The sequence below is a fragment of the Arsenophonus apicola genome, assembly GCF_020268605.1.
GTDB lineage: Bacteria > Pseudomonadota > Gammaproteobacteria > Enterobacterales > Enterobacteriaceae > Arsenophonus > Arsenophonus apicola.
Window position 1 is genome coordinate 1,960,833 of record NZ_CP084222.1, and the last position, 57,671, is coordinate 2,018,503.

Here is a 57,671-nt window from a genome sequence, read left to right on the forward strand (position 1 = left end):
AGAGATTTGCACTAAATAGCAGGGTGACTATCACTAATAAAGCGATAAACCACGGATTCTGAAACTGAATACCCCAGCCTATTGCTTGATTGGTTAGCCGTAAAATCGTCATCAACAACGCAAGCGCCATAAAAGAGATAATAATACCGCCGCTTGAAGCCAAGAATTGTAATCTTACACTGCGACGATCACGCTGTTGCAGCTGTAAAATAGTGCTAAGCTTGAGACCTAACACTGGTAAAACACATGGCATAAAATTAAGGATCAAACCGCCTGCGATGGCGAATAACACAATCTGCCAAAGTGGCATTTGTAAGTGTTCAGAGGCTAGTGGCGCGCCAATGGTTACCGTGCTTTGCTGAGCAATGCCTTCATCCTCTATCACTAACGACAATGTTTTACCGGTCAAATCTGGTGCACCATCGCCCCACTCATCAGTCGCAGGTAAAGTGATCTGCAAACGTTGTCCTTGTAGTTGCAAAACTGGCTTACCAAGGCTGGCTCCATCTGGCATATCGACAAAAACTGCTGGTGCCTGCCAGCTAGCTACCCGTTCAGCCAGTACCTGCACTACACCGCTGCGATAACCTGCTGTTAGCTTTGCTAGTAATGCGTTTTCTTGTGGGATTTTACCCATCGCTGCAGCGTAATTATGGGCAAAGTTTGCATCAGTGGGTTGTTGTAGATCTAACGTGAAAGGATAATCGGTTAGAATACAGACGTTGCTGCAGGTTGACAATGTCAAGGTACCACTTAGCAGTGAGTCAGGTTTTGCTGTTAACTGGATCGGCAGGCTAACACCCTCATGATAGCCTTGAGTACTGATGCCAGAAACATCAAAGCGTTGTGGGGTTGGCCAAAACCATTTTGCCGCAATTGAATTATCGTGCCAGGTGATTTTCGGCGCAATCCCCCCCTCTCCCGGTGTTCGCCAGTAAGTTTTCCACCCCTCTTGTAAACGGATATCAAGTAAAAGGCGCGTAACGTCAGCTGCGTTATTGTCAGCGCGTAAACGAACTTCAGCATGACTATTTTGTAAGTTTTTAAGCCAACCGGTGTCGGCTGCAAAAGTAACTGGCAACCATAGCATAAGCAATGCCAGCAGGCTATTACGAAAAAAATTTAGCATATTTTATCTCCAAAAATGAAAATGACTAAGTAATAAACTTGTCAGTGTTCATTCCCGGAAATTACAGAGTCGTAAATGAATACGAAGTCGAGGAGATGAAAGTGGAATAGTAAAAGAGAGTAGTACAGCAAAGCGTGGGATAAATACCAGTAACGCTAATAACACACTAAAAATTAGTAGTAGCGCTTCTGTGATCTCAGGTGGGATACTCACTAAGGATTTAGTACTCAACTCACAAGGAGTCAGCGAATTATCAATATCATCCTGATGATCCTCTGCAAATACGGAGGTCTGCACGCTAGTTACCGGAGAAAATATCAACTGCCCCATAGCAATACGACTAATCATACAAATCATGACTATTAGGTATGCCAGGGCGAGAAACCATTTTGACAGTTGCTGCATTTTTCTCATGCTAACCTCGATAAAAACGAATGTTTATTCTAGCATTGACAATAAATTGTACAACCCTAGACTAGCTAAACAGACGTAATTATTTTATCAGCCTTGATAGTTAAATTAAATTAATCCATAAATAGGCGACAAAGAAGTTATCTACTTTGTCAATAAGCGAGATTATTGGCATAATACGCTGAAAATATTTGGCAAAATTATGCCAATATCAGTCAAAATGGTAGTCTTATTGGGAGCCAAATATGGAGCATGAGTATACCGGCGAATTATTATCGCTGAAGGAAGCATTAAATAATATATTGACTCTAACTACCCCGATCGCAGAAAAAGAAATTATCTCATTAACCGAATCGATTAATCGTATTACTGCTACAGAAATTATATCACCAATTAATGTCCCGCCATTGGATAACTCAGCTATGGATGGTTATGCAATACGCTTTAATGATTGGCATGATGCAACACCGTTGGTTATTGCCGGTAAAGCACTGGCTGGTTCTCCTTTTCGCGGTTCCCTGCCGGCGAAAACTTGTATCCGCATTATGACCGGAGCGCCGATCCCCACCGGAGTTGATACAGTCATCATGCAAGAAAACACCCGCCTAGCTGATAATGCCATCAGTTTTATACAACCAATAAAACCAGGCATTAATATTCGTTATGCCGGCGAAGATATTCGACAAGGTGATACCGTATTGCCAGTAGGAACAAAACTTTCCGCCACCCAAATATCCCTGATCGCCTCATTAGGAATAAGTCAGATAGAAGTTTTTCGCCAGTTGAAAGTGGCTATTTTCTCTACCGGCGATGAACTACAAACTATTGGTCAGCCACTGGTCGCAGGTCAAATCTATGATACCAATCGACTGGCAATACGCTTAATGTTGGAAAAAATGAACTGTCACGTGATTGATTTAGGTATTATTGCTGATGATCCTGACAAACTCTATCAAGCGTTTAAGCAAGCCGATCAACAAGCCGATTTGGTTATCAGTAGCGGGGGAGTGTCAGTGGGTGAAGCCGATTATACCAAGCAGATCCTTAATCAAATAGGCAGCATCAATTTCTGGCAACTGGCAATAAAACCTGGTAAACCATTTGCCTTCGGTAAACTAAAATCTGCCTGGTTTTGTGGCTTACCCGGTAATGCTGTTTCCGCTATAGTTACGTTTTATCAATTGGTACAACCTTTTATTAATCACCTCTGTGCCTTTAGCCAATGGCAAAGCACCCCCTATTTGAAAGCACGCGCCACTAGCCCGATAAAAACATCTCCTGGGCGCCTCGAGTTCCAACGCGGAATTGCCAAAGTTAATTCTCAAGGAGATTTAGAAGTAACACCGATGACACAACAAGGGTCACACATTTTGAGTTCTTTTAACCAAAGTAACTGTTTTATCGTTTTAGCGCAAAATCGTGGCATGGTTAACTTAGGTGAATTAGTTGATATTGAGTATTTTAATCATTTATTGATAAGTGAATAAGCATGGCTATTGAATTATCTGACCAAGAGATGCTGCGTTATAATCGCCAAATTATTTTACAAAACTTCGATTTTGACGGACAAGAAAAATTAAAAGCAGCGAAAGTATTGCTGGTTGGAGTGGGTGGTTTAGGTTGTGCCGCTGCTCAATATTTAGCTGCCGCAGGTGTGGGGCAGTTAACACTGCTGGATTTTGATACTGTCTCCCTATCAAATCTGCAACGGCAGATCCTCTATAACGAGCAATCTATCGGTAGCGCAAAGGTTGACTCGGCCAAAACCACATTAGTTAACATTAATCCATACATAAAAATTTCTACCGTTAATAAAAAACTAGCCGAACATGAACTTAATAATTTAATTAAGCGACAAGATGTGATTGTTGACTGTACGGATAATGTCACAATTCGCGAGCAACTTAATCGCCTATGTTTAACACTAAAACGCCCATTAGTATCCGGCGCAGCTATTCGCATGGAAGGACAACTGGTGGTATTAACTTATCAAGATAATACCCCCTGCTATCACTGTTTAAGTCGTTTATTTGGTGAAAATAATCTCTCCTGCATCGAAACCGGCGTTATGTCTCCACTGGTTGGTATTATTGGTAGCCTGCAAGCGATGGAAACACTAAAATTACTCACTAACTATGGTCAAATCATAAGCGGAAAAGTGCTATTTTATGATGCCATGTCAACCGAGTTCCACACGATCAATTTAATGCCTGATCCTAATTGTGAAATCTGTCAGAGAAACCAATTATAGGCTAATATTTATCGCCATGAGAGCAACAAAGCGCTTTTGGTACCATCTATTTTGTTAATGCTAACCAAGTGATGGAAACATAACATAGCTATAGATTATCATAAGTTTTGACTGATGGTGCCGTGTAGTGCGAAAAACGATTAAGCAAATTGGCCGGATTGTCATCAACAATCGCCATATGGCGATATTTTTCTTGTAAAAACTTTTCATCAGCCATTTTTTCTATCATAGCAACTAACGGTGCCCAATAATTATTAACATTTAATAAGCCACAAGGTTTTTTATGTAAGCCAATTTGGCCCCAAGTAAACACTTCACTAAATTCCTCCAGCGTACCAAATCCCCCTGGTAGTGCAATAAATCCATCAGCCAAATCAATCATCTTTTGCTTACGTTGATGCATAGTATCGACAATATGGATTTTAGTCAGCCCAGTATGGGAAATCTCACGTTCGACTAATAATTTAGGCATTACGCCCACAACCTGACCTCCTTGTTCTAATACCGAATTGGCCAAAATACCCATAATACCGACACGACCACCGCCATAAACCAGCGTTATTTTTCTGTTAACCAGCTCAGCTGCTAACGCGATAGCCTGCTGTTGATAAATATCACTGTCTCCTACACTAGAACCGCAATATACCGTTACACTATTTATCTTTCCCACATGATCCTCCTTAACTTAAATTGGCTAGTTCCAGCCCCAGCAGACATTAATCAAATCTAACAAACCGATAAATATTTTTCATGTGATTCCTTTTTTAAAATTAACATTTATTATAGTGAATATCTTATTTACAATCGGCGCTGAAAATAATACTTGTTCAATTATCTTTTATGCAATAATTACTCAATAACATTAAGTAAATCTTGCTGTTACTAACTGATTATTTAATTTTCTAACATTTATTTGGTTCTATATTTATCGAGGTTACCTCCAAATGTCATTTGTCTTAAATCAAAAGCGTAAAACGCTGTTGCCTGTATTGTTGTTGCTCTTTGCAATGCTCTCAATACAAAGTGGTGCTTCATTAGCAAAAAGTTTATTTCCAACTATCGGTGCACTTGGCGTAACGGCTTTAAGACTCTTTTTGGCAACAATTATTCTTTTTATAATTTTTAAGCCCTGGCGCAAAAAGTTACGCGGCCATTCACTAAAACATTTACTTATTTATGGTATCTCCTTAGGGTCAATGAATTCGCTGTTTTATCTATCGCTAGAAAGGATCCCGTTGGGGATTGCCGTTGCATTAGAGTTCACCGGTCCTTTAGCCGTAGCAATGTTCTCATCTCGCCGAGCGATTGATTTTGTTTGGATATTAATGGTTATTGTTGGACTAGCTTTTCTACTACCTATCGGAAACAGTATTAATAGTTTAGATCCTGTCGGTATTGTTTATGCTTTAGCTGCCGGTATTTGTTGGGGAATGTATATCATCTTTGGTCAGCGCGCGGGGGCGGGTTATGGCTCAGCAACCGTGGCTTTAGGTTCGTTTATCTCGACATTGATTTTTTTTCCAGTCGGCCTTCTCACCGTTGGCATCGAACCTCTATTTGATCTCTCTATCCTACCCATTGCACTGGCAGTTGCTATCTTGTCAACGGCCTTCCCCTACACACTTGAAATGTTTGCCCTGACACGCATGCCAGCGAAAACCTTTGGTACCTTAATGAGTCTGGAACCAGCAATGGGGGCTTTTATGGGCATGATATTTCTTAATGAACACTTAACTTTAACCCAGTGGTTTGCGCTATTATGTATCATTGGCGCATCAATTGGTTCAACATCAACTATGAAAAGCAAAACCGAAACGGTCGAAATCAATTAAGTCGTTCTTAGCACTCAAACAGTGTGTATTCAAACCTAAATTCACACTGTAACTTGTTGCTAATTTGGCTTGCATTCCTATTTTTTATCACCATATTTATAATTGTAAGTAATAAAATAACGCTTACATCAATATTACCTATCAATTTAATAGGATCAAATGATAAGACTATTGATCGATAATAAGCTATTTTTTAGATATAAAGTATTAATACATTATTTGATATAACGGGAGCGTAATAATGAGCACAGCTAAATTAGTTAAAGTACCAAAAATTGATTTACTCTATACCCGGAATAATATTAGTGATAGTACTAAAAAACACGTTATTTCTGTTTTAAATCCGCTAGTTGCCCAACTTATTAATCTTTCATTAATGACCAAGCAAGCGCATTGGAATCTGCGGGGCAGAAATTTTATTGCCGTTCATGAATTACTAGATGAATTTAATTCCTCTATTTTGGAGCACCAAGATGAATTGGCAGAACGTGTGGTACAAATGGGCGGTACGGCGATGGGCACAATAGAGTATGTGCATGACCATACCCCACTTAAAGCCTATCCAACCAATATTCACGATGTACAAGATCATTTGAAAGCCTTGGCCGATCGCGCTGCGGTGGTTGCCAATAATGTTCGTAAAGCGATTGATGATGTAGGTGAAGTAGATGCTGAAGATATTCTCACCGCAGCTTCTCGTGATCTGGAAAAATATCTCTGGTTTATCGAAGCAAATATTGAAAAGTAACCAATGCATAATTGATAACTATATAAAAATAAAATGTCGTCATTTAGCCACACAGGAGTGTGGTTTTTTTATTTTTGTTATCCCCTTAATATCAATTAATTATTTTACTATAATTGTCAGCATAGTAAGCAATCAATAAGGATTTTTATGGATATTGTCGTTAAAGACGCTAATGGGGCACACTTAAGCGATGGGGATAGTGTGCAAGTTACAAAAGATCTTAAAGTTAAAGGAACATCAAAAACCTTAAAACGAGGCACGGCAATAAAAAACATTCGCCTAACGCAAAATAAAGATGAAATTGAGTGTAATGCTGAAGGTATTAAAGGCTTAGTGCTAAAAACCTGCTTTCTGAAAAAAATTAACTAATTTCAATCCAGGAGTAATAAGTAACAGACAAAAATGCTGGTTACTTCGCTCTCTTCGTTAATGTATTGGTATTTCCGGTTCAACAATCGGAAATACCGGTAATGAAGCTAATAACCGAGCTCCATACGGTTTGGTTCTTAGTCGCTTATCATAGATAACAATTTCACCATAACAATCATGACTACGGATCAAGCGACCAACTTGCTGAATTAGTGTGAACGAGGCACTTGGCAAACTTTGTACTTCAAATGGATAAAGGTTTAAGGTTTTCAACCATTCATTTTCTGTAATAATGATCGGGTTTGTGATCGGGGGAAAAGAGATTTTTTGAATATGTACCTGCGATAAATAATCGCCTTTCAGATCCAATCCTTCAGCAAAGGATTGTAGTCCAACTAATACGCTAGTGTGTCCTTGATCAATACGTTGACAATGGCTTTCTACCAACCGATAACGCGGTTTATCTCCCTGAACCAACAATTGCCCGCGTAATTCGCTAACCTGTTGCAAAAAGCCTGCCATTGCACGTTGACTACTAAACAAAAATAGGATGCCACGATGTTTTCCAAACTGGAGTTGCTGTTTAAAATAAGCAGCCATTTCCGCTATATGTAAAGTTTCATTTTGCAGCGTTGGTTCAAATGACATTTTAGGGATCACTAATCGCCCCTGTTTAACATGATCAAAAGAGGCATCTAAGCTAATAAAGCGATCATCGTCCGCCTGATTTAATCTTGTCAGTTCCGTGAAACGGCTATAACTATCTAACGAGCGTAAAGTGGCTGACGTCACAATGATATGAGGAATATTTTGCCATAACAACTGATCTAATTGTTCACTAACCCGTATACCAGCACAATGAAAATAGTAATGTAACTGATTTTTATCATAATGACAGCTTAACCATTTGGATACCGGCGCATTTGAGGATGTTTCACAACTTGCTAAACGCCAAAGTTTAACCATATTTTGCCAGTAACTGAGCATCTTACTGCTAATTAGCAAACTACTATGCAAACTAGCAGCATCATGTTTACCACTCTGTTCAGATAGGTGATCGACTATTTTTTCAGTAAGTACCACCAAATCCTGACTAAGCTGTAAAAGCTGTTGGCAACAAATATATAATTCCGGCGGTAATTGGCCTAATTTAAATAAATAAATGGGCTCCTGACTTTTGTCTGGTAATAAACGCTGAGTGATTGCCATAACCTGGCTGAAGTAATCAATTAATTTTTGTCTGTGTTGGGTTAAATGGTTTGTTTTAGCCAGTTTTGGCGGCTTATCTGGGCGGTATTGGCTCAAATAGTGCTCCACATGACGCACAAAATGATCTAGCTGCGCTATCAGATGCGATAAAGTAATATTTGCTTCAACTTCTAAGCTATCGCGTGCCACATCAGCGATATGATGCCCTTCATCAAGGAATAACAACATCTTTTTAGCCTCAGGTAACACCGAGCCACTCTCCATCGCCGCCATCACCAACGCATGATTGGTAACAATGACATCAACTTGCTCAATTTTCCATCTCGCCAAAAAAAATGGACAGCCATGGTAAAACTGACAATTTCTGGCTAAACATCCGACTTTGTCGGTACTAATTTTTTTCCATAAACTGTCATCTAACGCTGTTTTATAATGATCTCTAACCCCATCCCAGAGACCGGCCATAAAATCAGCATGTAACTGTTGGCAAACAGTTCGCTCTTGTTCACTCGTTACCGCCATCTCCTGTTGCACTAAATACATTAAGTCAAGCTGCTGCTCATCCACTGCACAGATAGCGGCCAGATTGCGTGGGCACAGATAACGTCTGCGGCCAAAAATAGCAATAAATCGTAGCTCGGGAATAACTTTAGCTAACAAAGCAGATCTTTATGCAATATTTGATCTTGCAAAGCAATATTTGCCGTACTAATGACTAAAGGCTTGCTTTCTGCCCGGCTAATCGCAATACCGGCAATTAAATAAGATAGTGTTTTACCTACTCCGGTTGGTGCTTCAATAACCAAATGTCGGCCTTGTTCACCGGATAATGTCTTAGCAACTTCGGCGATCATTTGTCGCTGCGCAATACGTGGCACAAAACCTTCAATCGATGTCGATAGCGATTTATACCAAAGGCTTATCTGATTTTTAATTGCATTAGTTAGCGCCATAGAAATCTTATATAAAATATTCTCCGTTAGTTTGATGAGTATAAAACGATAAAATATTTAATTTATCATAGTGTTTAATCAATAGAATAAAAATTTAATCCACATTTAATTTCTGACAGAAAATCGATATACTATTTTTAGTTCACTCGCTATCATAAGTTATTGTTTATAATAGAAGGGTATTATGTACGAAGCATTTTTTGTTAGCCCACAATGGCTTCATCAACATTTAACTAATAAAAATATTATTCTAGTTGATGCTTCTGCGCCACCACCTACCGACCCAACTGATTATCAACAACGCTATTATCAAGAACATATTCCTGGTGCACAATTTTTTAATTTAGATAGTGTGGCTGATCAAAGTAGCAATCTGCCACATATGCTGCCGAATGAGATAACTTTTACTCATGCCGTTGAGCAATTAGGTATTAGCAATCATCATCAAGTGGTTATTTATGATCAAGGCGCACTATTTTCTGCACCACGCGCATGGTGGACCTTTAAAACATTAGGCTGTAATAATGTCAAAATTTTAGCCGGTGGGCTACATGGATGGAAAAAAGCTGGCTATTTGCTAGACTCCGGCATGCCTGCGATGCGACAGAGACAACATTTCACCGCTAAATGTATACCAGATGAAGCTGTATCACAACAGCAAGTCATCGCCCTTCTTCAACAACCTAATATTCAATTTATCGATGCACGACCGACTGCCCGTTTTAATGCACAGCAACCAGAGCCACGACCAGGATTGCGGATGGGACATTTGCCAGGCAGTAAAAATGTTCCTTGGAATTGGTTAGTCAATGAAGGTTGTTATAAATCACCTGAAGAGTTAAAAACTATTTTTGCCAACCAACAGGTTGACATTACGCTGCCGACAGTAATTAGCTGTGGTTCCGGTATGACTGCCGCTGTGGTATTACTTGCTTTAATACTGTTAGGTAATAAAAATGTCAAACTTTACGACGGCTCTTGGGCTGAATGGGGCCAAGATAATGGCTTACCGATTGAAACTCACTAAAATAAAAACATAACTACCTTAGTAGTTATGTTTTTATATGAGAAATGCTTATTATCTTTAGATAAGTGGGCTATGGGCGACCGACCATTCCGGCAATAAAAAGAACGACGATAGCGCCAATTACCGCAACAATAAAACTGCTTAAATTAAAGCCGTCCACTTTGCCTTTACCAAAGAAGGTACTAATATATCCGCCGACCACTGCACCGACAATACCGAGGATAATGGTCATGATAATCCCCATATTGTAAGCACCTGGCATGACCCACTTAGCAATAATACCAGCGATCAAACCAAAAATAACCCAGGACAAAATACCCATACACACCCTCCGAAATATCCAACATATTAAATAAGTTAAAAAACTAACTTGCTAACATTTCAAATATATGAACACTTTTTAGTAAAGAACCTAACCGCCAGAAATGCAAATAGATAAGCTATTTTTTATAAAATATTTGTGATAATCATTTTATCTTAGTTGGTTAGGGACTTTATAATATGTTGTATTTAATACTTTTTTTAAAATATGTTGTAGCAAGTCAACAAAAAGTATGACGTTCAATTATACTAGCAATATCGGCCGATTTTTTCACTACTCGGATCTGATTAAATAATTCAGCCGCTTCAACATACTTTTTGCGCAAATAACCTAGCCACTGTTTAATACGCGCTGCGTGATATTGACCCGTATCACCTTGTTTTTCCAACTGAATATATTTGAATAAAAGTTGCATAACCTGCGACCAAGCCATAGGTTCAGTTTGATATTTGATCACCTGAGCTAGGTTGGGAACATGTAATCCACCGCGGCCAATCATCAGCGCGTCACAGCCGGTTATAGTCCGGCACTCATTTGCACTAGACCAATCCCAAATTTCGCCGTTGGCAATAACTGGTATCGTTAATTTTTGCCGTATTTGGCCGATGGTTAGCCAATCAATTTTTTCTGCCCGATACCCCTCGGCCTTAGTTCGACCATGAATAATAATTTCTGTTGCGCCAGCCTGTTGCACGGCATCAGCAATTTCAAACGCCAGGCTACGATCATTCCAACCTAATCTGACTTTTACTGAGGTCGGTAAATCAGCAGCTACCGCCGCCCGAATTGCCTTAGCCGCCTGATATATCCGTTCAGGATCCTTTAATAGTGTCGCCCCACCACCATGGCCATTGACGGTCGGCGATGGACAGCCACAATTAAAATCCACCCCCCAAGAACCTAATTCAACAGCTCGAGCTGCATTTTCCGCTAACCATTGCGGATGCTGACCCAATAATTGAATACGCACTAATGTGCCTGCTAGGGTTTTGCTGGCTTGATATAATTCAGGGCAAATCCGATAAAATGCTTTGGCTGGCAATAAACTATCCACCACGCGCAAAAATTCCGTTATGCAAAGATCATATTCGTTAACTTCTGTTAATAACTCACGCACTAAAGAATCGAGCACCCCTTCCATCGGGGCGAGTAATATTCGCATTTATCCTCTACTTGGATTTTTTCGTGCTAAAGTTTTACTAGCAACGTTACTCGTTGTCCGTTGTTTTATTGGTTTATCATTAGTATGAGAAGCTTTTGCTACCGAATGACGTCGATGTTTTTTGTTTGCCGTTTTTTTTGGCGGTATGGGTTCTGGCTTAATAGTTGGATCAGGTTCATAACCTGCCAGTGCCATACGCGGGATACTCTGTTTTAATAATCGCTCAATCGCGGTTAATAAACCTTGCTCATCAATAGCAACTAGTGAAACCGCCAAACCGGTTGCTGCCGCGCGCCCAGTACGTCCAATACGATGCACATAATCCTCTGCCACATTGGGTAATTCGTAATTCACCACATAGGGTAACTGTTCAATATCCAATCCCCTAGCAGCAATATCCGTTGCTACCAACACTCTAATCGCACCTGATTTAAAATCTGCCAGAGTCCGCGTCCGTGCACCTTGACTTTTGTTGCCATGAATTGCCATCGCCTTAATTCCATCTTTAATCAGATGTTCAGTTAAACGATTAGCTCCGTATTTAGTTCGGGTAAAAACTAATACCTGCTGCCAGTTTTCGCTACCAATTAAATAAGAAAGCAATTCAGCTTTACGTCGCTTATCCACTAAATGTATAAGCTGTTTAACCTGCTGTGAGGCGGAATTGCGCGGAGCCACCTCCAATATGGTCGGATTATGCAGTAAACTATTAGCCAATTGTTTAATCTGATTAGAAAAAGTGGCAGAAAAAAGTAAATTTTGACGTTTTGGCGGTAATTTATTTAGTATTCGTCGAATATCATGAATAAATCCCATATCTAACATGCGATCGGCTTCATCCAATACTAAAATCTCAACCTTGGCTAGACTAACGGCATTTTGCTGCACCAAATCGAGTAATCGACCGGGTGTTGCCACTAAAATATCAACACCACCCCGTAATTTCATCATTTGTGGATTAATGCTAACACCACCAAAAACCACCAGCGATTTTAACCGCAAAAACTGGCTATAATCACGTACATTTTGTCCAACCTGAGCGGCTAATTCACGGGTCGGAGCCAAAATCAACGCCCGCACGGGTTTTCTGCCTTTTACAATAACAGGCGTCTGATTAAGATGTTGTAATATAGGTAAAACAAATCCAGCCGTTTTGCCGGTTCCTGTCTGTGCACTGGCCAACAGATCTTTTCCAGCTAATATTGCTGGGATCGCCTGTTGCTGAATTAACGTCGGCTTTTCATAGCCAACCTCTTTAATCGCCGATAATATCTCGTCAGATAAACCCAATGAGTTAAAACACATAAATATAAAATACTCCAAATTTCATTTGACTTAATTTCAGTCAACTGAATATAAGAACCATCACTATAAGCTATTAAAAATAGCGGTTGATGACAGTAAAATAACTGATTAGTGGCTGTCACTATCACCGACTAATGATGACTAAATAAAATAATTCACATAAATTCATCAAATAACAATTAACCTGATAAAATTAATTATGCATAACCTTATTTTATTCCATTTTATTGAACTATTTTAAGGATGCTATGAAAAAAAATCTGCGCTTATTAGCTATTGCTATTCTGTGTCTATTTATCGCTATTATAGTAGCTGGATACTACTACTATCAAACTCAGCAAAATAAGATGCTCATTTTGTATGGTAACGTTGATATTAGAACGGTTAATTTAAGCTTTAGAGTCAATGGTAAACTTCAAACACTGAACGTGGATGAAGGCGATAAAATTAGCCCCGGTCAGATCTTAGCTTCACTTGATAAAACACCTTATCAAAATAGCCTGAAACGCGCGACAGGTATTCTAACCAGCGCAAAAGCTAAATTAGATATGCTAGAAAGTGGTTATCGTAGCCAAGAAATTGCCCAAGTTGAAGCTGAAGTGGCACAACGGCAAGCTGCCTGGAAATATGCAAATAGTTTTTACCAACGCCAACAAGGGCTTTGGACGCAACGGGTAATTTCTGCCAATGATTTGGAAAATGCGAAAAACAATCGCAACCAAGCACTTGCAGCGCTAAATGCAGCAAAGGATAAATTAAATCAATACCCCACTGGCTATCGAACTGAAGAAATCGCCGCCGCTCGCGGTGAATGGGAACAGGCGGTCGCCGCATTAGCACAAGCAAAACTTGATCTGGAAGATACGATATTAACCACACCCTCACCAGGTACTATTTTAACCCGTGCTATTGAACCAGGGACTATTCTTACTGCCGGTAGCACTGTTTTTACCGTTTCGTTGATTCAACCTGTCTGGGTTAGAGCATATGTCAGTGAACCACATCTCGGTGAAGCAATACCCGGACGAGAAATATTACTCTATACCGATAGTCGTCCAGAGCAACCCTACCATGGCACTATCGGTTTCATCTTACCCACTGCTGAGTTTACGCCAAAAAGTGTGCAAACAACCGATTTACGTACTGATTTAGTATATCGTATTCGGGTTATTGTCAATGATGCTGACGATATGTTGCGCCAAGGCATGCCGGTGACACTTCATTTTGCAGCAAAAAAACAGTAAGGCTTAATGAATGGTCACACCCGTTGATAAGATAATATTGACTGACGTCGAGAAACGCTTTGCTGGTTTAGCCTCACCCGCATTAGCCAAACTCACCACTGAAATTACTGGCGGTTCAGTGACTGGCTTAGTTGGACCTGATGGTGCAGGAAAAACCACGCTATTACGGATGCTTGCTGGCTTATTAAAACCCGATAGCGGTAATATCACTATTATGGGTTTAGATCCCATTTGGCAAGGTGTTGAAGTTCGTCGCCATCTTGGTTATATGCCACAAAAGTTTGGTCTTTATGAAGATCTTACCGTACAAGAAAATTTGGATCTATACGCCAGCTTATGTGGCGTGATGGGCGAAAGTCGGCAAAAAATCTATCAACAATTACTGGATTTTACCGACCTAACTCGGTTTACCCAACGGCTGGCAGACGAACTGTCTGGGGGCATGAAACAAAAACTTGGGCTAGCTTGTACATTGATTAGTCGACCGAAAGTTCTATTACTTGATGAGCCTGGCGTAGGAGTTGATCCTATTGCTCGGCAAGAACTTTGGCGCATGGTGCATGAACTGGCTAGCGATGGTATGCTGATCCTGTGGAGTACATCCTACCTAGATGAAGCTGAACAATGCCGAGATATTTTACTGTTAAATCAGGGGCAACTACTCTATCGAGGGGTACCACAAGCACTAACTAACAAAATGGCTGGACGCTCTTTTTTACTCCAAGTTCCAGCCTCACAACGCCGTGCATACTTACAAGATGCGCTATTATTACCGCAAACAACTGACTGTGTTATTCAAGGGCATTATATTCGCGTGATCTTGAAAGAAAACAGCCAGCAAAGCGATTTTCTAACCCGTCTAAATTTCGCTAATGATAAATTAATTACCGCCAAACCGCGCTTCGAAGATGCTTTTATTGATTTATTGGGGGGTAGTCCCTCACAACGTTCTGAGTTGGCGGCAATTATGCCGCAAATTCCAGTTGATGCCACTGAAACTGTCATTGAAGCACAGAATCTTAGCAAACGATTCGGTGACTTTGCCGCAACGGATAACGTTAACTTTACGGTTAAACGTGGTGAAATTTTTGGCTTGCTAGGTCCTAATGGCGCCGGCAAATCGACAACATTCAAAATGATGTGCGGATTAATGCTACCAACCGCAGGTAGAGCGTTAGTCTTGGGGATGGATCTAAAAATAAGTTCAAATAAAGCCCGCCAACATCTTGGTTATATGGCGCAAAAATTTTCACTGTACGGTAATTTAACCGTTGCGCAGAACTTAAAGTTTTTCTCTGGTATTTATGGCCTTAGCGGCAGTCAGCAACAGCAAAAAATCAGTAGCATGATCAATGCCTTTAATTTAAATTCGATATTGCAACAAACTACTGATGAATTGCCATTAGGCTTCAAACAGCGGCTAGCTTTAGCTTGCTCGTTAATGCATGAACCTGACATTCTTTTTTTAGATGAACCCACTTCAGGCGTAGATCCGCTCACGCGAAGAGAATTTTGGTTACATATCAACGGCATGGTAAATAAAGGTGTCACAGTAATGGTCACTACTCACTTTATGGACGAGGCTGAATATTGCGATCGAATTAGTTTAGTTTATCGCGGTAAAATTATTGCTGCTGGTACACCTGATGAACTAAAAAGCCAAATTGCTACGCCAGAAAATCAAGATCCGTCGATGGAACAAGCTTTTATTAGTTTGATACTTAACTATGATCGAGGGAAACAATGAAGCAAACAGAAAAACAATCACCCCATGAAGCGCAGTTTTCATGGCGTCGTTTGTATGCCTTGTGTATTAAGGAAAGTAAACAGATCATACGTGATCCCAGTAGTGCGCTGATTGCTGTCGTTATTCCATTAATGCTGCTATTTATTTTTGGCTATGGTATCAATCTGGATTCAAGTAAATTGCGGCTTGGCATTCTCGTCAATCAACAAAATAACCAAGTACGGGAATTTGTCGCTACCTTTACCGGTTCTCCTTTTATTGAGGCAACAATTAGCGATAATCGAAAATTGCTAATAGATAAAATGCAAGCTGGGGAAATCCGCGGTATGGTCGTGATCCCTGTCGATTTTGCTAATCAGCTTAATCGTCCCTCGGATCATACCTCAATTCTAGTTATTACCGATGGTAGTGAGTCAAATACCGCCTATTTTATACAGGCTTATACCAAAGGTATTTGGCAAACCTGGCAGCAGCAACAAGGTGAAAACGCCGGTTATGACACTATACCATTAATTGTTCCAGAATTACGCTTCTGGTTTAATCCAGCAGCCATTAGCCAACATTTTATTATTCCTGGTGCGATCAGTATTATTATTACCGTCGTCGGTGCCATTCTGACTTCATTAGTGGTAGCCCGCGAGTGGGAACGAGGCACAATGGAAGCCTTACTCTCTACTCAAATAACACGCACAGAGTTACTGCTTGCCAAATTGTTACTTTATCAACTATTAGGCTCTTTTGTCATGCTACTTTGCATGTTAGTCACGATATTTATTTTACACATTCCTTATCGCGGTTCATTCTGCCTGTTATTTATAATTACCAGTCTCCATCTAGCAACGGCTCTTGGTATGGGATTACTGATCTCTACCTTAACCCGTAACCAATTTAACGCTGCTATTGTTGCATTAAATGCCGCTTTTTTACCGGCCATAATGTTGTCTGGTTTTATTTTTGAAATTGATAGTATGCCGCTAGTTATCCAATGGGTAACCTATTTGATACCAGCTCGTTATTTTGTTAGTAGTTTACAAACTCTATTTCTGGCTGGTGACATTTATTTTGTCCTGCTGACTAATTTTCTGTTATTAGTCGCGACGGCCATCATCTTTATTGGGCTCACCGCATTAAAAACGCGCCGCAGACTTGATTAGGGAGAGAATATGCTGCATCGTCTCTATACACTCATTATTAAAGAGTTGCAGTCGCTACTACAAGAGCCACAAACCCGTGCAATTCTTATCTTACCAGTTATTTTCCAAATGATTTTATTTCCACTAGCCGCCACTTTAGATGTCACTAACACCACAATAGCTATTTTCAACGAAGACAAAGGGCAAGACTCGATTGAATTAACCCAAAGATTGGCAAAATCGACAACATTTACTAATGTATTGCTACTCAATAATAATCAACAAGTTGCAGAAACCATTAATAATCGTAAGGCGCTGTTAGTCGTCCATTTCCCGCAAAATTTTAGTGCTCAGCTAGCACAAAGAAAATCAACTCCGGTTCAACTAATCCTTGATGGTAGAAACTCTAATAGTGCCCAGATCGCCGCTAATACAGTTAACCAAGTTATTGAAAATTATCAACAACAGTTATCTAACCCGCAGATAGCAAAGAATAATAGCGCATTAATCATTCGTAATTGGTATAACCCTAATCTTGATTACAAATGGTTTATCGTTCCCTCTTTGGTCGCGCTAATTACCACTATTGGTGTATTAGTTGTCACATCCTTATCAATTGCACGTGAGCGTGAACAAGGAACGCTTGATCAGTTACTGGTTTCACCTCTAACCACCTGGCAGATCTTTATTGGTAAAGCGGTTCCAGCATTAATTATTGCCACTTTGCAGGCAACATTAGTGCTGATTATTGGGATTTTCTGTTACAAAATTCCATTTTCCGGTTCATTACTTGTTTTTTACACTACCATGACAATTTATGGTCTGTCTTTAGTTGGTTTTGGCTTATTGATCTCTGCCATGTGTTCAACTCAGCAACAAGCATTTATTGGCGTATTTGTGTTTATGATGCCGGCAGTATTGTTATCAGGCTATGTTTCACCAATAGAAAATATGCCAGTTTGGTTACAAAATTTCACTTGGATCAATCCTATTCGTCATTTTACAGATATCACTAAACAAATTTATTTAAAAGATGCCGATTTTGCTGTGCTGTGGCATAACTTGTGGCCATTAGTTATTATTTCATTATGTACCACAACCTTAGCATATTGGTTATTTAGTCGAAAAATTGCCTGAATAACAAAATAAAAAAATCCCGCTAATACAATACTATCAGCAGGATTTTTAATAAAACAGATTAAATTAACGGCGATCGCCCAGAATACGTAACATCATTAAGAACAAGTTAATAAAATCTAAATAGAGAGTCAACGCCCCAAGAATAGCGTATTTACGCATACCTTCCTGATCACGACTATCAATTTGGCTGCCCATGTCTTTTAATTTCTGCGTATCATAAGCCGTCAAACCTGAAAAGATTAATACACCTACATAGGTGATGACCAAGGTTAAGCCAGAACTTTGCAGCCAAATATTCACTAATGAGGCAATAATTAGCCCGATTAGTGCCATAAATAGGAAGCTACCCATGCCACTTAAACTACGTTTGGTTGTATAGCCATAAAAACTTAGTGCGCCAAACATAGCAGCAGTGATAAAGAAGGTGCTGGCGACAGAAACGCCAGTATAGGCAACTAATACCAGAGAAATTGTTAGGCCTGTCAGCGCCGAGTAGAGCATAAACATTGCTGTTGCTAGCCCTGCACTCAATTTAGGCAACAGAAATGATAACCCAATGACTAATGCAAATTCAGCAATAATTAGGCCTATCTATACCCAACCATGCGTTGCCAGATACATAATAATATTACTATTATTAATTGCATACCAAGCAACAAACGCAGTTAATAACAAACCTACCGTCATCCAGCCGTATACTTGCGCCATATAGGCTTGAATACCTGCGCCAGCGCGCTGGACGATCGAATCATTTTGACGTTCAAATCGATCCATGATGATTACCCTCATCACTTGCGTTAAAGATAAAGCTATTTAATAAACTAGATAGCTCAGTAAACTTAAGTTAAGTCTATCATAATTTCTTGCTAAAACCATGGTTTGATATGAGCAAATAAATGAAGGTTTTACATTACTTTTACTTTATTGAGCTAAACTTCAATAAATTGAAATAACTTCAATAACAATTGGTTTACCAACGCTTAAATGCGGTTTGATCACTCAGTCTGGGCTCAACCCAACGGCTGCTTTGCCCTTGAGTCAAATGTTCTTTTTTCCAAAATGGTGCTTTAGTTTTCATATAATCCATAATAAATTCGGCGGCTAAAAAAGCACTACTACGATGGCCGCTAGTAACACCAACAAACACTATTTCCTCGCCCGGTTGTAAAGTACCAATTCGATGGATAATACAGATACGTTGCAATTGCCAACGATAACGTGCTTCATTGGCAATATCCTGTAACGCTTTCTCTGTCATAACTGGATAATGCTCAAGAGTGAGGGTTTTAATGTTATCACCCAAGTTATGGTTACGCACTTTACCGGTGAAAGTTACCACCGCACCATCATCCTGACATTGGGCTAACCATTTATATTGCTCACCCACATTAAAATTCGCTTGTTGAATAACCAGCCGTGTATCTGTCATTTATCCTCCCGTTACCGGTGGAAAAAAAGCGATTTCATCGCCACTAGTTAATGGATGATCTGGCTGTACAAAGGTATGATTGACCGCAAACAGCAGTTTTTTCTTTTCTAATGCTAATGCCCAGCGCTCACCACGTTGGCTTAATGCATTACGTAATTCTTCTACCGTCGAATAGCGATGTTCTAACTCTAATCTATCGGTGCCGGTTAATTCACGGACTTGGGCAAAAAAAAGCACTTTAATCATGATGTTATCCTAAAATCAGCGGATTTACCGCCCGTTTTTTCCAATAACCTAACTGAACTAATCACCATATCTTTTTGCACCGCTTTACACATATCGTAAATGGTTAATGCGGCGACTGATGCGGCGGTTAGCGCTTCCATTTCGACACCAGTCTTACCTGATAACCGACAATACGATTCAATTCGGATGCGATTAGCGCTTAATTGCGCTTCCAGTATAACTTCCACTTTACTGAGTAATAGCGGATGACAAAGCGGGATCAGATCCCAAGTTTTTTTGGCGGCTTGAATACCGGCAATCCGCGCAGTAGCAAAAACATCACCTTTATGATGACTGGCACTGATAATCATATTAAGTGTCTTAGCATTCATTGTTACAAATGCTTCTGCTCGCGCTTCACGAATGGTTTCCGCCTTTGTGGCCACATCCACCATATGCGCCTCACCCGCTGAGTTGATATGGGTTAGTTGAGACATGGTAAGCTCCTTAGAATGACTAAAAATTCCATTTATCCTCCAATAATGGAAAGGTTTGACGTGATACCACTATCACCTTGATGAAGAAAATGGCTTTCACGTTTAAACTGTAATTCTGCCTGAATACGCGCTTTCAATGCCTCAGATTGAGATGCATTAACTAATAAATCACGTAAAATAATACTGCGTTCGCCAAATAGACAGAGATGAAGATGACCGATAGAAGAGACACGTAAGCGATTACAATTTTGACAAAAATTCTTCTCATAGGGCATAATTAAACCAATTTCACCACAATAATCAGGATGCTTAAATACCTGGGCAGGCCCATCACAACGATAGCGTGGTATTTGTTGCCAACTTTGCTCTAATAAGCGCCGACGAATTTTTTCACCTGAGACATGATGACGATGAAATATTTTACCACTCTCACCGGTTTCCATTAATTCAATAAATCGCAGTTGAATTGGCCGCAGTTTGATCCAGTTTATAAAACTCACTAAATTACTGTCATTGATATTTTTCATCAACACAACATTAACTTTTATTTTGGCAAAACCAGCCTCCAAGGCCGCATCAATCCCAGCCATTACTTGAAAAAATTTATCTTGCCCGGTAATAGCTAAAAACTGTCGTGGATCAAGACTATCAACACTTACATTAATGTCGGTTAAACCTGCACTTTTCCAATGGCTAACATTTTTGGCCAGCCGATAACCATTGGTCGTTACGGCAATTTTTTTGATCGCCTGGTTTTGTTTGATGGTAGCAATAATGTCAAAAAAATCACGCCGCATGGTCGGTTCTCCGCCAGTTAAGCGAATTTTTTCCGTACCAAGCTCGGCAAAAGCTTTTGTTAAATGGCCAATTTCTTCTAGCGATAAAAAATCTTGATAACCCTTTGATTGATAGCCATTAGGTAGACAATAGGTGCAGCGAAAATTACACACATCAGTGATGGATAGTCTTAAATAGTAGAATTTACGGGCAAAAGTATCAATAAGTTGAGTCATAATAACGCCTTTCCAAATACGGGAGAAGCAGGCATTTCTACCTCGCACCCTAGTGGCCGATAAGTGCCACGGCCTTAATACCCTATTTAAACCATTAAGATCACAAACTTAGGTAAAAAGGCTAGGAGTTAATAACATCACGTACAATAATAGCGTAATGTGATGGTTGCTATAAATAATATTGCTAAATATTTAAAAAAGCGAATAAACGCTTAAATCTATCGCTTGCAATTCAATAAGTTAATCAATTAACAGAAAATAATGTAATATAAATAAATGACAAAGTTATTGTTTAATATCACGTTAATTCAATATGATCGGATATTTAATGATAAATTACGTCAAACCGTTATAAGACAGATAATAAAATAGGGGAAGTAATGCATCAATGCAGTATTCTTAATAACTTAGGGCAAGTTGTTGCACTAGGAGGTGGTCATGGCTTGGGTCGTGTTATGTCATCTCTTGCGGTTCTAAATTCTCAATTAACGGGTATAGTAACAACAACAGATAATGGCGGCTCTACCGGCCGTATTCGCCGTTCCGAAGGCGGTATTGCCTGGGGGGATACGCGCAACTGTTTAAACCAATTAATTACTGAACCGTCCATTGCTTCAACGATGTTTGAATACCGTTTTATGGGTAACGGTGAACTTGGTGGCCATAATCTAGGTAATTTAATGCTCAAATCGCTCGATCATTTGAGTGTTAGGCCGTTGGATGCAATAAACTTAATCCGTAATCTATTAAAAGTGAAGGCGCATCTTATTCCTATGTCCGAGCAACCTGCTGATTTGCTGGCAATCGATTTGATGGGCAATGAAATCTATGGTGAAGTTAATATTGATCAACTCACCTCACTACCACAAAAATTAATGCTATCTCCGCAAGTAAGTAGCACGCCAGAAGCGCTTGATGCTATTTATAACGCTGATTTGATTATCATTGGCCCAGGTAGTTTTTTAACCAGTCTGATGCCTTTATTTCTGATGAACGATTTAACGCAAGCACTACAAGAATGCCGGGCAGCAATCATCTATATTGCTAACCTTGGTAAAGAGCTTAACCAGCCTGCTGCCAATATGCAATTAACTGATAAAATTGCCATGATCGAAAAAAGGATCGGCCAACAGAAAATTGATGCCATTATCGTTGGGCCAGCAACCGATACATCAAACCTAGCAGATCGAATAGTAATCCAACGAGAACTGGCTGCTCAAGATGTTTGTTATCGTCATGATCGAGACTTACTGCGCCAAGCTATTGAAGACATCGCACAAAACATTCACCAACTTAAACCTTTTAATTTATCACCTGCCTCCAATGCCAACTGACTTCTTACTTGGCATTCTCCTCGCCCTAAAGGGCATGGTTTGACGGTGCAGTAGGTAAAAGCGTCCTATCAAGTTCAAGAATTAGCAATAAACTGTTCACGTAGCAATTGGATTTGATCGCGTAAACTGGCTGCTTGTTCAAATTCAAGATCTTGCGCATAACGATACATTTGTGCTTCTAACGCCTGAATTTTAAGCTCCAATTCTTTAGTGGAAAGTTTATGATAATCCTCGCTAATCGCTGATACTTGTGGTTGCTTTTGTTTCGTTTTTACCGATACTGGGGCGCCAACTTGTAAAATATCACCCACTTTTTTATTTAAACCTTTAGGCACAATACCATGCTGCTGATTAAAGGCGATTTGTTTCTCTCGACGGCGCTCAGTTTCTCTAATCGCTTTTGCCATTGAATCAGTCACTTTATCACCATATAAAATCGCTTTCCCTTTCAGGTTACGCGCGGCACGGCCAATCGTTTGAATCAATGAACGCTCTGAACGTAAAAATCCTTCTTTATCTGCATCTAAAATAGCGACTAACGATACCTCAGGCATATCTAAGCCTTCACGTAGCAAGTTAATCCCCACTAAAACATCAAATAAACCTAATCGTAAATCACGAATAATTTCGACTCGCTCAACGGTATCAATATCTGAATGCAAATAACGCACCTTAATATCATGTTCTTGCAGATAATCGGTCAAATCTTCTGCCATTCTTTTGGTTAAGGTTGTTACTAGTACTCGTTCATTTACCGCTGTTCGTAGATGGATCTCAGATAACAAATCATCAACCTGAGTAGCAACTGGACGAACCTCAATTTCAGGATCGAGTAAGCCAGTTGGCCGAACAACTTGCTCAATAATTTCATTAGCCGATTTTTCCAATTCATACTTACCCGGTGTGGCAGAAATATAAATTGTTTGCGGGGAAAGTGCTTCAAATTCCTCAAAACGTAACGGGCGATTGTCCAACGCAGATGGTAAGCGAAAACCATATTCAACCAATGTCTCTTTACGAGAGCGATCACCACGATACATAGCGCCAATCTGTGGGATAGTGACATGAGATTCGTCAATAACTAATAAGCCATCAGCCGGTAAATAGTCAAACAGTGTTGGTGGCGGTTCACCGCTTGCACGGCCGGAAAGATAACGTGAATAATTTTCAATACCGGAGCAATAACCCAGTTCATTCATCATCTCTAAATCAAACTGGGTACGCTGGGTTAATCGCTGCTCTTCAAGCAATTTATTACTTTCCAGTAGCAATTTACGTCTTTGTGCCAATTCAGTTTTGATCTGCTCCATGGCTTCAAGAATACGTTCACGCGGTGTGACATAGTGAGTTTTAGGATAAATGGTAAATCGTGGTACATCATGTTGGAGCTGACCCGTTAAGGGATCAAAAAGTGCCAGCCTTTCTACTTCCTCATCAAATAATTCGACCCGTAAGGCATATTCATCTGATTCGGCAGGAAAAATATCAATCACTTCCCCTCTAACTCTAAATGTACCTCGTTGAAATGCTTGATCATTGCGGCTATATTGCAACTCTGCCAGCCGGCGTAAAATAGCACGCTGGTCAATAATCATGCCTTTAGTTAAATGAAGCATCATTTTTAGATAGCTATCTGGATCGCCTAAACCATAAATCGCTGATACCGAAGCAACAACAATAACATCACGTCGTTCAAGAAGTGCTTTAGTGGCAGAGAGCCGCATCTGTTCAATATGTTCGTTAATAGAGGCGTCTTTTTCGATAAAAGTATCGGAACTGGGAACATACGCTTCTGGTTGATAATAATCATAATAAGAAACAAAATATTCCACCGCATTTTCAGGAAAAAAGGCTTTCATTTCACTATATAATTGTGCTGCCAGCGTTTTATTGTGAGCCATCACCATGACCGGGCGGTTAACCCGCTCAATAACATTAGCAATAGTAAATGTTTTACCCGATCCGGTGACACCAAGCAACGTTTGATGAGCCAATCCATCATTAAGACCTTCGATTAATTTCTTTATTGCTTGTGGCTGATCACCCGCAGGTTGAAATTCAGCATGCAATTTGAAGACTTTACTCATCTAACCCTCTCTACTAAAAATTTCTTTATCATACTGGATAAAAAAACAGTTTCAATGACAGCAGAAATAAAAAATCAGCCTTAACCATAATAAATTATTTACATATATTTATTATTTTAATAACTTAGTTATCCCCAAGCTTTTTCTTACGCTTAATTATATTTTATATTTTATGCTAATTAGCTAATATAAAACTTTATTATATATCATTTCAGACTTGATTTTATATAACTTATTAATATTTATATAATTTTGATTTAGAGCCGAGAATGGCATCAACGGCACGCCAAGCCTCATCCCATCTTGGTTAGCGACACTTTTCTAGATCTAATACACAAGGTTATCCACAGGAATGGTGGATAACTCAAGAAATTCTTTTAGGCATCAATAGTTGTAAGATTTTCACTTGAGTATTAGTAAAAAATTTTTGCCAGAAAAATAATCACAAAAAAATTTTTGTATAAGAAAAAAAACGAAAAAAAGCATTTCATCTGTTACTATTTTACTAATTCAAGCAAAATACGGCTAAAGTGGCATAATGCTTTAGCCTAAAAATTATTCCTATTACAGTAGGTTACCTATATTGACAAATTTGCCAATCGAATGAGATTGCCAATCTGGCAAATGTGGAATAACCCCTAAACAAGGTGCTGACAGGCGCTGCTGTAATGTTAACAAATAATCCTGTTGATATTGACCCGGTAAAACAATTTCATTAGCCACCCAGCCTGCCAATAATAAACCACTTTGCTCAATTGCCTGTGCGGTTAATATTGCATGATTAATACAACCTAATTTAACGCCAACTGTTAATATTACTGGCAATTGCTGTTGTATAACCCAATCAGCAAAGGTTTGCTCAGCGCAAAGCGGTGTATACCATCCGCCGGCACCTTCGACAATGATCCAGTCAGCAGATTGTTTTAATTTATTTAATCCTGCACCCATTATCTGCCAATCGATAAGTTCTCCTGTTAACTGACTGGCAATATGGGGTGAAGTTGCTTGGGCAAAAACGATCGGATTAACATCATGGTAATTCAGTTTCAGGCTGCTATTTTTTCTTAATAACTGCGCATCTGAATTTCTTAAGCCATCCGTTAATTGTTCGCTACCTGAAGCTACCGGCTTATAGCCTGCCGTTTGATAGCCATGAGCTGCGGCCGCTTGTAGCAGCGCGCAACTAACAATAGTTTTGCCCACATCGGTGTCAGTTCCGGTGAGAAAAAAACATTTATTCACGATATAACATTCCGTAAACCAGTTGATAAGTTAGTGGGAATTGCTCATTGACATAAGGATAATGATCAAGGAGTTTAGCTAACTGATTTTTTGTCATTAGGCCCTGTTGCTGACGTCCAGCCGTTAGATAAGTCGCACCAATTCCCTTGATAGATTGGAGTAAACAAGCAAATGAAGGATAAGTTACATGCCAAGATCGTTGCTCTAAACTATGCGACCAACCATGACAAGTCCGCTTAATTTGTGCAAAAGTCATAAAAGAATTAATGTGTCGGTTATTATCAACTTTTTGCCAACACTGTTGTAGCTCATGTAATGAGCCATCGGCTAAAGTAGAAAAAGCAACTACCCCACCCTTTTTAGTGATACGATATAACTCACTTAATGGGGTATATAAATTACTACACCACTGGATAGCAAGATGACTAAAACAGAGATCGACACTTTCATCGGCTAGTGGTAGACACTCCATGTCAGCCTGGATATAACTTTTGGCCGCTTGCTTTTGTTGAGCGATCGCTAACATTGATGCAGACAGATCAAGCGCAATAACCTGTTTTCCTGCTAACTGCCACTGCTGACTGAAATAACCGGTACCACAGCCAGCATCCAGAATCGTGTTACCTGGCATCGCCGATAAGCAATCAAACAGATGTTGTCCACTTTGCTGCTGAAATAACGCAATATTATCGTAATTTTTAGCCGCCCGTCCAAAAGCATGCGCAATTGCTTGCTTATTTATTGGCATAGTTGTTAAAGAATTCATTTAACGTTTCCATTAACTGTGCAATATCGGTTAATTGATGATTAGCCATCAACGTGATCCTTAATCTAGCACTACCCGGCGGCACTGTTGGCGGCCGAATAGCTTGCACCCAAAATCCTCGCTGACGTAAAAATTGCGCTAAATGTAAACAACGTTGGTTACTACCAATAATCAGTGGCTGAATGGCACTCGAGGAATTTAATAATGGCAAATTATAGTGATGGGCTAATTGACGAAAATAATCAATATTGCGCTGCAAATTTGTTCTTAATTCATCGGCCTGACGAATTTGCCTAACGGCCTCAGCCAACGCAACCGCTTGAGCCGGCGGCATTGAAGTACTATAAATCAAATGACGGCCATATTGCAGAAAATAGTCGGCGGTGTTTTCATCACAAAGCAATGCAGCTCCACTAAGACCAAAGGCTTTACCAAAGGTTATCACCAGCAGTTCAGGCTTTACCTTATGCAGATGACAACTACCTCTGCCTTCATCGCCGCTAACCCCAATACCATGGGCATCATCCACTAATAGCCATGCCTGTGCTTGCCTTGCTGCTGCTTGCAATTGATCTAAAGGGGCTCTATCGCCATCCATACTAAATACGCCTTCAGTGACAACCAGTGTTTTACCAGTCTGATTGACCGCTAAAAGAGGTTGTAAAGTGTCCGCTTGATTGTGAGCAAAACGTTGTAATGTTGCTGGCGATAACATTGCGGCTTCTAGTATGGATGCATGACTAAATTTATCAGCGACAATACGATCATTTTTTTTCATTAAAGCCATGATCACACTTTGATTTACGGCATAGCCGGAAATAAATAATAAAGCGCGGGGATAACCTAACCAGTCAGCAAGCTGGTGCTCCAATTGGGCATGGGCGCAAATATAACCGATAACATGACCTGAGCTACCACTACCCGTTCCATATTGGCTTAATCCCATTTGCCAGGCTTTAATAATGGCCGGATGCTGGCTTAACCCCAGATAATCATTACTCGAAAAATTAACATATTGTTGTTGATCAAAGATTAGGGTACGTGCATTATTTTTTTTAATAATCTGTCGTTGCCGCCACAATGCTTGCTGCTTGCGCATATCCAGTTCACGAGCTAAAAATGTTGACCAATTCATCATAGTGCCGCGTTGTAAAATTGTGCTGTATCCACCTGCTGCATAGCTTTTTGCAGCCGCTCTATTTGCTGCTGATGAGTCAATGCGGTTTCAGTGGCTTGTGGATTAATATTTAGCTTGCGGAAAAGTTGCTGATCTTTATCTTGCTTAGGATTAGCGGCCGTTAATAACTTACAACCATAAAAGAGAGAGTTAGCCCCGGCCATAAAACAGAGTGCTTGCATCTGTTCATTCATCTGTTCACGGCCAGCAGAGAGCCGGACAAAAGAGGTTGGCATCATAATACGGGCAACAGCAATGGTACGAATAAAATCAAAGCCATCGACATCTTCATTGTCTTCAAGGGGCGTGCCTTTTATTTTTATTAACATATTAATTGGCACACTTTCGGGAACCTGCGGTAAATTAGCTAATTGAACCAATAGCGCTGCTCGATCAGTCACCTCTTCACCTAAGCCGACAATGCCACCAGCGCATACCTTCATGCCTGCTTGGCGAACGGTATCAATTGTATCAAGCCGATCTTGATAGGTGCGAGTGGTAATAATAGAGCCATAAAACTCAGGCGAGGTGTCTAAATTGTGATTGTAATAATCCAGTCCCGCATCGGCTAACCGCCGTGCTTGCTGGTCAGTTAACTTACCCAGTGTCATACAGGTTTCCAAGCCTAATGCTTTGACTTCTTTTACCATCGTTTCTAAATAAGGCATATCCCGTTCATGGGGATTTCGCCAGGCCGCGCCCATACAAAAACGTGTCGAACCGGCTTTTTTGGCCTGCTTAGCCGATTCAATCACTTGTTGGACTTCTAATAGTCGCTCAGCTTTTAATCCTGTCTTATAACGAGCACTTTGTGGGCAATATTTGCAATCTTCCGGGCAGGCACCGGTTTTAATTGAGAGTAAGGTACTAATCTGGATCTGTTGCGGATCAAAGTGTTGACGATGAACTTGCTGAGCTTGAAAAAGTAATTCAAAAAAAGGTAAATCAAATAATGCTTGTGCCTGGCTAAGCGTCCATGTTTTTTCCATCTTTGCCATTCTCTCTCTTGAAACAAAAAGTGTTGCCAGTTTAAATAAGTGCGTTATCATGTCAACTAAAATAAATAAAATTAGTTTACCAAGTATAATGAAACTCGACGATATTAATTTTGATACTAAACATATTTGGCACCCCTATACTTCTATGACGCAACCGATACCGGCTTATCCTATCGTGAGCGCCTCAGGTGTTGAACTCGAATTAGCCGATGGCAGAAAATTGATTGATGGTATGGCTTCTTGGTGGGCCGCTATTCATGGCTATAATCATCCCGTACTCAACCAAGCCGCTTCTCAGCAATTAACAAAAATGTCCCATGTTATGTTTGGCGGCATCACCCATCCGTCAGCGACCGCCTTGTGCCGACAATTAATTGATATAACTGATCATAGTTTAGAATGTATTTTTCTGGCTGACTCCGGCTCAGTAGCTGTAGAGATAGCATTAAAAATGGCATTACAGTATTGGCAGGCGCGCGGGGAAACACGTCACCAGTTTATTGCCTTACAACGGGCATATCATGGTGATACCTTGGGTGCTATGTCAGTTTGTGATCCAGAAAACTCAATGCATAGCCTTTATCAAGGTTATTTGCCAACCCATTTTTTCGTTCAAGCCCCTCAATGCGGTTTTTATCAGCAGTGGCAAGCTGACGATTTGATCCCATTACAAAAAATGCTAAGCGAACAAGCTGGCAAAATTGCGGCCATTATCGTTGAGCCGATAGTTCAGGGTGCGGGTGGTATGCGAATTTATCACCCTAATTATCTGACCGGCGTGAGAGAATTATGCGATCACTATGATATCTTACTGATTGCCGATGAAGTAGCCACCGGATTTGGCCGTACTGGCAAATTGTTTGCTTGCCAGCATAGTGCGATCACGCCAGATATTTTGTGTCTAGGTAAAGCACTAACCGGGGGTTATGTCACTCTGTCAGCTACTCTGACCAGCCGGCATATTGCGGACACCATTAGCCAAGGTCAAGCGGGCTGTTTTATGCATGGGCCCACTTTTATGGGCAATCCATTAGCCTGTGCGATTGCCGATGCGAACATAACATTATTAAAAAATAGCCCATGGCAAAAATGGGTGCAAGAGATTGAAACGCAATTGATGGCTGAACTCTTTGTGCTGCGAGATCAACCACAAGTTGCTGACGTGCGAGTGTTAGGTGCAATTGGCATTGTTGAAATGAAAAACCCCGTCAATGTGCCTGAGTTACAACGTCATTTTGTGGCTGAAGGGGTCTGGATCCGGCCATTTGGTAAATTAATTTATCTGATGCCGCCCTATATCATTACCGCTCAGCAACTGACCCAGTTAACGGAAGCAATAAAAAAAATCGTTATCAAGCTGTAAATTAAAAATAATTTAGTTTTTTATTAAATGGGTCGTGATCCACATCGGCCCTTTACCCACCGGATAACGTTCTAATGCTTGTAGCCCACCGGTCACTCCATCTATTTTATAAACAGCAATGTGATCCGACTTCTGGCCCACAGCTAGCAAAAAATGACCCGTTTGATCAATATTAAAGCCACGCGGTTGACTTTCCGTGGCATAAACCGCCATTGGCGATAATGTTAACCCGTCTGCTGTCACCTGAAAGTGACGAATAATACTGGCAGAACGTTCACTTGCATAAAGATGGCGGCCATCTGGCGTAATATGGATATCCGCGGCCCAAGGTTTACATTTCGAACCAGCCGGCAAAATGTCACAATTTTGCTTTTGCTGAAAAGGCGCAAATGCTGAATGAACATTAATGGTGGCATCTAACTCATTTAAACAATAAAAAGCGTTCTGGTTGGGTGCAAAAGCTAAATGACGGGGCCCTGCACCTTGGTTAGTTGCAATCCGACCAGCAACCTGTTCGGTTAAATGGCCATTGTTAGCAATTGTATAAATGCGAATATGATCTTCACCTAAACAAGGGACAAACAAGCGTGCATTATCAAAACTTACTCCCGACGCATGGGGATGTTTTAAATCGCCAACAACTTGAATCACTGGCTGCGCGCTCCCCTGTTGATCAATGGGCAACACCATTAAATTACCTTGATGATAGGAGGGAATAAATAACCAACGACCGAGCTTGTCAATTTCAATGTGGGTTGGTGTGGCAGGAATAGCGGTAATGGCCTGTTGGCTGAGTTTGCCTTCGGCCGAAATAAGGTAAGTAATAATGGCAAAATCCGGCCGAATACCAACATAAAGATGTCGACCATCAGGACTAATCTGCATCGGTTGTACTTCACCGGGTAATGTCAGCTGTTGCAATAATGTCAGTTTCCCTTTTTCATCTAGGATCCAAACATGAATTTGCTTACTTTCTGGACTGGCAACATACACTACCTGTTTCATTGATTAACTCCTCACAAATTATCTGACAAAATAGCCTCCGTTATCATATCCGATTTGATAGCAGATAATTACCAAAACAGCATAGTAGGTAATAAAAAAATTTATTGTTCAGTTGACTGATGTCAGTATATGGAGTGGTTTTATTTTTATAAATTATCACTATGTAATTAAAGGTTATATTTCGCGACAATAATTAGCCAACCGTCAATCGCCGTTGAATATAGTCTTATTCAAGTAAATTTAGTATTCAGATAATAAAAAAATAAATTAAACCCTATAAAAAACTGTTGTTAAAAAGTAAAAAAATAATATTATATAAATATATAAAATTTTATTTCTGTTAATAAAGATGTTTTGCTAAAAAGGCAATAAAATTGATCACTACCGAGGAGGTTGGAAATTTAATATAAATTTCACATTATTTTTTAATATAAGCAACATATAAGCTAACTTTGATTTGATCCCGTTGTCTGTATCGATTTTTTTCCAATTTCATATAATTATTGTTAGTAATAAATAAAATCAACAAGTCGTGAGCTAAATTTAAAAATTATAAACCGTAACTATCAGGACGAGTAGATTAACACGGCAAAGTGTTAATAGAAAATTAAGGAATAATAATGAAACCCCGCGAAAATTTAATGGTTGAGTTAGAAACCATGGGCATGGGCAGTTGTGCTGCCATTGTAGCAATCGGTGCGGTTTTTTTTAATCCAGCGACAGGTGAAACGGGCGCTGCCTTTTATCAAGCTGTCGATCTCTCTTCATCAATGTCTGCCGGTGGTACCGTCAATGGCGAAACTATAAAATGGTGGTTATGCCAATCCAATGAAGCTCGCGCAACAATTGCCAAAAAAAGTTTACCACTTATTGATAATGTTCTGCGTGAATTACATTTTTGGGCGCGAGAAAATGCCCAAGAACGGATGGATTGTTTGAAAGTCTGGGGGAAAGGCGCTAATTTTGTTTTAAGAGGCGCTTATGAGAGATCACAATTGACCCCTTTTTGGCATGTCGGCAATGATCGTGATGTACACACTATTATCGATATGGGGATTAATCTGGGCATAAATGTACAAAATGATCTGTCAATTGATCAAGCGCGAGATAATGCACTCAATTGTGCGCTTTACCAAGTGCATCATGTTGCCAATATTTGGCAAAAAATTATCCAACATGAGGAATGACGGAATATTCCAGTTAATGAAAATTAACAATGACAATTATTAGTTGGTAATAAACTTGCTATTACTGATAACTATTGAATAAAAGCTAGCTAAGTAGAAATAGCTAGCATTTAATAACAACAAAAATAGCTTAATATGAATGTCTACTAATCTAATTTAAATTTGTAATGTTGGTTAATTTACTAGCTGAAAAATTGTTATTAATATTATTTAGCTTTCATATCCACATCAACAACTTGATAAAAAGCATTTGCAGTATCAGCAATTGACCAAACACCTAAAATGATTTGATAACCCGTCCGTTGTGGAACATTGCAATCAAAATAAATCTGGTACTCATCAGGCGTTGCACCACCGTCAAAACGCTCGCAAAATGGTTTTAAATCAAAAGAAGCACGAGTTAGTGGTGCGTTAGGATTCCAATCCTGTTTAGTAATAAAAAACTCCCATTTTTGCGTTTTATGTGGCTGAGTTAACGACCAACGAAAGGTGTTTTTACCAGAATTCAGTGGTACTTTCTTCCAACGATCAACGCTCTGTTCGTTGAGTTTATAAAATGATGAGTTATCACCGCTGGCTATCTTACCATCACGAGGGCCGCTTTGTGGAAAACCTTTTGGCCCTTCAATCGACATAGGATCATATTCAACAGCACCACAGTTGCTATTTTCATGTATCCAACATAACACTGCTCGGCTTTTGGGTTCAAAAATAAAACCATGCTGCGGTTCCGGTTTGACATTGGCAGCGGCTACATTAGCAGCACAGATTAGTGCCAATGGCGCTAACAATAATTTACTTTTCATTTAATACATCCCTTAAATAGTTTCTATTTTTATCAATTGAGAATATTTTTATATAACATCACTTACAGCAGAGTTAATTATTATGCAGATAAAAATCAAATATCAATTTAATTAATCTATTTTTTACTTAAAAAAAATTTCATTTAAATATAAATAAAATAAAAAATTAATATATTAGACTTTCTATGAAAAACAGTGACCAACTAATAAAAAATAAAATATTGAATAAATTAGAAATATAATTGCAGCTCATATTATCTAAATTATTTGAGCGTTATAGTTAACAATAATGAACGCTGCAATTTACAAATAATCGCTGGCGATAAAACATGACAATGTTAGGACCAATACATAATCTAACGAAAATAGCAGCTAAAAATTAACAATATTTAGCATAATAAATTTAAAGAGCAATATTAAAAGATGCTATTTTAACAGCAGCACTTATTGTTAAAAATGGTAATAAATATCGCTTTAAAATTAATAATTATTTACATTAAATCAACAAAAAGACATTTAATTAACTTATGCTAATCTAATATATTGATTTAAATCTTATTAATCATAAAACAACTGGTTAATAACCTGCCAGGCTAAAATTTTACTGATTATTGCTATTTAATTATGTTGTTATTTTATTATCTATTGGGCTAATTATTTTTTTTATGGGTTTAGTTAACGGCTATTATCCGATATGATTAGTACTGAAAAAATTTATCGGTTTGAATAATTAGGATAAATAATTCACTAAATTATACTGTTTAAAATTACTGTACAGATTAAATACTAAATCACTATTTAATCTGTTTTATGAGGCTGATTTATGTCATATCGCGTCATCGCATTAGATCTTGATGGTACCCTATTAGATCCTAACAAGCAGATCTTGCCACAATCCTTAGCCGCTATAAACCAAGCTCGTCGTCAAGGGATCAAAGTTATTATTGCTACCGGTCGCCATCATGTTGCTATTCACCCATTTTATCAAGCACTAGACTTAGACACCCCGGCAATTTGTTGTAATGGGACTTATCTCTACGACTATCAGGCTAAAAAAGTACTGGAATCGGATCCGTTATCGGCTGAAGAAGCGACTAAAGTGGTTGCGCATTTACAAGGTACTGATATCAACCACTTGATGTATGTGGATGATGCCATGCTATATCAACAACATAATGATGCTATTAAACGCACTTTGAAGTGGGCAAATTCCTTACCTGAAAATCAACGCCCCAATATCCATAAAATTGATAATTTCAACACGGCAATCCAACAGGTCAACGCTATTTGGAAATTTGCCACTTGTACGCCAGATATCGACAAATTACGCGTTTTTAGCCAAACTATTCAGCAGGAACTGGAGCTGGCTTGTGAATGGTCATGGTTTGATCAAGTTGATATTGCTAAAAAAGGTAACAGTAAAGGTGTGCGTTTACAACGTTGGGTCGAATCACAAGGCTTAACGATGAAAGAAGTCATTGCTTTTGGTGATAATTTCAACGATGTCAGCATGCTAACTGCCGCTGGTCTCGGCGTGGCAATGGGTAATAGTTGTGATGAAGTGAAAAAATATGCCGATATAATTACCGAGCAAAATACCGCCCCTGGAATTGCTGAAGTGATACAAAAATATGTGCTATAAAGGCTGTAAAGCTATTTGTGCTACTGCCCAACAACCTTTGTTAACAAGCATTGCTTAATCAATAGATTTAAAGCCGACGAGTTAGCGACAGACTCTTAACTTGGGCATAAACCCATTTATCCGGCTTTATTTCTAGTTCCTCTTTTGCCCAGCGCGTGATCCTTGCCCAAATAAAGTGGCTATCTATTGCTAATTTGACATCCACTTGCTCTGATCCATCAATACACTCCACAACTTTTGCTCTTAATATATTACGAATAGTCGTTTGCGTTGGTTTATTTAATGTTAAAGAGACATCTGCCGCATCAATACGAATGCGAACCGCTGCTCCTGATTGAAATTGCAACTGGGGAAGCCACAACACTTGATCCGATAGAGCCACCGACGTCATAGCATAATGGCTATGATGCTCTATTACCTTAACGTTTAAAATACTACTTAATGCATCAGCTTGTAACCAAGGGCGTAAAACACTACTTGACCAAATATCGGCTAACGGCGCGACAGCTTCAATTTTACCCGCTGACATAACAATTACATTATCAGCCAGCCGGACTATTTCATCCAGATTATGACTAACATAGAGAATAGGAATTTGGATATCTTGCGATAACTTTTCTAAATAGGGAAGTAACTCTCTTTTACGTGGTAAATCTAACGAAGCTAACGGTTCATCCATTAATAGTAATTCAGGTGCGGTTAATAAGGCGCGGCCAATTGCGACGCGTTGTTTTTCACCACCTGACAACATAACTGGCAAGCGCGGCAATAATTTTTCAATTCCAAGCAACTGAACAATATCATCAAAGTGTGATTTCATTGCTTTGGCCATACCGTATTGCAGATTACCTTTAACGCTATAATGTGGAAAAAGGCGCGCATCTTGAAAAACGTAGCCCATTTTACGCATTTGTGCCGGTACAAACAGACCTTTATCCGTATCAACTAAAACACGATCATTAAAAATAATTTGTCCTTTATCGGGTTTACTAAGCCCGCCGATCAAGTTGATCAAGGAGGTTTTACCAACACCGGAAACACCAAAAATGGCGGTGATCCCTTGAGTTGAAAGTATGGTATCAACATTGACAGACAAATCGCCTAGCTGCTGTTGCAGCCGCAACGCTAACATATTGCCTCCAAACGTTTTCTGCCACAACGGGTTAACCATTCAGACAGGAGTAACGATAGCAAGGCTAAAATGATAGCAATAATACATAAGCGAGCAGCGGCTATTTCCGCGCCTGGGGTCTCAATCAGTGTATACATAGCTAATGGAATGGTTCTTGTTTCACCTGGAATATTAGACACGAATGTAATCGTGGCGCCAAATTCACCTAATGAACGAGCAAAAGCCAAAACCATACCAACAATAATTCCTGGTAAAATTAATGGTAGCGTAATGGTAAAAAAAACCCGCCATGGATTAGCTCCCAATGTTCGAGCTGCTTGTTCAAGACGGCGGTCAACGCCTTCTAATGCTAATCTTATTGCTCTAACCATCAATGGAAAAGCGATAATGGTAGAGGCTAAAGCCGCACCTCGCCAACTAAAGGTAAAACTAAATCCAAACCAATGATATAGCCATGCACCGATTACCCCATGGCGACCAAATGATAGCAAAAGTAGATACCCTACCACTACCGGTGGTAATACTAAAGGTAAATGGATCAGACTATCAAGTAATGTTCTGCCGGGAAAACGGCAACGCACCAAAATCCAGGCCATTAATATGCCAAAAGGTAAACTCACCAATACGGCAACACCCGATACTTTTGAGCTCAGAATAATAGCTTGCCACTCATATTCACTTAACATATGCAAAAATTAATTTCCTATAATGGATTAAAACCATAATGCGTAAATATTGCCGCCGCTGCAGGTGTTTTCAAATAAGCAAAAAAATCGTTAACCTTATTAGTTTGCTGATTTTTGACGATCGCCATTGGATATTCGATCTTTTTATAACTGGTAGTTGGGAATATGCCTACCACTTTCACCTTTTGACTCACTCCAGCATCAGAGCCATACACAATGCCTAGCGGTGCTTCATTCAGCTCAACTAATGCCATGCCACTACGGACATTATTGGTTCTGGCTAACAGAGTATTGACAGTTTTCCAGGCGCCTAAAGCCATTAGTGCCTGTTTAGCATAGATACCAACTGGCACATGATCAGGGTCACCCACAGCAATTCGTTCACCATTGGCAAGTTGGCGCCAATCGGTATTTTTATTAATCGTGACCTGTTTTAATTTTGAATTTATTGGCGCGATAAGGACTAAATTATTGCCTAACAAAGTATAGCGACTGGCATTAACAATAAGTTGTTTCTGTTGCACATAATCCATCCACTGCTGATCGGCGGAAATAAAAATATCCGCAGGAGCTCCCTGTTCAATTTGTCTGGCTAACGTTGAAGATGAAGCATAAGAAGCAATAATTTTAATGTTATGATCTTTTTCATATTGCGTTACGATATCATTTAATGCATTGGTTAACGACGCGGCAGCAAAAACAGTGATTTTATTTTCCGCTGCCCAATTTGATCCACTGACCAAACAAAAAAGTGCTACTGCTGTCACTAACTTAGCAATATATTTTTTCATCATTAATCCCTTTTTCATTATTTTTATCGTTATATATATCAGGATATAACGAATAAAGAAAGTCGTATGATATCGATAAAATTAGATTGTTTTCGTTAGTTAAAAATAGTGCTAAATAGAATAAATGAATGGAATAACAATTGCTAAACATCTTTTGTTAAAAGATAATTAACGACAAAATAAAAATAATTATATCATATTGATAGTTAATGAAAAAATCATATTCGATTTTCAATTAGTGGAATTAGTTGATAAAAGATCGGTTATTTTTCTTATCATTAAAATAAAATTATTTATACAAAATATCTTTATGATTAAATATAAAATATTCACCATCAATAATTTGATAACCATTTAATTAAATCAAATATTACCAGCTATTGTTGCTATAATTGTGTCACCTTAAGTTAAATAATGATATCTTTAAAAATGGTAATCAGTTAACCCTCCCTGAATAAAATAAAACAACATTGGACAATCTATGAATGACAAACCATTATCATCGACAGTAAACATAGATCAAGGACAACTCAAGCGAGGTTTACAAAATCGCCACATTCAATTGATCGCTATTGGTGGTGCCATAGGAACCGGATTATTTATGGGCTCAGGCAAAGCCATTTCTTTAGCTGGCCCATCCCTTATAATTATTTATTTAATTATTGGGTTTGTCTTGTTTTTCGTGATGCGCGCCATGGGGGAATTACTGCTTTCGAATTTAAAATATAAATCCTTTAGTGATTTTTGTGCTGAACTATTAGGACCATGGGCCGGCTTTTTCGTTGGCTGGACTTATTGGTTTTGTTGGGTGATCACCGCTATTGCAGAAATTGTTGCTATTACTGCCTATATTGGCTATTGGGCACCTGATTTTCCGCCCTGGCTGACCTCGTTACTTTGCATACTGATGTTATTAACACTTAATTTAGTCTCAGTGTCCTTATTTGGTGAAACAGAATTTTGGTTTGCTATTATCAAAATTATTGCCATTATTTTTCTTATTCTGATTGGCTTAGTATTAGTCATCATCGGCTTCACAACGCCTAGCGGACATATTGCCTCCTTTAGCCACCTCTGGAATGATGGCATCTTTCCAATGGGTATTAACGGTTTTTTTGCCGGTTTCCAATTAGCGATCTTCTCTTTTGTGGGTATTGAAATTGTTGGCGCCACCGCGGCTGAAACGCGGGATCCAAATCGTGTGTTGCCAAAAGCGATTAATGCCATTCCATTTAGATTCATCGCCTTTTATGTTCTTTCTTTAGTGATTATTATGTCGGTCACGCCCTGGCGTGAGATTGCTGCCGATAAAAGCCCATTCGTCGAGCTTTTTGTTCTAATTGGGGTGCCGGCCGCCGCGAGTATTGTCAACTTTGTGGTGCTAACTTCAGCCGCTTCCTCTACTAATAGTGGCGTCTTTTCCACCAGCCGTATGTTATTTGGCCTAGCCAAGGAAGCAAATGCCCCCAGGCAATTTAGTCAATTATCGAACAAATCGGTACCGGTTAAGGGATTATATTTTACCTGCTGCTGTCTCAGTTTGGCGGTGGTATTGATCTATTTTATTCCCGATGTTATGCGCGTTTTTGTCCTTATTACTACCGTTGCAGCCATTCTTTTTATGTTTATCTGGAGTATGATCCTGTGCGCTTATTTGGCTTATCGCAAAAAACAGCCTGATCGACATCAAACTTCGATTTATAAAATGCCAGCCGGGATCTTTATGTCTTGGGTCTGTCTGTTATTTTTTGTTTTTGTTTTAATATTGCTGACCTTCGAACCAGATACTCGCCAGGCGCTGTTGGCAGTACCGGTTTGGTTTGTTATGTTGTTTATTGGTTATCAAATTGCTAAAAAAGGTAAATCTGCAGCTAATTAAATGAATAATGGTGGTTTTAATAAAACCACCATTATTCAAATTAATTGGTAAGACTTATGTAGGTTAAAACGCCACTACACCCGAGCCGCTAAATAATTTGGGTGGATTTAGTTAATAAAAAATAATTGACTAAAGCTAATAGTGCATAAATCCTAGATTAAACCATCGGATACCAACTAATAAATCAGCAGTCGCCGGCTAGTTATTGGCTAGCCTTATACTCGGCCTCCGCTTTAACAAAACGTTTCACTGCACTTTGACTAGGCGCAGTAGTTAATAGGCTAACGATCACAATGGCGAGTGAAGCAAAAATAAAACCGGGAATAATTTCATACAAAACAAACCACTTATATTGCATCCAGATTAACACCGTCAAAGCGCCGACCAGCATACCCGCCAAGGCACCGTAGCGATTCATGCGTTGCCACAACACAGAAATTAAGATCACCGGGCCAAAGGCCGCACCAAAACCCGCCCAGGCGTTGCTAACCAAAACCAACACTTTATTATTGGGATCACGAGCAATAAAAATTGCTATAGCCGCCACAACTAACACCATCGCACGACCAACCCACACTAACTCTCGTTGGCGAGCATTCGGTCTGATAAAGGGCTTATAGAGATCTTCAGTCAATGCACTAGCACAAACTAATAATTGACAACTTAAGGTACTCATCACGGCCGCCAAAATGGCCGATAGCAATATTCCCGCCAACCAAGGATTAAATAAAATAGTGGCTAATTCCATAAATATCCGTTCCGGATTAGCTATAACCGCTCCGGCAACGGCAGGATGCAGATCAAAATAAGCAATACCAAAAAAACCCACGGCAATCGTGCCCGCTAAACAGAGTATCATCCAAGTCATACTAATACGTCGTGCCCGCGTGATGGTCTGCGCTGAATCGGCTGCCATAAAACGCGCCAATATATGTGGTTGACCAAAATAGCCTAAGCCCCATCCTAGTAAGGAAATAATGGCGACAAAATTTAATTCTTTAAACATATCTAGGTAAGCCGGATCTTTATTGTTAATTACTGTTAGCGCGCTGTCCGAACCACCGACAGCAAAAATCACCATTAGCGGGGTTAATAACAAGGCAAAAATCATTAAAGTAGCTTGTACCGTATCCGTCCAACTAACCGCTAAAAAGCCACCCAAAAAAGTATATATAATCGTAGCTAATGCACCTAACCACATGGCTTGTTGATAGCTAATACCAAAAGTATTTTCAAAAAGTAGTCCACCGGCAACGACACCGGAAGCACAATAGATAGTAAAAAAAATTAGGATCACAAAAGCTGAAACGATACGTAACATTTTGCTTTTATCTTCAAAACGGCTGGTAAAATAGTCTGGCAATGTCAGCGAATTATGATTATTTTCCGTTTGAATACGTAATCGTCCAGCAACTAATCGCCAATTTAAATAAGCGCCTAATGATAAACCAATAGCAATCCAACTTTCCGCTATGCCACTTAGAAAAATTGCACCGGGTAAGCCCATTAATAACCAACCACTCATATCTGATGCGCCAGCAGACAGCGCCGTTACTACCCCACCTAAACGACGTCCGCCTAAAATGTAATCATCAAAGCTGGTTGTTGAACGATATGCGCAAAAACCAATTAGCAACATAACAAAAATATAAACCACAAACATAATTATCATTGGATAGCTTAATATCATCTGTCCCTCTCCATTGTTTTTCTCTTTTTAGTTTTAGTCAGTATGCAGGCATATTGTTATCAATTTGCTTTAACCTAAATAAAACCAATCTTTAACAAATAAACTGACTTTTTATTTTCCTGTTTATCTTGAAATTTAATTTTGCGTAAAAAGGTACGCAACACAATTGATGAAACACAAAACAACGACAATTTAATCGTTATATTGCAAAACACAGTGAATAACCCACAAATGTTAATTTGTTTGATTATATTTTAATAAAATAATTATTTTATTATTTACTTTGATCTTTTTTTATTTATTTATGTTTCAGAAAGATATAACAATACTTATAATAAAATCTATTTTAATTAATACAAAAATAGATTTATTTCACATTTCTAACACTTTCATCAGTTAACAATATTGCACCAAATTAAAACATAAAGGATATTGTTAAATTACCGACTTCTAACAATCATCAAAAGAACAAGAATGAATTGCGCAATCATTGCAGTCATTCTTATTGTTGATAAAGTAATCAGAGAAGTAGCGAAATAAACTTTATAACGCCTGGATCTGACATCGATTAGTTAACAGAACAGGCAACATTTAATTATCTTAGACACTTTGATAATGAGGAAACTATGGTTCAATTCCCGGCAACCAAAGTTAATGAAAAAGCAAACTCATCCCGCGAACCCTCGATATGCTCTAAAACCGATCATCCCCTTTTTTTAAATTTTGCCGCGCATATTTTACCGCAATCAGCCAAACGCTCGGCAATTACTGCAGCTTATCGATTACCTGAAACACAGTTATTACCGCTATTGCTAAAACAAGCCCAGCTAGCAGAAAGCGAGGCGGTATATCAACTAGCCTATCAGCTAGCTAAAAATCTACGCGAACAAAAAAATAGTCTTGGCCGCTCAAGTTTAGTCCAGAGCCTATTACAACAATTTGCCCTCTCCTCGCAAGAAGGAATTGCGCTTATGTGTCTGGCCGAAGCACTGCTGCGGATCCCAGATAAAGCTACCCGTGATAGCTTGATCCGCGACAAAATTAGTCGGGGTGACTGGCAGTCACATATTGGACAAAGTTCGTCATTATTTGTTAATGCCGCTACCTGGGGTTTGCTATTTACCGGTAAATTAGTTACCAGTCATAATGAAACTAAACTTGCCAGCGCCCTTAACCGTATCATTAGTAAAAGTGGTGAACCCATTATTCGTCAAGCTGTAAATATGGGAATGCGGCTAATGGGTGAACAATTTGTCACTGGTGAAACCATCACACAAGCACTGAGTAATGCCCAAAAAATGGAAAATAAAGGTTTTAGCTACTCTTATGATATGTTAGGCGAAGCCGCCCTAACCGCTGAAGATGCTAAAACCTATATGGCTGCTTATCAACAAGCGATCGATGCGATTGGTAAGGCTTCCAGCGGCAAAAGTATTTATGCCAGTGCCGGTATTTCCATTAAACTATCAGCGCTCCATCCGCGCTATTGTCGAGCGCAATATCAACGTGTGATGGATGAACTCTATCCTCGTTTATTAACATTAACTTTACAAGCACGCCATTATGATATCGGCATTAATATTGATGCTGAGGAAGCTGATAGGCTGGAAATTTCCCTCGACTTACTGAAAAAACTGTGTTTCGAGCCACAACTGGCTGGCTGGAATGGCATTGGCTTTGTTATTCAGGCCTATCAGAAGCGCTGCCCATATGTTATCGACGAAATTATCGATTTAGCGCAACGCAGTCAGCACCGTTTGATGATCCGTTTGGTAAAAGGCGCTTATTGGGATAGTGAAATTAAACGCGCGCAAATAGATGGTCTTGAAGGTTACCCGGTCTATAACAAAAAAATTTATACTGATGTCAGCTATCTGGCTTGTGCCAGAAAACTGCTGTCAGTGCCTAATTTAATTTATCCGCAATTTGCTACCCATAATGCCCATACCTTATCCAGTATTTATTATCTGGCTGGCGAAAATTATTATCCGGGTCAATATGAATTTCAATGTTTACATGGCATGGGCGAATCTCTCTATCAACAAGTTGTCGGTTCAATCGCCGAGGGTAAACTTAATCGTCCTTGCCGCATCTATGCACCAGTTGGTAGTCATGAAACCTTACTCGCTTATTTGGTGCGTCGCTTACTGGAAAATGGCGCTAATACTTCTTTTGTTAATCGGATTGCCAATCATCAGATCCCATTAGATAAACTGCTAGCCGATCCAGTGCAAGAGGTGCTATCAGCGGCTGAAACAGAAGGCCAATTGGGTTTACCTCACCCACAAATCCCGCTGCCTCGCGCACTTTATGGCTAAAAGCGCCTCAATGCGATTGGTATTGATCTAACCAATGAGCATCACCTAGCGGCCCTGTCGCAGACCTTACTAGCCACTCCACGCTGTTATCAGGTTAAACCTTTACTCGGCGGCAAACATCATTCACAGTATGAAATTTCAGCTCGGCTACCGATCACTAATCCAGCCAATCATAGCGATATTGTCGGCTATGTTCATGAAGCGACTATGAGCGATCTAGAGCATGCACTGGAAGTGGCCACTAACGCTGCCACTAGCTGGGCGACACTACCAGTTGAACAACGAGCGGCCATTTTGCAACAAGCAGCTAGCCTAATGGAGCAGCAATTTTCCCGTTTAATTGGCGTATTGATCCGTGAAGCGGGCAAAACCTATAGTAATGCCATTGCTGAAGTGCGCGAAGCCATTGATTTTCTGCGTTACTACGCTTTGCAGATCAGTGAAAATTTCAATAATGAAACTTATTCTCCACTGGGTGTGGTGGTTTGCATTAGTCCATGGAATTTTCCGCTGGCTATTTTTAGCGGTCAAATTGCTGCGGCTTTAGCTAGCGGTAATTGCGTACTGGCCAAACCGGCAGAACAAACACCCATTATCGCGATGCTGGGCGTCGAATTATTGCATCAAGCAGGTATACCACGTGATGTGCTCCAGTTGCTGCCTGGCCAAGGCGAGCAAGTGGGCACAAAATTGATTAGTGACCAACGGACGGCGGGGGTGTTATTTACCGGTTCAACCTGTGTGGCCAAACTGATCCAGCGCAATCTTGCCAATCGACTCAATGCTCAGCAACAGCCCATTCCACTGATTGCCGAAACCGGTGGTTTAAATGCCATGATCGTTGATTCATCGGCTCTCACTGAACAAGTTGTCCATGATGTTATCATCTCAGCCTTCGATAGTGCCGGCCAACGCTGCTCCGCCTTACGTATTCTTTGCCTGCAAGAAGAAATCGCTGAACGCACGCTGGCTATGTTAACCGGTGCGATGGCCGAATACCGGATCGGTGATCCGACTCTGCTAGAGACGGACATTGGCCCGGTCATTGATCGCGAGGCACAACAGAATATTGAGCAGCATATTGAAAAAATGCGACAAGCGGGTAAAAGGATTTATCAGGTTGAACAACCTAGCCAAGCGGATGATAATCAATGGCAACAAGGCACTTTTGTCCGCCCCACCTTAATTGAAATCGACCATTTTGACGAACTAAAAAAGGAAATTTTTGGCCCCGTACTGCATGTTTTGCGCTTTAAACGGCATCAATTAACACGGCTGATCAAACAAATTAATGACTCAGGTTATGGTTTAACTTTAGGCCTGCATACCCGCATTGATGAAACCATTGCTTATGTTAGCCAGACGGCAAAAGTAGGTAATATTTATGTTAACCGCAATATGGTCGGTGCCGTGGTTGGTGTACAACCCTTTGGCGGTGAAGGGTTATCCGGTACCGGGCCAAAAGCCGGTGGCCCACTCTATCTCTATCGATTGCTCAGCCAGCGGCCAGATAGCGTTATTGAGAAAGTGTTCAAGCAGCCAGATAATCCCTCTCCATTAACCAGTGGCCAACCCCCATTAGCTCAATTAACGCCATTTGATGCCTTCGCTGATTGGGCGAAAAAACAGCATAATCAATTACTAAATAGCGTTATTCTCCACTATCAACAATTACCCCATAGCGGGATTAACTATCAATTAGCTGGCCCAACTGGCGAGTATAATAGTTATAGTCTAGTGCCGCGCGGGCGGATCCTGTGTTTGGCTGAAAGCCAATCAGACGCCCTGCTGCAACTGGCAGCGGTGTTAGCCATGGGATGTCAAGTCTTATGGCCCAATGATGCTATGCAACAGCAACTGCATGCGACTTTGCCTGAATTGGTCAATCAAGTGATCACCCTGACGGATAACTGGCAACATGTTGACTGCCAATTTGATGCGGTTATTTTTCATGGCGATTGCCAGCAGTTACAAACCATTTGTAGCCTCGTGGCTGAGCGTGATGGGCCAATTATTTCCGTACAAGGATACCGACCCGGTGACAGTCAGTTATTACTTGAGCGTTTAGTCCATGAGCGCGTCGTCAGTATCAATACCGCAGCAGCCGGCGGCAATGCCAGTTTAATGACGCTTGAATAATTTTTTCCTTCAAACAATAAGGCCTTAGCGATTCGCTAAGGCCTTATTTATCTAATCACTATGAAAGCATTCAGTTGCGATTCATCGCCGTATTAGGCCAAATGGTTAGCCTGCCAGTTAAGAAACTGCTCATATTTACGCAACGCAATGTTGTAATTACTAAAGGCCGACTCAGTCATTTTATCCTGCATCTGCGCTTGAATTTTTTCAATCACCACTTCATTGACAGGAAATTGCGCTTCACTTAACAACTCATCCAGGCGACGCAAGCGCACCACATATTCACGCACCGTGCTATGGCTCATCTCTGTCTCTTTAAATAAATACTGTTTAAAGGACATAATATCAAAATAGCCGGTATCACTATTACAATATATCTCACTACAAAAACGACATAACGCAGTAAATTTATGCTGTAATTCTGCCCATGCCTGACCATCAACCAGCTCGTTCATGGCTGAAATTGCTTCTTTATTCAGAATTTGATCATTAAATACTAATGAAATCCGATCAAGGGTTTTGTTACAGTGCGCGCAATGAATTTGACTATGTTTATAGTCTTTAATATAACGGCTCAGCGGCCGCTTCTTTTGGTTAGAAACAGACATATTAGATAAGCCCTGTGTGTAAATCGTAAACAAAAAAATAAAAAATATTATTTATCTGAATTTAAGCGCGCTCGTAGCCGTTTTATCGCCTGGCTATGTAGCTGGCTGACGCGGGATTCCCCCACATTCAACACGGCGCCTATTTCTTTCAGGTTCAGATCTTCTTGATAATAGAGCGTCAAAACCATTTTTTCCCTTTCAGGCAAACATTCTATCGCCTTTATAATATTTTTGCGAATATCAGTTGCTATTAAAGTTTGCAGCGGATTTCGCTCGTCGTCAACCTCAATAATTGGTTCGCAGCTTTCACCATGCACTTCATGCCACTCATCATACGAGCATAACTGACTATTATTGGTATCCTGCAGTAGCTGTTGATACTCCAGCAGACCAATGTGCAACTTATCAGCGATCTCCTGTTCGGTCGCTGGCCGGCCTAACGCTTGCTCAAGCTGCTGCATAACTTTGGTCGCTTCTCGCGCCTGACGACGCACACTACGAGGCACCCAATCGCGAGCGCGTAACTCATCTAACATTGCACCACGCACGCGTTGTACCGCATAGGTGGTAAAAGCGGTGCCTTGGCTGGCATCAAACCGCTCTAATGCATCCAGCAAACCTATACCACCCGCCTGAACTAAATCATCTAGTTCCACGCTAGCGGGTAATCTCACTTGCAATTTTAATGCCTCATGGCGTACTAAGGGAATATAACGCTCCCATAGCACATCTTTTTCAATCACCCCATCCTGGGTATAGAGATCATTCACCGTAAGCACCTGTCAGTTATCAACTGGCGCTTATTATCCGAAATTAAATTTAAGATAATGGCGAAAATAGCGATAAAAAATGGCCGTTTTTTACTTAGCGACGATTTTTAACCGCATAAATTGCTAAAGTGGCAAATCTATAATTAAAAAAAGGTTAGCGTAATAAGGTTAGTACCTCTTGCGCTGATTGATTGGCCAACTTTAAGACCGAGGAACCCATCTGTTGTAAAAGCTGGGTTTTAGTTAAATTGGCCACCTCGTAGGCAAAATCAGCATCCTGAATACGGCTACGGGCAGCCTGTAAGTGGTTAGTGGTATTGGCTAAATTATCAATGGTGGCTGCCAGCCGATTTTCCGTTGCACCAAGAGAACTGCGATAACTATTGATTTGGGCTAAGGCCTTATCGATGCGGGTTAAGATATTGTCATTAGTCGCTGGCGTTGGTTGCAACAGAACGCCTGGTAATCCTGGTATGCCACTAGTCACATGACCACTCAGCCAAATATGCATTGATGTGGAATTAAATGAGGTTGTCATATCATAACGATCACCATTTGCCGTTATTAGCATATATTCAGAGGCAATTAGTTGGCCGGTGGTATTATCTATTTTTTGATGTAAATTAAAGTCTCGACCAAAAACTGCATTTCTGCTTAAATTCGACACATTAGTGCCACGAATTTTTATATCGGTTACAGCCAAAGGCTGCGTGATATGACCTGCCGCCAATAAATCCCGATTAATATCACTTAGTGAAGCGGGGTTAATATGATAATCAGAATAAGCTTGCGTGCCGGGTATTGGATTCAGCGGATTAGTTGGTTGGCTAGTACTATTGGAGCGATTAGTTAAATCCAAATCGTCTATTGCTAACGCCTTAGTACTTATTACTTGGCCACCGATTTCGATCGTATCGCCATAATTGGCGCCAACCTGCAACAAGGTTTTGGCCTGTCTGGCGAATACCTTAATGCCATTAAAATTGGTTTGCTCAGCAATACGATCAATTTCAGCTAACCGCTGATCGACTTCCTGTTGTAAAGTTTTGATATCCTGATCAGAGTTAGTATCATTTAATGCTTGCACTGCCAAGCGCCGAATGGCATGTAGGTTATCGCTCATCTGACTTAACCCCCCTTCGGTGGTTTGCAGCAAGGAGATGCCATCATGCGTGTTACGTGCCGCTTGTGATAAACTAACAATATTGCTGCTGATACCATTAGCAATCGATAACCCAGCGGCATCATCTTTAGCACTGTTAATGCGCAGTCCAGTCGCTAAACGCTGGATAGTGGTTGTCAGGCTCTGTTGCTGATTATTCAGTGCTCGTTTAGCAAAGCGCGCTGCATGATTGATATTGGTGACAAATGCCATACTGTTTTTATTCATTCAGATAATAATAATGATAATTAATATTGCTGTAGCTAATATCCATCGCTATTTTATAACTTTGGCCGGCAAAGCCGGCCAGTAAAAAAACCACCAGAATAGTGGTTAAATAAAGCAATTAACGTAGTAGAGAAAGTACTGACTGAGTAGACTGATTAGCCATCGCCAATACCGTAGTGCCCGCTTGTTGCAGGATCTGACCGTTGCTCAAACGAGAAACTTCGTCAGCAAAGTCAGCATCCTGAATACGGCTGCGCGCAGAAGATAGATTGTTGATAGTGTTATTCAGGTTCTCTACCGCTGCTTCAAAGCGGTTTTGCATCGCACCTAATGAACTACGTAGGGCAGAAACGCTAGTCAAAGCATCATCCAGGCTGCTAAGGACTTTATCGTCACTTAACATACCAGCACGAGCCACTTTAGTATCGACAGCACCGGCAACTGCATCGGCAGTGATCTCTTTACCGAGAGTTACATCTACCGCTTTATCCTCACCATTAGTACCAACCGCTTTAGTTGTTAATGTCACTTCATGAACTTTAGTTGCATTAGCCGTTGTTGTATCCACTAACACATATTGGCCATCAACCGCTTTACCAGTAGCGGCATCAATTTTTTGATGTAATTTCTGCGTACCAGTTAGTTTTGTAGTACCACCAATTTTAACATTATCATCAATCAAAGCTTTAGTTGCTGACGCTGGGAATGAAAGGTTTGCATCCTTACCAATATCTGCCGATGAAGTTGCTGCAGTAGCATAATCAGCATAAGACTTAGCAAAAATATTTAAATTCACTTCTTCAATTTTTAACTCACCAGAAGTAATTTTCTCTAATGCGATCTCAATCGTTTCACCGTAATTGGCACCGATTTGGATAGTTTTCATCGCATTGGCACTTAATACTTTAGTGCCGTTAAAATCAGTCTGCTCAGAGATACGGTTGATTTCGTCTAAACGCTGTTTGACTTCATTTTGCAGTGTAGCAATATCGCTGGCAGAGTTAGTGCCGTTACTAGCCTGTACCGCTAAACGACGGATCGCTTGCAGGTTATCATTAACTTGCGCTAACGCCCCTTCAGTGGTTTGTGCGAGCGAGATACCATCATTGGCATTACGCGCAGCTTGTGTCATACCCATAATGTTAGAAGTCATGCCATTAGCAATTGACATACCCGCCGCGTCATCTTTAGCGCTATTAATGCGTAGGCCAGTTGATAGACGTTGAATAGTGGTACCTAAGGTGTCTTGGGTTTTATTTAGTGCTTTCTGTGCATTTAGCGCAGACATATTGGTATTAATAACCAGAGCCATAATTGTTCCTTTATTTCAGTTTTTATTGATCGCCAGTTTGCCTGGCTGATTATCTTTATCGGCCCATCCACGCTAAACTTGAGCACCATTTGCTATATTTTCGCTACTAATAGCGACAAAAAAGCCGGCACTAGGCCGGCAAAGTAAAATAATAAATTGACTAATTAGTTTATCGCTGACATTAACGCAGCAAAGAGAGTACTGACTGAGTAGACTGGTTAGCCATCGCCAATACCGTAGTGCCCGCCTGTTGCAGGATCTGACCGTTGCTTAAACGAGAAACTTCGTCAGCAAAGTCAGCATCCTGAATACGGCTACGCGCAGAAGATAGATTGTTGATAGTGTTGTTCAGGTTCTCTACCGCTGCTTCAAAGCGGTTTTGCATCGCACCTAATGAACTACGTAGGGCAGAAACGCTAGTCAAAGCATCATCCAGGCTGCTAAGAACTTTATCGTCACTTAACATACCAGCACGAGCCACTTTAGTATCAACAGCACCATCTTGTGCATCTTTAACTTCATCACGAACAGTAACTTCAACTTCTTGTTTAGTATTATTACCCGTACCAGTGACTTTAAATGTCAAATTCACATCATAAACTTCACCAGAACCATCTTTCTTGATCACAAATTGACCATCAATAGCTTTACCGGTAGCGGCATCAATTTTTTGATGTAGTTTATTAGCGCCGATTGCGCCTACTGCAATACCACTTTGCCCTGCTCCACCAGCAACAATTTTAATATCCGCATCAACTAATTTATTCGCTGCCGCTGCATAAATTGGATCGTTAGCCGTTGCAGAAATATCAGTTGTTGATGCATCTGCAGTAGCATAATCAGCATAAGACTTAGCAAAAATATTTAAATTCACTTCTTCGATTTTTAACTCACCAGAAGTAATTTTCTCTAATGCGATCTCTATCGTTTCACCGTAATTGGCACCGATTTGGATGGTTTTCATTGCATTGGAACTTAATACTTTAGTGCCGTTAAAATCAGTCTGCTCAGAGATACGGTTGATTTCGTCTAAACGCTGTTTAACTTCATTTTGCAGTGTAGCAATATCGCTGGCTGAGTTAGTGCCGTTACTAGCCTGGACGGCTAAACGACGAATCGCTTGCAGGTTATCATTAACTTGCGCTAACGCCCCTTCAGTGGTTTGTGCGAGCGAGATACCATCATTGGCGTTACGCGCAGCTTGCGTCATACCCATAATGTTAGAAGTCATGCCATTAGCAATTGACATACCCGCCGCGTCATCTTTAGCGCTGTTAATACGTAGGCCAGTTGATAGACGTTGAATAGTGGTACCTAAGGTGTCTTGTGTTTTATTCAGTGCTTTCTGTGCATTTAGCGCAGACATATTGGTATTAATAACCAAAGCCATAATAATTTCCTTGTTAATTTTTCATAATGCCAAAACGCTTGGCTGGTTTGGTTATCGTCGCTGGGTGTTAATTCTTTAATTATTTGAGCCAATAAATTTATTTTGTCTATTGACTCAGCTTTTTTTAGTGAGTGCCGATAACAGGGATAACCTTGCTCACATGAAGAGGAAAAGATCATGTCAAATATGACAGTATTAGGTGCAGGATCTGGCATGCCAATTGGCGAATGGCTGGATAAATTAGAAAGCTCTGAGAATCAAAAACTGAATCCTTTAAAACAAAAGCAGCAGAAATACGATAAACAGATCAGCGCCTATGGTGCATTGCGTGCTGAACTAGATAAATTACAGCAAGCTTCAGAAACATTGATGAAGTTTGACAAAATCACAACCACTGCTGTCAATAAAGACCATAAAACCGTGGCTGTCACCACCGATGAGAAGGCAGCAGCCGGTAATTATGAGGTGATTGTTGAACAATTAGCCCAGGCACAATCCTTAAAGACCAACACTATTGATGATGTTAAGAAAAAACTGGGCGGTAATGTTACCAGTGGCCGAGAGCGGATATTAGTTATTAAGCAAAACAGCGAAAAGCAACCACTGGAAATTAAACTGAGCGATGAACAAACATCACTGCTGGAAATCCGTGATGCGATCAATAAAACTGATGGTAATGTCACTGCCAGCCTGGTAAAAATCAAAGATGGTGAGCATCAATTAGTCCTGACTTCAAAGAAAACCGGTACTGAAGCAAAAATGGCTATTGAGGTGCAAGGCGATAGCACACTGGATGCTATTTTTAACAGTAATAGTATGATTGAAACCGTTAGCGCACAAAATGCCAAAGTAAAAATTAATGGCATTGATATTGAACGGCAAACCAATGAGATTAAAGATGCACCAGAAGGCGTGACCTTTAAATTGATTAAGACGGCTGAAAAAGATACCAGCAATAACAACGCGCTGATAGCAGAAACTGTCAATATTACTAAAGATATCGAGCCGACTAAAAAAGCGATTAAAAGCTGGGTTGATGCCTTTAATAGTTTACATAGCTTTTATAAAAGCCAAACCAAATATATCCCGACTAAACCGGGTGAAGCACCTTCGGCTAACAACGGTATTTTATTAAACGACAGCTCATCAGCAATGATCTTTTCCCAAGTGAAAAATTTGACGCTAAATGTGCAAGATATGCCCGATATGAATCATTTGAACCATTTTGGTATTGGTTTTAATCATGAAGGAAAAATAACCATTGATGATAAAAAATTGGATGAAGCGCTAAAAGATAGCCCAGCCAAAGTTAAACAGTTCTTTATGGGTGCTGGCGATAAAAGCGGTTTTGCCACTGAAACCTTTAATTATTTAAAAAAGACCCTGGATAAACTGGAAGGGCCACTACATTTAAGCACTGAATCACTCAATCACCAGAAAAAAATGTTAGCGACAAAAATGGAAAGTGTTCAAACCACCATTGCCGCCACACTTAAACGTTATCAGAAAAAATTTATCGCGATGGATCAAGCTATCAGCAATATGAAACAGAGCAGTAACTCCTTAATGGCCCTATTAACAAAATAAATTATGAATAGCTCAACTGTCGAAACTTTGTATGCGCAAGTGGATATTGAAAGCCAAATTTTAAATGCTTCACCTTATCAACTGGTGCAAATCTTATATAAAGAGGCGCTTAGCGCCTTAAAGCGGGCGGTCATTTTTATTGAACAAAACAATATTCAACAAAAAAACAACGCTATCTCCAAAGCGATTGCCATTATTGGTGAAGGACTCAATGGCGGTATTGATCGGGAAAAAGGCGGTGAAATTGGCGAAAATATGACCCTATTATATGACTATATGATCCGCGAATTGCTGTATGCCAGTCTGCATAATAATGTTGATAGAATTCAGCATGTGATTAAATTATTGACTGACTCAGCTGATACCTGGGACCAACTTAATGATCCGGCAAGAAAATCTAATGTACAATGAGCAACATACCTTCCTGAGTGCTTATCAACATTTGCTGACCATTAGTCAGCAAATGTTATCGCTGGCACAGCAAGCACAATGGGAACAATTATTAATTAGCGAAAATAGTTATCAACAAGCGGTTGATCAAGTCACTGCAATAGGTTCAATTGCTGATCTACCTGAGCCGCTATGCCATCAATTGACTGAACTATTACAAACGATATTAACCAATGAAAATGCCATCCGCCAATTGATGGAAAGCCGCATGAATGAGCTGGCGGTGTTAATTAAACAGACCGCGCAACAGCAGCAGCTTCAATTCCGTTACAGTGAAACGGAATAATTAATTTAGTCCATTTTTGCTGTTAATCTGATTATTTATTTAATAATTACCAAGCTCAATTGTGCTTTATTGACTTAGTCAGAGGCTATTTTATATTGTTCAAGCAATTAAAAAAGACCGCTTAAGCGGCCAAAACATAATACCAGGGTAGTTAAATGACACAGAAATTACTGCGGGGAAATAATAAATCAGCATGCTTTTTGAATTAGAAATTTGGCAAATACCTAAGTCTTTATACCCTGCTTCCTGTTCCAAAAATCTCCTTTGCTTGTTGCTATAATTTATTCTCCTGAATAATAAGTTATTTTATTGCTCCGTTTTGCTAAAGATGATTTAAAATATCATTACAGTTTTTAAACTATTATTTGAGTTGCCTGTTAGTTTAAAACTATCAGTATTGCTTATTTTATTAATAATTATTTAATTTATTTTGTCTGTCATATTTTAATAAAAGAAAATACGCAACACGATTTGCAAGTTCAATCAGTTTTTTTTCCCGCAAAAACCAATATTCATATAATCACTTTTAAATTTAATAGCTTACAATAAAAAATTATTAGTTAATTTTGTTATCTAGATTACTATAACGATATTTATTATTGAAAGAGGTAGGTTTAAGATTATTAGTAAACATAATTTCATCAATAACCGACATTGCCAGCGAAAACGCTAGCAATGATAATTATGGCTATCTTTTATCAGTTAGTGGATATTATTTACCATAACCAAATTTATTACCGGCAAATAATAACCAAGATAGCCACTTGTCCATGGCTTAATTACACTAAAAGCTCATTTAAACTGGCATATTCATGATTTCCTGATAGGCACCCACTAGCTTGTTTCTCACCTGAATACCAAACTGAAGTGATAAACTGGCCTTTTGTAAATCAACCATCACATCATTAAGCTCAACCCCTGGTTTTTCCAAGGTTAATGCTTGTGCTTTCTGACTCGCACTCACCCTGGTCTGATTAATTTTACTCACCGCAGTTAACAAATGACTGGCAAAACCGGATTGCGGTGTCGCTGTTAACAGTATATTATTTTGACTAACCATGTCTGTTGTCATTTTCGCGATAACAGATTGAATGGCTGGAATTGACATAAAAACCTCTACCTATTTTTTCCAATACCTTTCTCTAATCTGTGCCATCGTATTAACTCATCTTTTGGCACTGAGCGGAAAATAACCCTACCACAAGTCAAATAAATCAAAACCGACAATTAGCGCCGAACTAAAAGTCTATTTCAGCCATTAAACCAAGGCACGACAAACGATAATATAAAGATGAAACTGGAAATACTTTATCAGTATGAGGAAGCCACTTTGTTACGCCACGTTATCAATCTTCATCAAGAACGAGAAGGCAAGGATTGTCTATGAATGCCGTAAATACTAATGGAGCAAATCCGCTCAAAGGATTAAGTACCATTTTCGACAAAATAAAATCTGATCCTAAAGTACCGCTGATCGTTGCAGGTGCTTTGGCAATAACTTTTTTCATCGCTGCTTTGTTTTGGCTACAGGGACCTGACTATCGCCCAGTTTATACCAATCTTAGTGATAAGGATGGCGGCGAAATTGTTACTCAGCTAAGTCAAATGAATATTCCTTATCAACTATCTGCCGATGGTAGTATGGTTAAAGTGCCGGCTGATAAAGTGCATGAGGTTAGACTAAAGTTAGCGCAACAAGGATTACCAAAAGGCGGCAATGCCGGTTTTGAGTTACTGGATCAAGAAAAATTTGGGTTGAGTCAATTTAGCGAACAGATCAACTATCAACGTGCTTTGGAAGGTGAATTAGCCAAAACCTTTGAATCATTGGGAGTTGTGCAACGCGCCCGCGTACATTTAGCGATCCCCAAACCGTCACTTTTTGTGCGCGAGCAAAAAGATCCTACCGCGTCGGTCACCCTTAACCTACAAAACGGCCGTAAACTGGATGAAGGCCAGATTGCCGCTATTGTGCATATGATCTCTAGTAGTGTCAGTGGTTTAACTAGCAATAATGTCACTATCGTTGATTAGTTAGGCAATCTATTGACTCAGCCCGATGGCATTAGCCGCGATCTTAACGTGACGCAACTCAACTATGTGCAATCGATAGAGAATCGTTATAAGCAACGTATCGAATCGATTATTATGCCACTGGTTGGCCGAGGTAATGTACACGCACAAGTTACGGCGGAAATTAATTTTGCCCGTACTGAAGAGACAGCGGAAGAGTACAAACCCAATCAGCCACCCAATGAATCAGCGGTGCGTTCAAAACAGACCAGTCGCAGTGAGCAAAACGGTCAATTATTAGTTGGTGGCGTACCCGGTGCGCTATCTAACCAACCAACACCGGCACCAAAAGCACCGATTGACAAACCTAATGATAAAAATGCCCCGCAGCCAGTAAATAATAATCATAATAGTCGGGTTGATGAAACCACCAACTATGAGATAGATCGTCGCATTCGTCATACTCAACATCAAATTGGCAATCTACAGCGACTTTCAGTGGCCATCATCGTTAATTATGCTGATACCGATAAAGATAAAAAAGAAAATGATGATAGCTTACCGCTAACTGATGAAAAATTAACACAAATTAAAACCTTGGCACGAGAAGCGATGGGGTTTTCTGAGCAGCGTGGCGATAGCCTGTATGTAGTAAATGCACCATTTGAAGCCCAAGACGCTGAACTTAAACCGCTTGAGTTTTGGCAACAGCCAGTTTTTATCGCCAACGTGTTAGAGATTGGTCGCTATTTGCTGCTATTACTGTTGGCCTGGTTATTGTGGCGTTTTGTGGTCAAACCCCAATTACAGAAAAAACGTGAAGCAGAGAAAGCCGCTAAAATGGCGTCTGATCTGAAAGCGAAAAAAGATGCGGAGCAGGCTGCTTGCCAAAAAATTGAGCAAGATGAAGCTGCGCGTCAAGAACAGACCCGTCAACGTGTTAACGCAGAGATGCATACCCAACGCTTACGTCAGATGGTACAAAAAGATCCCCGTGTGGTGGCAATGGTTGTTCGTGATTGGATGAGTAAAGAATTATGAGTCTTAGTGGAACAGAAAAAAGTGCAGTGATGCTAATGTCAGTAGGTGAAGAGCAAGCCGCTGAAATTTTTAAACACTTAAATAGCCGTGAAGTACAAAAATTAAGTGTGGCTATGTCAAGTTTACGCCAAATCTCTAACCAGGAATTGTCAGATGTATTGGCCGAATTTGAAGAAAATGCCATTCAATATGCGGCTATTAATGTTAATACCAATGATTACCTGCGTTCAGTATTAGTCAAAGCATTGGGTGAAGAGCGGGCCAATACCTTGTTAGAGGATATTTTTGAAACCAAAGAGACCGCTACCGGTATTGATACGCTGAACTTTATGGAGCCGCAGATGGCGGCAGATATGATCCGCGATGAACATCCGCAGATTATTGCCACCATTTTAGTGCATTTAAAGCGTGAACAAGCGGCCGACGTGTTAGCTTTATTTGATGAAAAACTGCGTAATGATGTCATGTTAAGAATTGCTACCTTTGGTGGCGTACAACCCTCCGCTTTAGCTGAGTTGACTGAGGTGCTGAATAACCTACTTGATGGACAAAATATTAAGCGTAGTAAAATGGGTGGTGTGCGTACTGCCGCTGAAATCATCAACTTGATGAAGAGTCAGCAAGAAGAGGTGGTTATTAGTGCGGTTAAAGAGTATGACGATGAACTGGCACAAAAAATTATCGACGAAATGTTCTTGTTTGAAAATCTTATTGAAATGGACAATCGTTCTATGCAGCGTCTGTTGCAAGAAGTGGAAAACGATTCGCTGGTTATTGCATTAAAAGGTTGTGAACAGAATTTACGCGATCATTTCCTCAACAATATGTCACGTCGAGCCGCTGAGATCATGCGCGATGATCTGGCTTCACGTGGCCCTGTTCGCCTGTCGCAAGTGGAAGCAGAACAAAAAGCGATCTTGTTCATCGTTCGTCGCTTGGCAGAAAGTGGTGAAATTGTGATGAATGGCGGTGAAGAAACCTATGTCTAAAAAATCGCTCTCACCATGGCAGCCCTGGCTGCCAGACGAAATTACCCTTTGGCCAGGTTTAAATCCTGTGATCAATAATCAGCATGTTGCCAGTGATACGCCATTAGCTGAACAGAGTGAAAAAGATGTTTTAGCGCAAATCAATCAACTGGACGATTTAAAAGCGCAAGCTAAAGAAATCGGCTATCAAGAAGGTTACGCGGCTGGACAACAAACGGTTTGACGGATGGTCAGCAACAAGGATACCAGGCCGGTTATCAGCAAGGTTTAGCTGAAGGCCATCAGGCAGGTGCCAATGATGCCAAAAATGAGATGGCCGCTATCACCCAACAATGGCAAGCGCTATTAACTGAGTTTCGTCACTCCTTAGAAGGATTAGACAGTTTCATTGCTTCTCGTTTAATGCAGATTGCCCTGCAGGCTGCTCGTCAGGTATTAGGCCAACCG

The 57,671-nt window shown here is 40.0% G+C and carries 47 protein-coding genes, 5 pseudogenes and 1 riboswitch (2 of these 53 cut by a window edge); of the genes and pseudogenes, 22 read left to right on the forward strand and 30 right to left on the reverse strand.

The window, feature by feature from the left end; translation table 11 throughout:
- Both LDL57_RS09355 and LDL57_RS09360 read right to left on the reverse strand, forming a co-directional pair.
- Positions 1–1,129, reverse strand: a pseudogene (locus LDL57_RS09355) (protein-disulfide reductase DsbD family protein) (it extends 894 nt beyond the left edge of the window).
- Positions 1,130–1,177: 48 nt separating this feature from the next.
- Positions 1,178–1,543, reverse strand: a complete 366-nt coding sequence (locus LDL57_RS09360) for a copper resistance protein (RefSeq protein ID WP_180560809.1) — start codon at positions 1,541–1,543, stop codon at positions 1,178–1,180.
- A 242-nt stretch (positions 1,544–1,785) separates the two neighbouring features.
- On the opposite strand from LDL57_RS09360, the gene moeA reads away from it, so the two are divergent.
- Positions 1,786–3,027 (forward strand): molybdopterin molybdotransferase MoeA, encoded by a 1,242-nt coding sequence (gene moeA, locus LDL57_RS09365; protein WP_180560810.1) that lies wholly within the window; start codon positions 1,786–1,788, stop codon positions 3,025–3,027.
- A gap of 2 nt (positions 3,028–3,029) precedes the next feature.
- Positions 3,030–3,791 (forward strand): molybdopterin-synthase adenylyltransferase MoeB, encoded by a 762-nt coding sequence (gene moeB / locus LDL57_RS09370; RefSeq protein ID WP_180560811.1) that lies wholly within the window; start codon positions 3,030–3,032, stop codon positions 3,789–3,791.
- A gap of 88 nt (positions 3,792–3,879) precedes the next feature.
- On the opposite strand, the gene LDL57_RS09375 is transcribed toward moeB, so the two are convergent.
- On the reverse strand, positions 3,880–4,461 hold the full coding sequence (locus LDL57_RS09375) for an LOG family protein (RefSeq protein WP_180560812.1): 582 nt from the start codon (positions 4,459–4,461) through the stop codon (positions 3,880–3,882).
- A gap of 274 nt (positions 4,462–4,735) precedes the next feature.
- Here LDL57_RS09375 and rhtA point away from each other — a divergent pair, with 274 nt between their 5' ends.
- The 3 genes from rhtA (at position 4,736) to LDL57_RS09390 (ending at position 6,740) form a co-directional block, all read left to right on the forward strand.
- Positions 4,736–5,623, forward strand: coding sequence for a threonine/homoserine exporter RhtA (rhtA, locus tag LDL57_RS09380; protein WP_180560813.1), 888 nt, complete (start codon positions 4,736–4,738; stop codon positions 5,621–5,623).
- Between the two features lie 241 nt (positions 5,624–5,864).
- Positions 5,865–6,371 (forward strand): DNA starvation/stationary phase protection protein Dps, encoded by a 507-nt coding sequence (gene dps / locus LDL57_RS09385; RefSeq protein ID WP_180560814.1) that lies wholly within the window; start codon positions 5,865–5,867, stop codon positions 6,369–6,371.
- A gap of 147 nt (positions 6,372–6,518) precedes the next feature.
- The gene (locus tag LDL57_RS09390; RefSeq protein ID WP_026822158.1) at positions 6,519–6,740 is read left to right on the forward strand and encodes an alkylphosphonate utilization protein; all 222 of its coding nucleotides are present in this window, start codon (positions 6,519–6,521) and stop codon (positions 6,738–6,740) included.
- A 57-nt stretch (positions 6,741–6,797) separates the two neighbouring features.
- Here LDL57_RS09390 and dinG read toward each other — a convergent pair whose 3' ends face one another.
- Together dinG and LDL57_RS18315 are read right to left on the reverse strand one after the other, a co-directional pair.
- On the reverse strand, positions 6,798–8,609 hold the full coding sequence (gene dinG, locus LDL57_RS09395; RefSeq protein WP_445661328.1) for an ATP-dependent DNA helicase DinG: 1,812 nt from the start codon (positions 8,607–8,609) through the stop codon (positions 6,798–6,800).
- Complete coding sequence (locus LDL57_RS18315) at positions 8,603–8,902, reverse strand: DEAD/DEAH box helicase (RefSeq protein ID WP_445661329.1); 300 nt, start codon at positions 8,900–8,902, stop codon at positions 8,603–8,605. Before LDL57_RS18315 ends, dinG begins: the two co-directional genes overlap by 7 nt.
- Before the next feature lie 184 nt (positions 8,903–9,086).
- Here LDL57_RS18315 and sseA point away from each other — a divergent pair, with 184 nt between their 5' ends.
- Entirely contained in the window at positions 9,087–9,929 is an 843-nt protein-coding gene (gene sseA, locus LDL57_RS09400) for a 3-mercaptopyruvate sulfurtransferase (protein ID WP_180560815.1), read from the forward strand.
- A gap of 70 nt (positions 9,930–9,999) precedes the next feature.
- Here the strand turns inward: sseA and LDL57_RS09405 are convergent, their stop codons facing one another.
- From LDL57_RS09405 to rhlE, 3 genes are all read right to left on the reverse strand, one after another.
- Positions 10,000–10,251, reverse strand: coding sequence for a GlsB/YeaQ/YmgE family stress response membrane protein (locus LDL57_RS09405; protein ID WP_026822154.1), 252 nt, complete (start codon positions 10,249–10,251; stop codon positions 10,000–10,002).
- A gap of 220 nt (positions 10,252–10,471) precedes the next feature.
- A complete protein-coding gene (gene dusC / locus LDL57_RS09410; protein ID WP_180560816.1) occupies positions 10,472–11,413 on the reverse strand; it encodes a tRNA dihydrouridine(16) synthase DusC in 942 nt (313 codons plus the stop codon).
- The gene (gene rhlE / locus LDL57_RS09415) at positions 11,414–12,718 is read right to left on the reverse strand and encodes an ATP-dependent RNA helicase RhlE (RefSeq protein WP_180560817.1); all 1,305 of its coding nucleotides are present in this window, start codon (positions 12,716–12,718) and stop codon (positions 11,414–11,416) included.
- A 248-nt stretch (positions 12,719–12,966) separates the two neighbouring features.
- Between rhlE and hlyD the strand changes: the two genes are divergently transcribed.
- Genes hlyD through LDL57_RS09435 form a run of 4 tightly spaced genes read left to right on the forward strand, consistent with a single transcriptional unit; the run spans position 12,967 to position 17,979 of the window.
- A complete protein-coding gene (gene hlyD / locus LDL57_RS09420; protein ID WP_180560818.1) occupies positions 12,967–13,962 on the forward strand; it encodes a secretion protein HlyD in 996 nt (331 codons plus the stop codon).
- 10 nt (positions 13,963–13,972) lie between these two features.
- On the forward strand, positions 13,973–15,709 hold the full coding sequence (locus LDL57_RS09425; protein WP_180560819.1) for an ATP-binding cassette domain-containing protein: 1,737 nt from the start codon (positions 13,973–13,975) through the stop codon (positions 15,707–15,709).
- Positions 15,706–16,863, forward strand: coding sequence for an ABC transporter permease (locus LDL57_RS09430; RefSeq protein ID WP_225505497.1), 1,158 nt, complete (start codon positions 15,706–15,708; stop codon positions 16,861–16,863). The genes LDL57_RS09425 and LDL57_RS09430 overlap by 4 nt, the downstream gene beginning before the upstream one ends.
- A gap of 9 nt (positions 16,864–16,872) precedes the next feature.
- The gene (locus tag LDL57_RS09435) at positions 16,873–17,979 is read left to right on the forward strand and encodes an ABC transporter permease (RefSeq protein WP_180560821.1); all 1,107 of its coding nucleotides are present in this window, start codon (positions 16,873–16,875) and stop codon (positions 17,977–17,979) included.
- Between the two features lie 66 nt (positions 17,980–18,045).
- Here the strand turns inward: LDL57_RS09435 and LDL57_RS09440 are convergent.
- The 5 genes and pseudogenes from LDL57_RS09440 to moaA form a co-directional block, all read right to left on the reverse strand.
- Positions 18,046–18,756: pseudogene (locus tag LDL57_RS09440) on the reverse strand (Bax inhibitor-1/YccA family protein).
- 196 nt (positions 18,757–18,952) lie between these two features.
- On the reverse strand, positions 18,953–19,411 hold the full coding sequence (moaE, locus tag LDL57_RS09445; RefSeq protein ID WP_180560823.1) for a molybdopterin synthase catalytic subunit MoaE: 459 nt from the start codon (positions 19,409–19,411) through the stop codon (positions 18,953–18,955).
- On the reverse strand, positions 19,412–19,657 hold the full coding sequence (gene moaD, locus LDL57_RS09450; RefSeq protein WP_180560824.1) for a molybdopterin synthase sulfur carrier subunit: 246 nt from the start codon (positions 19,655–19,657) through the stop codon (positions 19,412–19,414).
- A complete protein-coding gene (gene moaC / locus LDL57_RS09455) occupies positions 19,654–20,133 on the reverse strand; it encodes a cyclic pyranopterin monophosphate synthase MoaC (RefSeq protein WP_180560825.1) in 480 nt (159 codons plus the stop codon). The genes moaD and moaC overlap by 4 nt, the downstream gene beginning before the upstream one ends.
- A 32-nt stretch (positions 20,134–20,165) precedes the next feature.
- A complete protein-coding gene (gene moaA / locus LDL57_RS09460) occupies positions 20,166–21,146 on the reverse strand; it encodes a GTP 3',8-cyclase MoaA (protein WP_225505499.1) in 981 nt (326 codons plus the stop codon).
- Positions 21,136–21,286, reverse strand: a riboswitch (molybdenum cofactor riboswitch). (Overlaps the previous gene by 11 nt.)
- 240 nt (positions 21,287–21,526) lie before the next feature.
- Here moaA and yvcK point away from each other — a divergent pair.
- Positions 21,527–22,480: a uridine diphosphate-N-acetylglucosamine-binding protein YvcK gene (yvcK, locus tag LDL57_RS09465; protein WP_180560827.1), complete on the forward strand. Its 954-nt coding sequence runs from the start codon at positions 21,527–21,529 to the stop codon at positions 22,478–22,480.
- A 74-nt stretch (positions 22,481–22,554) separates the two neighbouring features.
- Here yvcK and uvrB read toward each other — a convergent pair whose 3' ends face one another.
- The 5 genes from uvrB to bioB all read right to left on the reverse strand — a co-directional run bounded on the left by uvrB (position 22,555) and on the right by bioB (position 28,741).
- Positions 22,555–24,567: an excinuclease ABC subunit UvrB gene (gene uvrB / locus LDL57_RS09470; protein WP_225505500.1), complete on the reverse strand. Its 2,013-nt coding sequence runs from the start codon at positions 24,565–24,567 to the stop codon at positions 22,555–22,557.
- Positions 24,568–25,131: 564 nt separating this feature from the next.
- Positions 25,132–25,809: a dethiobiotin synthase gene (bioD, locus tag LDL57_RS09475; protein WP_180560829.1), complete on the reverse strand. Its 678-nt coding sequence runs from the start codon at positions 25,807–25,809 to the stop codon at positions 25,132–25,134.
- Complete coding sequence (gene bioC, locus LDL57_RS09480; RefSeq protein ID WP_180560830.1) at positions 25,802–26,575, reverse strand: malonyl-ACP O-methyltransferase BioC; 774 nt, start codon at positions 26,573–26,575, stop codon at positions 25,802–25,804. The genes bioD and bioC overlap by 8 nt, the downstream gene beginning before the upstream one ends.
- A complete protein-coding gene (gene bioF / locus LDL57_RS09485) occupies positions 26,544–27,710 on the reverse strand; it encodes an 8-amino-7-oxononanoate synthase (RefSeq protein ID WP_180560999.1) in 1,167 nt (388 codons plus the stop codon). The genes bioC and bioF overlap by 32 nt, the downstream gene beginning before the upstream one ends.
- Positions 27,710–28,741 carry a biotin synthase BioB gene (gene bioB / locus LDL57_RS09490; RefSeq protein ID WP_370520708.1) on the reverse strand — a complete coding sequence of 344 codons (1,032 nt, stop codon included), beginning with the start codon at positions 28,739–28,741 and terminating at the stop codon, positions 27,710–27,712. The genes bioF and bioB overlap by 1 nt, the downstream gene beginning before the upstream one ends.
- A gap of 97 nt (positions 28,742–28,838) precedes the next feature.
- Here bioB and bioA point away from each other — a divergent pair, with 97 nt between their 5' ends.
- Complete coding sequence (gene bioA / locus LDL57_RS09495; protein ID WP_180561000.1) at positions 28,839–30,113, forward strand: adenosylmethionine--8-amino-7-oxononanoate transaminase; 1,275 nt, start codon at positions 28,839–28,841, stop codon at positions 30,111–30,113.
- A 12-nt stretch (positions 30,114–30,125) separates the two neighbouring features.
- Here the strand turns inward: bioA and pgl are convergent, their stop codons facing one another.
- Positions 30,126–31,118, reverse strand: a complete 993-nt coding sequence (gene pgl, locus LDL57_RS09500) for a 6-phosphogluconolactonase (protein ID WP_180560832.1) — start codon at positions 31,116–31,118, stop codon at positions 30,126–30,128.
- 620 nt (positions 31,119–31,738) lie between these two features.
- Between pgl and LDL57_RS09505 the strand changes: the two genes are divergently transcribed.
- Complete coding sequence (locus LDL57_RS09505) at positions 31,739–32,305, forward strand: 3'-5' exonuclease (RefSeq protein WP_180560833.1); 567 nt, start codon at positions 31,739–31,741, stop codon at positions 32,303–32,305.
- 206 nt (positions 32,306–32,511) lie between these two features.
- On the opposite strand, the gene LDL57_RS09510 is transcribed toward LDL57_RS09505, so the two are convergent.
- Positions 32,512–33,111, reverse strand: coding sequence for a lytic polysaccharide monooxygenase (locus LDL57_RS09510; protein WP_180560834.1), 600 nt, complete (start codon positions 33,109–33,111; stop codon positions 32,512–32,514).
- A gap of 823 nt (positions 33,112–33,934) precedes the next feature.
- On the opposite strand from LDL57_RS09510, the gene LDL57_RS09515 reads away from it, so the two are divergent.
- Positions 33,935–34,753, forward strand: a complete 819-nt coding sequence (locus LDL57_RS09515) for a pyridoxal phosphatase (RefSeq protein WP_225505502.1) — start codon at positions 33,935–33,937, stop codon at positions 34,751–34,753.
- A gap of 67 nt (positions 34,754–34,820) precedes the next feature.
- On the opposite strand, the gene modC is transcribed toward LDL57_RS09515, so the two are convergent.
- The 3 genes from modC to modA are packed head-to-tail and all read right to left on the reverse strand — an operon-like array spanning position 34,821 to position 37,362.
- Positions 34,821–35,885, reverse strand: coding sequence for a molybdenum ABC transporter ATP-binding protein ModC (gene modC / locus LDL57_RS09520; RefSeq protein WP_180560836.1), 1,065 nt, complete (start codon positions 35,883–35,885; stop codon positions 34,821–34,823).
- On the reverse strand, positions 35,879–36,571 hold the full coding sequence (modB, locus tag LDL57_RS09525) for a molybdate ABC transporter permease subunit (RefSeq protein WP_180561001.1): 693 nt from the start codon (positions 36,569–36,571) through the stop codon (positions 35,879–35,881). The genes modC and modB overlap by 7 nt, the downstream gene beginning before the upstream one ends.
- A 17-nt stretch (positions 36,572–36,588) precedes the next feature.
- The gene (gene modA, locus LDL57_RS09530) at positions 36,589–37,362 is read right to left on the reverse strand and encodes a molybdate ABC transporter substrate-binding protein (protein WP_180561002.1); all 774 of its coding nucleotides are present in this window, start codon (positions 37,360–37,362) and stop codon (positions 36,589–36,591) included.
- A 481-nt stretch (positions 37,363–37,843) separates the two neighbouring features.
- Between modA and cycA the strand changes: the two genes are divergently transcribed.
- Complete coding sequence (gene cycA / locus LDL57_RS09535) at positions 37,844–39,241, forward strand: D-serine/D-alanine/glycine transporter (protein ID WP_180560837.1); 1,398 nt, start codon at positions 37,844–37,846, stop codon at positions 39,239–39,241.
- A gap of 202 nt (positions 39,242–39,443) precedes the next feature.
- On the opposite strand, the gene putP is transcribed toward cycA, so the two are convergent.
- Positions 39,444–40,931 (reverse strand): sodium/proline symporter PutP, encoded by a 1,488-nt coding sequence (gene putP / locus LDL57_RS09540; protein ID WP_180560838.1) that lies wholly within the window; start codon positions 40,929–40,931, stop codon positions 39,444–39,446.
- Between the two features lie 572 nt (positions 40,932–41,503).
- On the opposite strand from putP, the pseudogene putA reads away from it, so the two are divergent.
- A pseudogene (gene putA, locus LDL57_RS09545) lies at positions 41,504–45,388 on the forward strand (trifunctional transcriptional regulator/proline dehydrogenase/L-glutamate gamma-semialdehyde dehydrogenase); the annotation flags it as partial.
- A 92-nt stretch (positions 45,389–45,480) separates the two neighbouring features.
- On the opposite strand, the gene fliZ reads toward putA, so the two are convergent.
- The 5 genes from fliZ to LDL57_RS09570 form a co-directional block, all read right to left on the reverse strand.
- Positions 45,481–45,996, reverse strand: a complete 516-nt coding sequence (fliZ, locus tag LDL57_RS09550) for a flagella biosynthesis regulatory protein FliZ (protein WP_180560839.1) — start codon at positions 45,994–45,996, stop codon at positions 45,481–45,483.
- Positions 45,997–46,043: 47 nt separating this feature from the next.
- Positions 46,044–46,766 carry an RNA polymerase sigma factor FliA gene (locus LDL57_RS09555; RefSeq protein WP_180560840.1) on the reverse strand — a complete coding sequence of 241 codons (723 nt, stop codon included), beginning with the start codon at positions 46,764–46,766 and terminating at the stop codon, positions 46,044–46,046.
- 154 nt (positions 46,767–46,920) lie between these two features.
- Complete coding sequence (locus LDL57_RS09560) at positions 46,921–48,141, reverse strand: flagellin N-terminal helical domain-containing protein (protein ID WP_180560841.1); 1,221 nt, start codon at positions 48,139–48,141, stop codon at positions 46,921–46,923.
- A gap of 133 nt (positions 48,142–48,274) precedes the next feature.
- Positions 48,275–49,468, reverse strand: coding sequence for a FliC/FljB family flagellin (locus LDL57_RS09565; RefSeq protein WP_180560842.1), 1,194 nt, complete (start codon positions 49,466–49,468; stop codon positions 48,275–48,277).
- A gap of 181 nt (positions 49,469–49,649) precedes the next feature.
- Positions 49,650–50,858, reverse strand: a complete 1,209-nt coding sequence (locus tag LDL57_RS09570; RefSeq protein ID WP_180560843.1) for a FliC/FljB family flagellin — start codon at positions 50,856–50,858, stop codon at positions 49,650–49,652.
- Positions 50,859–51,035: 177 nt separating this feature from the next.
- Here LDL57_RS09570 and fliD point away from each other — a divergent pair, with 177 nt between their 5' ends.
- Genes fliD through fliT form a run of 3 tightly spaced genes read left to right on the forward strand, consistent with a single transcriptional unit; the run spans position 51,036 to position 53,181 of the window.
- Entirely contained in the window at positions 51,036–52,445 is a 1,410-nt protein-coding gene (gene fliD / locus LDL57_RS09575) for a flagellar filament capping protein FliD (RefSeq protein ID WP_225505504.1), read from the forward strand.
- Between the two features lie 3 nt (positions 52,446–52,448).
- Entirely contained in the window at positions 52,449–52,856 is a 408-nt protein-coding gene (gene fliS, locus LDL57_RS09580; RefSeq protein ID WP_180560845.1) for a flagellar export chaperone FliS, read from the forward strand.
- The gene (gene fliT, locus LDL57_RS09585; RefSeq protein WP_180560846.1) at positions 52,846–53,181 is read left to right on the forward strand and encodes a flagellar protein FliT; all 336 of its coding nucleotides are present in this window, start codon (positions 52,846–52,848) and stop codon (positions 53,179–53,181) included. Before fliS ends, fliT begins: the two co-directional genes overlap by 11 nt.
- A 796-nt stretch (positions 53,182–53,977) precedes the next feature.
- Here fliT and fliE read toward each other — a convergent pair.
- A complete protein-coding gene (gene fliE / locus LDL57_RS09590) occupies positions 53,978–54,289 on the reverse strand; it encodes a flagellar hook-basal body complex protein FliE (protein WP_180560847.1) in 312 nt (103 codons plus the stop codon).
- Between the two features lie 275 nt (positions 54,290–54,564).
- On the opposite strand from fliE, the pseudogene fliF reads away from it, so the two are divergent.
- The 3 genes and pseudogenes from fliF to fliH all read left to right on the forward strand — a co-directional run.
- Positions 54,565–56,235, forward strand: a pseudogene (gene fliF / locus LDL57_RS09595) (flagellar basal-body MS-ring/collar protein FliF).
- Positions 56,232–57,224 carry a flagellar motor switch protein FliG gene (fliG, locus tag LDL57_RS09600; protein WP_180560848.1) on the forward strand — a complete coding sequence of 331 codons (993 nt, stop codon included), beginning with the start codon at positions 56,232–56,234 and terminating at the stop codon, positions 57,222–57,224. Before fliF ends, fliG begins: the two are co-directional and overlap by 4 nt.
- Positions 57,217–57,671 (forward strand): annotated as a pseudogene (fliH, locus tag LDL57_RS09610) (flagellar assembly protein FliH); it runs 285 nt beyond the window's last position. The gene fliG and the pseudogene fliH overlap by 8 nt, the downstream one beginning before the upstream one ends.

What these genes read in the sequence shown, in the direction of transcription:
- LDL57_RS09360 (WP_180560809.1), bottom strand. Translation starts at nt 1,543, where the DNA reads ATGAGAAAAATGCAGCAACTGTCAAAATGGTTTCTCGCCCTGGCATAC.
- moeA (WP_180560810.1), top strand. Translation starts at nt 1,786, where the DNA reads ATGGAGCATGAGTATACCGGCGAATTATTATCGCTGAAGGAAGCATTA.
- moeB (WP_180560811.1), top strand. Translation starts at nt 3,030, where the DNA reads ATGGCTATTGAATTATCTGACCAAGAGATGCTGCGTTATAATCGCCAA.
- rhtA (WP_180560813.1), top strand. Translation starts at nt 4,736, where the DNA reads ATGTCATTTGTCTTAAATCAAAAGCGTAAAACGCTGTTGCCTGTATTG.
- dps (WP_180560814.1), top strand. Translation starts at nt 5,865, where the DNA reads ATGAGCACAGCTAAATTAGTTAAAGTACCAAAAATTGATTTACTCTAT.
- LDL57_RS09390 (WP_026822158.1), top strand. Translation starts at nt 6,519, where the DNA reads ATGGATATTGTCGTTAAAGACGCTAATGGGGCACACTTAAGCGATGGG.
- LDL57_RS18315 (WP_445661329.1), bottom strand. Translation starts at nt 8,902, where the DNA reads ATGGCGCTAACTAATGCAATTAAAAATCAGATAAGCCTTTGGTATAAA.
- sseA (WP_180560815.1), top strand. Translation starts at nt 9,087, where the DNA reads ATGTACGAAGCATTTTTTGTTAGCCCACAATGGCTTCATCAACATTTA.
- LDL57_RS09405 (WP_026822154.1), bottom strand. Translation starts at nt 10,251, where the DNA reads ATGGGTATTTTGTCCTGGGTTATTTTTGGTTTGATCGCTGGTATTATT.
- dusC (WP_180560816.1), bottom strand. Translation starts at nt 11,413, where the DNA reads ATGCGAATATTACTCGCCCCGATGGAAGGGGTGCTCGATTCTTTAGTG.
- rhlE (WP_180560817.1), bottom strand. Translation starts at nt 12,718, where the DNA reads ATGTGTTTTAACTCATTGGGTTTATCTGACGAGATATTATCGGCGATT.
- hlyD (WP_180560818.1), top strand. Translation starts at nt 12,967, where the DNA reads ATGAAAAAAAATCTGCGCTTATTAGCTATTGCTATTCTGTGTCTATTT.
- LDL57_RS09425 (WP_180560819.1), top strand. Translation starts at nt 13,973, where the DNA reads ATGGTCACACCCGTTGATAAGATAATATTGACTGACGTCGAGAAACGC.
- LDL57_RS09430 (WP_225505497.1), top strand. Translation starts at nt 15,706, where the DNA reads ATGAAGCAAACAGAAAAACAATCACCCCATGAAGCGCAGTTTTCATGG.
- LDL57_RS09435 (WP_180560821.1), top strand. Translation starts at nt 16,873, where the DNA reads ATGCTGCATCGTCTCTATACACTCATTATTAAAGAGTTGCAGTCGCTA.
- moaE (WP_180560823.1), bottom strand. Translation starts at nt 19,411, where the DNA reads ATGACAGATACACGGCTGGTTATTCAACAAGCGAATTTTAATGTGGGT.
- moaD (WP_180560824.1), bottom strand. Translation starts at nt 19,657, where the DNA reads ATGATTAAAGTGCTTTTTTTTGCCCAAGTCCGTGAATTAACCGGCACC.
- moaC (WP_180560825.1), bottom strand. Translation starts at nt 20,133, where the DNA reads ATGTCTCAACTAACCCATATCAACTCAGCGGGTGAGGCGCATATGGTG.
- moaA (WP_225505499.1), bottom strand. Translation starts at nt 21,146, where the DNA reads ATGACTCAACTTATTGATACTTTTGCCCGTAAATTCTACTATTTAAGA.
- yvcK (WP_180560827.1), top strand. Translation starts at nt 21,527, where the DNA reads ATGCATCAATGCAGTATTCTTAATAACTTAGGGCAAGTTGTTGCACTA.
- uvrB (WP_225505500.1), bottom strand. Translation starts at nt 24,567, where the DNA reads ATGAGTAAAGTCTTCAAATTGCATGCTGAATTTCAACCTGCGGGTGAT.
- bioC (WP_180560830.1), bottom strand. Translation starts at nt 26,575, where the DNA reads ATGAATTCTTTAACAACTATGCCAATAAATAAGCAAGCAATTGCGCAT.
- bioF (WP_180560999.1), bottom strand. Translation starts at nt 27,710, where the DNA reads ATGAATTGGTCAACATTTTTAGCTCGTGAACTGGATATGCGCAAGCAG.
- bioB (WP_370520708.1), bottom strand. Translation starts at nt 28,741, where the DNA reads ATGGAAAAAACATGGACGCTTAGCCAGGCACAAGCATTATTTGATTTA.
- bioA (WP_180561000.1), top strand. Translation starts at nt 28,839, where the DNA reads ATGAAACTCGACGATATTAATTTTGATACTAAACATATTTGGCACCCC.
- pgl (WP_180560832.1), bottom strand. Translation starts at nt 31,118, where the DNA reads ATGAAACAGGTAGTGTATGTTGCCAGTCCAGAAAGTAAGCAAATTCAT.
- LDL57_RS09505 (WP_180560833.1), top strand. Translation starts at nt 31,739, where the DNA reads ATGAAACCCCGCGAAAATTTAATGGTTGAGTTAGAAACCATGGGCATG.
- LDL57_RS09510 (WP_180560834.1), bottom strand. Translation starts at nt 33,111, where the DNA reads ATGAAAAGTAAATTATTGTTAGCGCCATTGGCACTAATCTGTGCTGCT.
- LDL57_RS09515 (WP_225505502.1), top strand. Translation starts at nt 33,935, where the DNA reads ATGTCATATCGCGTCATCGCATTAGATCTTGATGGTACCCTATTAGAT.
- modC (WP_180560836.1), bottom strand. Translation starts at nt 35,885, where the DNA reads ATGTTAGCGTTGCGGCTGCAACAGCAGCTAGGCGATTTGTCTGTCAAT.
- modB (WP_180561001.1), bottom strand. Translation starts at nt 36,571, where the DNA reads ATGTTAAGTGAATATGAGTGGCAAGCTATTATTCTGAGCTCAAAAGTA.
- modA (WP_180561002.1), bottom strand. Translation starts at nt 37,362, where the DNA reads ATGAAAAAATATATTGCTAAGTTAGTGACAGCAGTAGCACTTTTTTGT.
- cycA (WP_180560837.1), top strand. Translation starts at nt 37,844, where the DNA reads ATGAATGACAAACCATTATCATCGACAGTAAACATAGATCAAGGACAA.
- putP (WP_180560838.1), bottom strand. Translation starts at nt 40,931, where the DNA reads ATGATATTAAGCTATCCAATGATAATTATGTTTGTGGTTTATATTTTT.
- fliZ (WP_180560839.1), bottom strand. Translation starts at nt 45,996, where the DNA reads ATGTCTGTTTCTAACCAAAAGAAGCGGCCGCTGAGCCGTTATATTAAA.
- LDL57_RS09560 (WP_180560841.1), bottom strand. Translation starts at nt 48,141, where the DNA reads ATGGCATTTGTCACCAATATCAATCATGCAGCGCGCTTTGCTAAACGA.
- LDL57_RS09565 (WP_180560842.1), bottom strand. Translation starts at nt 49,468, where the DNA reads ATGGCTCTGGTTATTAATACCAATATGTCTGCGCTAAATGCACAGAAA.
- LDL57_RS09570 (WP_180560843.1), bottom strand. Translation starts at nt 50,858, where the DNA reads ATGGCTTTGGTTATTAATACCAATATGTCTGCGCTAAATGCACAGAAA.
- fliD (WP_225505504.1), top strand. Translation starts at nt 51,036, where the DNA reads ATGTCAAATATGACAGTATTAGGTGCAGGATCTGGCATGCCAATTGGC.
- fliS (WP_180560845.1), top strand. Translation starts at nt 52,449, where the DNA reads ATGAATAGCTCAACTGTCGAAACTTTGTATGCGCAAGTGGATATTGAA.
- fliT (WP_180560846.1), top strand. Translation starts at nt 52,846, where the DNA reads ATGTACAATGAGCAACATACCTTCCTGAGTGCTTATCAACATTTGCTG.
- fliE (WP_180560847.1), bottom strand. Translation starts at nt 54,289, where the DNA reads ATGTCAATTCCAGCCATTCAATCTGTTATCGCGAAAATGACAACAGAC.
- fliG (WP_180560848.1), top strand. Translation starts at nt 56,232, where the DNA reads ATGAGTCTTAGTGGAACAGAAAAAAGTGCAGTGATGCTAATGTCAGTA.